At 47.0% G+C, this 57,671-nt stretch carries 48 protein-coding genes, 1 tRNA gene and 4 pseudogenes (2 of these 53 running past the window's edge); 19 read left to right on the top strand and 34 right to left on the bottom strand.

Features of this window, described 5'->3' with window-relative positions; all coding sequences use genetic code 11:
• On the top strand, positions 1-175 hold the 3' end of the coding sequence (locus tag FJD32_RS11380; RefSeq protein WP_011918416.1) for a peptidoglycan DD-metalloendopeptidase family protein. 563 nt of this gene lie to the left of the window's left edge; the window shows 175 of its 738 coding nt (coding positions 564-738); the start codon falls outside the window, past its left edge; the stop codon is at positions 173-175.
• A gap of 33 nt (positions 176-208) precedes the next feature.
• On the opposite strand, the gene FJD32_RS11375 is transcribed toward FJD32_RS11380, so the two are convergent.
• From FJD32_RS11375 to silC, 7 genes and pseudogenes are all read right to left on the bottom strand, one after another.
• Positions 209-406 carry a DUF2933 domain-containing protein gene (locus FJD32_RS11375; RefSeq protein ID WP_000843494.1) on the bottom strand — a complete coding sequence of 66 codons (198 nt, stop codon included), beginning with the start codon at positions 404-406 and terminating at the stop codon, positions 209-211.
• Positions 407-446: 40 nt separating this feature from the next.
• Positions 447-2,893: pseudogene (gene silP, locus FJD32_RS11370) on the bottom strand (Ag(+)-translocating P-type ATPase SilP).
• A 126-nt stretch (positions 2,894-3,019) separates the two neighbouring features.
• Positions 3,020-3,460 carry a DUF411 domain-containing protein gene (locus FJD32_RS11365; RefSeq protein ID WP_000758228.1) on the bottom strand — a complete coding sequence of 147 codons (441 nt, stop codon included), beginning with the start codon at positions 3,458-3,460 and terminating at the stop codon, positions 3,020-3,022.
• An 86-nt stretch (positions 3,461-3,546) separates the two neighbouring features.
• Positions 3,547-6,693, bottom strand: a complete 3,147-nt coding sequence (gene silA, locus FJD32_RS11360; protein ID WP_086904629.1) for a Cu(+)/Ag(+) efflux RND transporter permease subunit SilA — start codon at positions 6,691-6,693, stop codon at positions 3,547-3,549.
• 10 nt (positions 6,694-6,703) lie between these two features.
• Positions 6,704-7,996, bottom strand: coding sequence for a Cu(+)/Ag(+) efflux RND transporter periplasmic adaptor subunit SilB (gene silB / locus FJD32_RS11355; RefSeq protein ID WP_011711635.1), 1,293 nt, complete (start codon positions 7,994-7,996; stop codon positions 6,704-6,706).
• Between the two features lie 113 nt (positions 7,997-8,109).
• On the bottom strand, positions 8,110-8,463 hold the full coding sequence (gene cusF / locus FJD32_RS11350; protein ID WP_011711634.1) for a cation efflux system protein CusF: 354 nt from the start codon (positions 8,461-8,463) through the stop codon (positions 8,110-8,112).
• Between the two features lie 28 nt (positions 8,464-8,491).
• Positions 8,492-9,877: a Cu(+)/Ag(+) efflux RND transporter outer membrane channel SilC gene (silC, locus tag FJD32_RS11345; protein WP_140907866.1), complete on the bottom strand. Its 1,386-nt coding sequence runs from the start codon at positions 9,875-9,877 to the stop codon at positions 8,492-8,494.
• A 189-nt stretch (positions 9,878-10,066) separates the two neighbouring features.
• Here silC and silR point away from each other — a divergent pair, with 189 nt between their 5' ends.
• From silR to FJD32_RS11320, 5 genes and pseudogenes are all read left to right on the top strand, one after another.
• Positions 10,067-10,747, top strand: coding sequence for a copper/silver response regulator transcription factor SilR (gene silR / locus FJD32_RS11340; protein ID WP_011918411.1), 681 nt, complete (start codon positions 10,067-10,069; stop codon positions 10,745-10,747).
• Positions 10,740-12,215: a copper/silver sensor histidine kinase SilS gene (gene silS, locus FJD32_RS11335; protein ID WP_140907867.1), complete on the top strand. Its 1,476-nt coding sequence runs from the start codon at positions 10,740-10,742 to the stop codon at positions 12,213-12,215. The genes silR and silS overlap by 8 nt, the downstream gene beginning before the upstream one ends.
• A gap of 130 nt (positions 12,216-12,345) precedes the next feature.
• A pseudogene (locus tag FJD32_RS11330) lies at positions 12,346-12,684 on the top strand (transposase); the annotation flags it as partial.
• Positions 12,685-12,764: 80 nt separating this feature from the next.
• Positions 12,765-14,320 (top strand): IS3-like element ISSpu6 family transposase gene (locus FJD32_RS11325; protein WP_086022278.1). Its coding sequence is split into 2 segments (ribosomal slippage): positions 12,765-13,227 and positions 13,227-14,320, totalling 1,557 coding nucleotides; the frame shifts between segments, so codons are not numbered across the junction.
• A 38-nt stretch (positions 14,321-14,358) separates the two neighbouring features.
• Positions 14,359-14,943 (top strand): annotated as a pseudogene (locus FJD32_RS11320) (IS5-like element ISSpu11 family transposase); the annotation flags it as partial.
• 263 nt (positions 14,944-15,206) lie between these two features.
• Here FJD32_RS11320 and FJD32_RS11315 read toward each other — a convergent pair.
• Positions 15,207-16,427 carry an OprD family outer membrane porin gene (locus FJD32_RS11315; RefSeq protein ID WP_140907653.1) on the bottom strand — a complete coding sequence of 407 codons (1,221 nt, stop codon included), beginning with the start codon at positions 16,425-16,427 and terminating at the stop codon, positions 15,207-15,209.
• Positions 16,428-16,856: 429 nt separating this feature from the next.
• On the opposite strand from FJD32_RS11315, the gene FJD32_RS11310 reads away from it, so the two are divergent.
• Complete coding sequence (locus FJD32_RS11310; RefSeq protein WP_140907654.1) at positions 16,857-17,408, top strand: CueP family metal-binding protein; 552 nt, start codon at positions 16,857-16,859, stop codon at positions 17,406-17,408.
• Positions 17,409-17,588: 180 nt separating this feature from the next.
• Here the strand turns inward: FJD32_RS11310 and FJD32_RS11305 are convergent, their stop codons facing one another.
• The 7 genes from FJD32_RS11305 to FJD32_RS11275 all read right to left on the bottom strand — a co-directional run bounded on the left by FJD32_RS11305 (position 17,589) and on the right by FJD32_RS11275 (position 23,334).
• Positions 17,589-18,032: a nuclear transport factor 2 family protein gene (locus FJD32_RS11305; protein ID WP_011711627.1), complete on the bottom strand. Its 444-nt coding sequence runs from the start codon at positions 18,030-18,032 to the stop codon at positions 17,589-17,591.
• A gap of 75 nt (positions 18,033-18,107) precedes the next feature.
• The gene (locus tag FJD32_RS11300; protein ID WP_140907655.1) at positions 18,108-19,004 is read right to left on the bottom strand and encodes a CopD family protein; all 897 of its coding nucleotides are present in this window, start codon (positions 19,002-19,004) and stop codon (positions 18,108-18,110) included.
• 14 nt (positions 19,005-19,018) lie between these two features.
• Positions 19,019-19,429 (bottom strand): copper resistance CopC family protein, encoded by a 411-nt coding sequence (locus FJD32_RS11295; protein ID WP_140907656.1) that lies wholly within the window; start codon positions 19,427-19,429, stop codon positions 19,019-19,021.
• Between the two features lie 114 nt (positions 19,430-19,543).
• Positions 19,544-20,257: a copper resistance protein B gene (locus tag FJD32_RS11290; protein WP_140907657.1), complete on the bottom strand. Its 714-nt coding sequence runs from the start codon at positions 20,255-20,257 to the stop codon at positions 19,544-19,546.
• Between the two features lie 11 nt (positions 20,258-20,268).
• The gene (locus FJD32_RS11285; protein WP_140907658.1) at positions 20,269-22,332 is read right to left on the bottom strand and encodes a copper resistance system multicopper oxidase; all 2,064 of its coding nucleotides are present in this window, start codon (positions 22,330-22,332) and stop codon (positions 20,269-20,271) included.
• Positions 22,329-22,844 carry a DUF411 domain-containing protein gene (locus FJD32_RS11280; RefSeq protein ID WP_011711622.1) on the bottom strand — a complete coding sequence of 172 codons (516 nt, stop codon included), beginning with the start codon at positions 22,842-22,844 and terminating at the stop codon, positions 22,329-22,331. The genes FJD32_RS11285 and FJD32_RS11280 overlap by 4 nt, the downstream gene beginning before the upstream one ends.
• A 136-nt stretch (positions 22,845-22,980) precedes the next feature.
• Complete coding sequence (locus tag FJD32_RS11275; RefSeq protein ID WP_239642731.1) at positions 22,981-23,334, bottom strand: hypothetical protein; 354 nt, start codon at positions 23,332-23,334, stop codon at positions 22,981-22,983.
• A gap of 291 nt (positions 23,335-23,625) precedes the next feature.
• On the opposite strand from FJD32_RS11275, the gene FJD32_RS11270 reads away from it, so the two are divergent.
• Entirely contained in the window at positions 23,626-24,729 is a 1,104-nt protein-coding gene (locus tag FJD32_RS11270; protein WP_011918404.1) for an ISAs1-like element ISSpu13 family transposase, read from the top strand.
• A gap of 68 nt (positions 24,730-24,797) precedes the next feature.
• Here FJD32_RS11270 and FJD32_RS11265 read toward each other — a convergent pair.
• Positions 24,798-25,253, bottom strand: a pseudogene (locus FJD32_RS11265) (efflux RND transporter permease subunit); the annotation flags it as partial.
• 345 nt (positions 25,254-25,598) lie between these two features.
• On the bottom strand, positions 25,599-26,648 hold the full coding sequence (locus tag FJD32_RS11260) for a DNA-binding protein (protein ID WP_140907661.1): 1,050 nt from the start codon (positions 26,646-26,648) through the stop codon (positions 25,599-25,601).
• A gap of 205 nt (positions 26,649-26,853) precedes the next feature.
• Between FJD32_RS11260 and FJD32_RS11255 the strand changes: the two genes are divergently transcribed.
• The 3 genes from FJD32_RS11255 (at position 26,854) to FJD32_RS11245 (ending at position 29,584) form a co-directional block, all read left to right on the top strand.
• Positions 26,854-27,867, top strand: a complete 1,014-nt coding sequence (locus FJD32_RS11255) for a tyrosine-type recombinase/integrase (RefSeq protein WP_037431571.1) — start codon at positions 26,854-26,856, stop codon at positions 27,865-27,867.
• A gap of 26 nt (positions 27,868-27,893) precedes the next feature.
• Complete coding sequence (locus FJD32_RS11250; protein ID WP_050991421.1) at positions 27,894-28,649, top strand: AraC family transcriptional regulator; 756 nt, start codon at positions 27,894-27,896, stop codon at positions 28,647-28,649.
• A 74-nt stretch (positions 28,650-28,723) separates the two neighbouring features.
• A complete protein-coding gene (locus tag FJD32_RS11245; protein WP_140907662.1) occupies positions 28,724-29,584 on the top strand; it encodes a sterol desaturase family protein in 861 nt (286 codons plus the stop codon).
• Positions 29,585-29,650: 66 nt separating this feature from the next.
• Here FJD32_RS11245 and lspA read toward each other — a convergent pair whose 3' ends face one another.
• The 7 genes from lspA to FJD32_RS11210 all read right to left on the bottom strand — a co-directional run bounded on the left by lspA (position 29,651) and on the right by FJD32_RS11210 (position 37,615).
• On the bottom strand, positions 29,651-30,187 hold the full coding sequence (lspA, locus tag FJD32_RS11240) for a signal peptidase II (RefSeq protein WP_140907663.1): 537 nt from the start codon (positions 30,185-30,187) through the stop codon (positions 29,651-29,653).
• A 4-nt stretch (positions 30,188-30,191) separates the two neighbouring features.
• Entirely contained in the window at positions 30,192-30,512 is a 321-nt protein-coding gene (locus tag FJD32_RS11235) for a P-II family nitrogen regulator (protein ID WP_140907664.1), read from the bottom strand.
• 78 nt (positions 30,513-30,590) lie between these two features.
• Entirely contained in the window at positions 30,591-33,731 is a 3,141-nt protein-coding gene (locus tag FJD32_RS11230) for a CusA/CzcA family heavy metal efflux RND transporter (RefSeq protein WP_140907665.1), read from the bottom strand.
• 74 nt (positions 33,732-33,805) lie between these two features.
• Positions 33,806-34,747 carry an efflux RND transporter periplasmic adaptor subunit gene (locus FJD32_RS11225; RefSeq protein WP_140907666.1) on the bottom strand — a complete coding sequence of 314 codons (942 nt, stop codon included), beginning with the start codon at positions 34,745-34,747 and terminating at the stop codon, positions 33,806-33,808.
• A complete protein-coding gene (locus FJD32_RS11220) occupies positions 34,744-36,084 on the bottom strand; it encodes a TolC family protein (RefSeq protein WP_140907667.1) in 1,341 nt (446 codons plus the stop codon). The genes FJD32_RS11225 and FJD32_RS11220 overlap by 4 nt, the downstream gene beginning before the upstream one ends.
• Positions 36,085-36,167: 83 nt before the next feature.
• A complete protein-coding gene (locus FJD32_RS11215) occupies positions 36,168-36,524 on the bottom strand; it encodes a hypothetical protein (RefSeq protein ID WP_037431561.1) in 357 nt (118 codons plus the stop codon).
• A 191-nt stretch (positions 36,525-36,715) separates the two neighbouring features.
• On the bottom strand, positions 36,716-37,615 hold the full coding sequence (locus FJD32_RS11210; RefSeq protein ID WP_011711494.1) for a cation transporter: 900 nt from the start codon (positions 37,613-37,615) through the stop codon (positions 36,716-36,718).
• A gap of 77 nt (positions 37,616-37,692) precedes the next feature.
• On the opposite strand from FJD32_RS11210, the gene cadR reads away from it, so the two are divergent.
• Entirely contained in the window at positions 37,693-38,100 is a 408-nt protein-coding gene (cadR, locus tag FJD32_RS11205; protein WP_025265560.1) for a Cd(II)/Pb(II)-responsive transcriptional regulator, read from the top strand.
• 25 nt (positions 38,101-38,125) lie between these two features.
• Here cadR and FJD32_RS11200 read toward each other — a convergent pair whose 3' ends face one another.
• From FJD32_RS11200 to FJD32_RS11175, 7 genes are all read right to left on the bottom strand, one after another.
• Complete coding sequence (locus FJD32_RS11200; RefSeq protein ID WP_240200006.1) at positions 38,126-40,051, bottom strand: cytochrome c/FTR1 family iron permease; 1,926 nt, start codon at positions 40,049-40,051, stop codon at positions 38,126-38,128.
• A 133-nt stretch (positions 40,052-40,184) separates the two neighbouring features.
• Positions 40,185-41,211 (bottom strand): IS630-like element ISSpu8 family transposase gene (locus tag FJD32_RS11195; RefSeq protein WP_205403048.1). Its coding sequence is split into 2 segments (ribosomal slippage): positions 40,185-40,760 and positions 40,762-41,211, totalling 1,026 coding nucleotides; the frame shifts between segments, so codons are not numbered across the junction.
• A gap of 199 nt (positions 41,212-41,410) precedes the next feature.
• The gene (locus FJD32_RS25055; protein ID WP_140907623.1) at positions 41,411-41,644 is read right to left on the bottom strand and encodes a GDCCVxC domain-containing (seleno)protein; all 234 of its coding nucleotides are present in this window, start codon (positions 41,642-41,644) and stop codon (positions 41,411-41,413) included.
• Positions 41,644-41,931: a mercury resistance system periplasmic binding protein MerP gene (merP, locus tag FJD32_RS11190; protein ID WP_140907624.1), complete on the bottom strand. Its 288-nt coding sequence runs from the start codon at positions 41,929-41,931 to the stop codon at positions 41,644-41,646. The genes FJD32_RS25055 and merP overlap by 1 nt, the downstream gene beginning before the upstream one ends.
• Before the next feature lie 17 nt (positions 41,932-41,948).
• A complete protein-coding gene (locus tag FJD32_RS11185) occupies positions 41,949-42,308 on the bottom strand; it encodes a mercuric transporter MerT family protein (protein ID WP_140907625.1) in 360 nt (119 codons plus the stop codon).
• Between the two features lie 76 nt (positions 42,309-42,384).
• Positions 42,385-42,789 (bottom strand): Hg(II)-responsive transcriptional regulator, encoded by a 405-nt coding sequence (merR, locus tag FJD32_RS11180; protein WP_140907626.1) that lies wholly within the window; start codon positions 42,787-42,789, stop codon positions 42,385-42,387.
• Positions 42,786-44,024 carry an ATP-binding protein gene (locus FJD32_RS11175; RefSeq protein WP_140907627.1) on the bottom strand — a complete coding sequence of 413 codons (1,239 nt, stop codon included), beginning with the start codon at positions 44,022-44,024 and terminating at the stop codon, positions 42,786-42,788. Before FJD32_RS11175 ends, merR begins: the two co-directional genes overlap by 4 nt.
• 181 nt (positions 44,025-44,205) lie before the next feature.
• Between FJD32_RS11175 and FJD32_RS11170 the strand changes: the two genes are divergently transcribed.
• From FJD32_RS11170 to FJD32_RS11160, 3 genes are all read left to right on the top strand, one after another.
• Positions 44,206-47,139: a Tn3 family transposase gene (locus tag FJD32_RS11170; RefSeq protein WP_140907628.1), complete on the top strand. Its 2,934-nt coding sequence runs from the start codon at positions 44,206-44,208 to the stop codon at positions 47,137-47,139.
• 62 nt (positions 47,140-47,201) lie between these two features.
• Entirely contained in the window at positions 47,202-48,395 is a 1,194-nt protein-coding gene (gene csm6 / locus FJD32_RS11165) for a CRISPR-associated ring nuclease Csm6 (protein ID WP_140907629.1), read from the top strand.
• A gap of 35 nt (positions 48,396-48,430) precedes the next feature.
• A complete protein-coding gene (locus FJD32_RS11160) occupies positions 48,431-49,126 on the top strand; it encodes a hypothetical protein (protein ID WP_126513093.1) in 696 nt (231 codons plus the stop codon).
• Positions 49,127-49,312: 186 nt separating this feature from the next.
• Here FJD32_RS11160 and FJD32_RS11155 read toward each other — a convergent pair whose 3' ends face one another.
• From FJD32_RS11155 to FJD32_RS11145, 3 genes are read right to left on the bottom strand one after another with little or no spacing between them, the layout of a single operon-like run.
• Positions 49,313-52,417, bottom strand: a complete 3,105-nt coding sequence (locus FJD32_RS11155) for a tyrosine-type recombinase/integrase (RefSeq protein WP_140907630.1) — start codon at positions 52,415-52,417, stop codon at positions 49,313-49,315.
• Positions 52,387-54,924 carry a hypothetical protein gene (locus FJD32_RS11150; protein WP_140907631.1) on the bottom strand — a complete coding sequence of 846 codons (2,538 nt, stop codon included), beginning with the start codon at positions 54,922-54,924 and terminating at the stop codon, positions 52,387-52,389. The genes FJD32_RS11155 and FJD32_RS11150 overlap by 31 nt, the downstream gene beginning before the upstream one ends.
• A complete protein-coding gene (locus FJD32_RS11145; RefSeq protein ID WP_140907632.1) occupies positions 54,921-55,499 on the bottom strand; it encodes a hypothetical protein in 579 nt (192 codons plus the stop codon). Before FJD32_RS11145 ends, FJD32_RS11150 begins: the two co-directional genes overlap by 4 nt.
• Before the next feature lie 301 nt (positions 55,500-55,800).
• On the opposite strand from FJD32_RS11145, the gene FJD32_RS11140 reads away from it, so the two are divergent.
• The 4 genes from FJD32_RS11140 to FJD32_RS11125 all read left to right on the top strand — a co-directional run.
• Positions 55,801-55,877: transfer RNA gene (locus FJD32_RS11140), tRNA-Val, on the top strand.
• A gap of 560 nt (positions 55,878-56,437) precedes the next feature.
• Positions 56,438-56,740, top strand: coding sequence for a cyclic-phosphate processing receiver domain-containing protein (locus tag FJD32_RS11135; protein WP_069454913.1), 303 nt, complete (start codon positions 56,438-56,440; stop codon positions 56,738-56,740).
• Positions 56,737-57,150 carry a hypothetical protein gene (locus FJD32_RS11130; RefSeq protein ID WP_069455298.1) on the top strand — a complete coding sequence of 138 codons (414 nt, stop codon included), beginning with the start codon at positions 56,737-56,739 and terminating at the stop codon, positions 57,148-57,150. Before FJD32_RS11135 ends, FJD32_RS11130 begins: the two co-directional genes overlap by 4 nt.
• A gap of 8 nt (positions 57,151-57,158) precedes the next feature.
• Positions 57,159-57,671, top strand: the 5' portion of a protein-coding gene (locus FJD32_RS11125; protein ID WP_069455299.1) for a metallophosphoesterase. 87 nt of this gene lie beyond the right edge of the window; only the first 513 of its 600 coding nucleotides appear in the window; its start codon is at positions 57,159-57,161; the stop codon falls past the right edge of the window.

Raw genomic sequence — 57,671 nt, 5'->3', positions numbered from 1 at the left:
TATTGCGTTATCCGGTAACAGCGGACGTTCATCCGGTCCTCATCTGCATTACGAGCTGGTCATCAATAACAACCCTGTTAACTCTCTGGCGTTCCGGGCAGCGGCACCCGCTGATAACAAACTCGAACAGCATGCCTTTGCGCATGCCAGAGACTACGAACGATACCTGGACTGATAACGGGACCGCGACGCGGCCCCGTCTGCCGGATTAATTTTTTTTATCGTTTTCACTTCCGTGATGTTGATGATCTCCATGCCCTCCGTGGCCGTGGAAAAGATGCATTAGCGGGCAGACCAGCAATAACAGATATGGCCAGTAACCTGCCACATGTGACCAGTGTTCGCGCAGGAGGGCAAATGCCGCGATCGCGGCGACAGCAATAAGCGCATAGGTGGTACTTTTCATACTGGACTCCTTCTGTTCGTAACTGACCCTTCACTCAGTGTTATTTCCCGAGCCTGACACTTTTCAGACGCAACGCATTCACAATGACGCTGACGGAGGAAAGAGCCATGGCCGCCGCCGCAATAACTGGCGACAGCAGTATTCCATACACAGGATAAAGCAGACCTGCAGCCACAGGCACGCCAAGTGCGTTGTAGATAAATGCAAAAAACAGATTCTGTCGGATATTTTTCATGGTGATCTCTGACAGATGACGGGCCCTGTTCAGTATCATCAAGTCGCCTTTGAGAAGGGTGACTCCGGCACTTTCAATTGCCACATCTGTACCCGTTCCCATAGCTATGCCCACGTCAGCCGCTGCCAGCGCCGGGGCATCATTTACACCGTCCCCCGCCATCGCAACCACATGACCAGACGCTTTCAGTCGGGTTATCACTGCTTTTTTGCCGTCAGGCAGAACCCCGGCTTCAACCTCATCTATTCCCAGTTTCCGTGCGACTGCTTCAGCAGTAAGCTGGTTATCCCCGGTGAGCATAACAATGCGGATCCCCGCCTGACGCAAAGCTTTAAGCGCATCCGGCGTGGTTGCTTTCACGGGATCCGAGATAGCTATCAGGCCTGCAAGGTACCCATCTGTGGCCACATAGATAACGGTAGCGCCTTCCATCCGCAACGTATCCGCAACGGCCTTTTGATTATCAATAACGATACTGTTTTCCTGCATAGCCAGTTCATTACCAATAACAACCCGTTGACCTTCAACATCGCCTGAAACACCTTTCCCCGACGGAGCATTGAAATCACTGACTGCGGGTATCATGATCCCCTGTGCTGGGCTGCCCGGACTACAGCCATACCCAGCGGATGCTGCGAGCCTTTTTCCACTGCGGCCGCTACACGTAAAAGAGATGCTTCCCCACCCGGATTGAGACTGATAATCCCTGTCACCGTAGGCGAACCTTCCGTGAGCGTGCCTGTTTTGTCGACAACCAGCGTGTCCACTTTTTCAAGACGCTCAAGGGCTTCGGCATTCCTGATTAACACCCCGGCCTGGGCTCCTTTGCCTACCCCCACCATTATCGACATCGGTGTGGCCAGCCCCAGTGCGCAGGGGCAGGCAATAATCAGGACCGACACAGCCGCAATCAGACCGTGCGCCATCCTGGGCTCGGGCCCCCAGACAGACCAGATCACGAAAGCAACAACCGCGATAAGTATCACCAGAGGAACAAACCAGCCTGAAACGCTGTCAGCCATTCTCTGGATGGGGGCACGCGAACGCTGTGCATCAGCGACCATCTGAACAATTCGTGAGAGCATCGTTTCATCACCGACTTTCTCTGCACGGATGATAAGACTACCTGTCTGATTAATCGTCCCCCCAATGACAGGGTCACCCTTCGTTTTGGTAACCGGCATAGACTCCCCGGTCACCATCGATTCATCAACGGTTGTTTTGCCTTCGATCACGATACCGTCGACCGGAATACTCTCTCCAGGTCTGATGCGGAGCTTATCGCCAGGCAGGACATCTTCCGCATTAATATCCGTTTCATGACCGTCATGATCCAGCCGTCTGGCGGTTTTGGGGGCAAGGTTCAGAAGCGCAGTAATGGCGCCTGAGGTTTGTTCCCGTGCCCGCAGCTCAAGAACCTGTCCCAGCAGAACAAGCACCGTAATAACTGCTGCGGCTTCAAAATAAACGGCCACCAGGCCATCCATGTTTCTGAACGATGCAGGAAACCAGGAGGGGAAGACGGTTGCAATGACGCTGTAAACCCAGGCTACGCCGGTCCCCATTGCAACAAGGGTAAACATATTCAGGGAGCGGTTACGTAACGACATTCCGGCACGGGCGAAGAATGGCCAGCCACACCACAACACGACAGGGGAGGCCAGAAGCAGCTGCAGCCATGTGTTGTACTGTGGCGGTACTGTATTCCTCAAGTCGGGAAACAGATGAGATCCCATTTCGAGTACCAGAACCGGAAACGCCAGCAACAACCCCAGCCAGAAGCGTCTTGTCATGTCGTGAAGTTCATCACTCGGCCCCGTGGATGCCGTAGCTACGAGCGGCTCCAGTGCCATTCCACAGACAGGACAGCTTCCGGGACCACTGCGGCGTATCTCCGGGTGCATCGGACATGTCCACACACCTTCAGAATTCTCTTTTTCCGCCTGGTGGTGAGGCTGTTTTATCTGATCAGGGCTGACTTCGTGATGATCGTGGTGATGGTGATGGGAATGTTCACAGGCATCTTCGGTAAGATAACGATCGGGATGGGCTTTAAATTTACTCTCACAGCTGGCGGAGCAGAAATAAAGTTGATGGTCCTGGTATCGAATGCTGCTGTGCGCCCTGTCGGGCAGGATGGCCATCCCGCACACGGGATCTCTCACCTTATGCAATACGTGGCCCTCGTCCGGGGATAATGTCTGCTCAGAAGCAGTCTGGTTGTTGTGTTGCACTGCATTGTCATTTTTCACAGTAACTCTCCTTATGCATACCGAAGCATCTTCTGTCTTCAGGGTATGTCATGGATGCGATTACCACGAATATCGCCGGCACAGGAGTGCCTGCTACCGGCGTCCCGTTATCAGCCGTTCCGCTGACTATTCGATTCGCTGGAAGACTTTTTTACTTCCATCCGGTGAGAATGCGATAACATCGTAAGCCTCTTTTCGGGCTCCCATCTCCATTCCAGGACTTCCTGCTGGCATACCGGGGGTGGCGAGACCGTATATACCCGAACCAGACTGCATTGCCTTATGTATCGTTGTCGCAGGCACATGGCCTTCAATGATCAAATTACCGGCAACCGCGGTATGACAACTTCGTAGTCCTGCAGGAATAGCATGCTTTTCTTTCAGGGCTGACAGCGCCTGATCATTCATGACGTGAGTTCGTACTTCAAACCCGTCTTTTTCCATCGCTTTGCCCCACAGGGAACAACAGCCACAGTTTTCAGATTTGTACATATCAATCACTTTTTCACTCGCCATCGCGGGTAGTGAAAGGCCGAGAGCCAGCGCCATTAGAACCACTTTTTTCATACTCACCTCTGTATATTATCGATATAAACCCTGACGTCAGGGTGAATCAGTAAAGAAGGACACCCACAGGGGGTGCCCTTTCAGGTTCAGGACACGCTTTTTTTATGTCTGCGCAGCCAGATTAATTTGTAGGCGGCAGGAATAATGAACAGGGACAGCAGCGGAGCCGTGATCATCCCACCAATCATGGGTGCCGCGATACGGCTCATGACTTCTGAACCTGCACCGGTTCCCCAGAGTATTGGCAGCAGACCCGCAACGATCACCGCCACGGTCATGGCTTTCGGCCGGACACGCAGTACGGCACCATGATAGAGGGCTTCATCAAGGCCTTCCGGTGTGAACGTCTCTTTACGGGACAATTTCGGGTGCGCTTCAATGGCATGACGCAGATACATCAGCATGACCACGCCAAACTCTGCTGCCACCCCGGCCAGGGCGATAAACCCGGTTCCGGTCGCCACTGACATATGGAAGCCCTGCCAGTACAGGAACCATATCCCGCCAACCAGGGCAAACGGCAGGCTCATCAGGATCAACAGGGCTTCATCAACCCTGCGGAATGCCAGATATAACAGGATGAAGATGATCATCACCGTCATCGGTACCATCAGTTTTAATTTCTTATTGGCGTGCTCGAGTAATTCAAACTGTCCTGAGAATGCCACACTGGTCCCCGGTCTCAGTTTCACTTTCTCACTGATGGCCGTCTTAATATCGTTCACCACCGACACCATGTCCCTGCCGCGGGCATCAACATAAATCCAGCTGGCTGGCCGGGCATTTTCGGTTTTCAGCATGGTTGGTCCGGAAACGACCTTAATATCGGCAACATCGCCCAGCGTAATTTGCTGCTTCATTGGGGTCAGGATTGGCATCTCTCTCAACGCCTGCGGACTGTTACGGTAATCCTGCGGATAGCGAATGTTAATAGGGTACCGGGCCACGCCTTCAACCGTCTCACCCACCATAGCCCCACCGATTGCTGAAGAGACGAACAGCTGGACGTCGCCCACAGTCATCCCGTACCGGGAAGCTTTTTCCCGGTTAATGTCCACATCAATATAACGTCCACCTTCCAGTCGTTCAGCCAGTGCGGAAACCACACCAGGTACGGTTTTAGCGACTGCTTCGATACTCTGTGCTGTTACATCGATATCCGACAGAACAGTACCCGATACCTTAATACCTATCGGACTTTTAATGCCGGTTGAGAGCATATCAATACGGTTACGGATAGGCGGTACCCAGAGGTTGGCCAGACCCGGTAAACGGACGGTCCTGTCGAGTTCTTCAATAATCTTGTCAATCGTCATGCCTGGACGCCACTGATCCTCAGGTTTCAGTTGGATGGTGGTTTCCATCATTTCGAGCGGAGCAGAATCCGTGGCGGTCTCAGCCTTACCGGTCTTGCCAAAAACTGAGGCCACTTCAGGCACCGTTTTGATTAGTTTGTCCGTGGTCTGTAAGAGCGCAGCAGCTTCTCCAGGAGACACGCCAGGTAACGTTGACGGCATATACAACAGGTCACCTTCGTTAATCTTCGGTAAAAACTCGCCGCCCACCTGACTCAGTGGCCAGATAACAGTGAAAATGGATAAAGCCGCAACCAGCAGGGTTGTTTTTGGCCAGTGTAGTACCCTGAGCAGTAACGGGTGATACGCTTTAATCAGCAACCGGTTCAGTGGGTTACTGGTCTCAGCAGGAATTTTCCCGCGGATCCAGAACCCCATCAGAATAGGGATAACAATGATTGCCAGTATGGCTGCACCCGCCATGGAATACGTTTTTGTAAAGGCCAGCGGACCAAACAGACGCCCTTCCTGCCCTTCCAGGGTAAAAATAGGAATGAACGATAATGTGATAATCAGCAGGCTGATAAACAGCGCTGGACCCACTTCAACGGAGGCGTCAGTGATAACCTTCCAGCGGGTGGCATTATCAATCTGTTCCCCGGGATGCTGATGGTCCCACTCCTCAAGCCGTTTATGCGCGTTTTCGATCATGACGATGGCGGCATCCACCATCGCTCCGACGGCTATTGCAATCCCTCCCAGCGACATAATGTTGGCATTCAGCCCCTGGAAGTGCATGACGATAAAGGCGATACACAGGCCAAGTGGCAGAGAAATAATCGCCACCAGGGCAGAACGGACATGCCAGAGGAACAGTGCGCAAACGACAGCAACAACGATAAACTCTTCAAGAAGCTTGTAACTGAGGTTGTCAATCGCACGATCGATTAACTGGCTGCGATCGTATGTCGTTACGATCTCCACTCCTTCAGGCAGGCTTGCCTTCAGCGTGTCCAGTTTATCCCTCACCGCCGTAATGACTTCGCGTGCATTTTTGCCCGAACGCAGGATCACCACTCCGCCAGCGACTTCGCCCTGACCGTTAAGCTCAGCGATACCACGCCGCATTTCCGGTCCCAATTGTATGCGGGCAACATCACGCAGGTAAACAGGTACTCCATTTTCCCCCGTTTTCAGGACGATATTTTTGAAATCATCAATAGTCTGAAGATAACCGCTGGCCCGGACCATATACTCTGACTGAGCAATTTCAACAGATGAGCCACCGGCTTCCTGGTTAGATGAGCTAAGAGCTTGTTTTACTTCTGGCAGACCGATGCCGTACTGCGTCAGTTTTACCGGGTCAAGCTGGATCTGATACTGCTTAACCACGCCGCCTACGGATGCAACTTCAGCGACATTAGGAATGGTTTTCAGCTCAAACTTCAGGAACCAGTCTTGCAGAGAACGCAGTTCTGAAAGGTCGAGTTTTCCGCTGCGATCGACAAGGGCATATTCAAAAATCCAGCCCACACCCGTGGCATCCGGACCGATTTCAGAACTCACCCCGGCGGGCAGTTTTCCCTGAACCTGATTCAGATATTCCAGCACGCGGGAACGGGCCCAGTACAGATCGGTGCCGTCTTCAAAAATGACATATACATACGAATCACCGAACTGTGAAAAACCACGCACAGTTTTTGCGCCAGGTACGGAGAGCATGGTGGTGGTAAGTGGATAGGTGACCTGGTTTTCTACAATCTGCGGGGCCTGGCCGGGATAGCTGGTTTTAATAATGACCTGCACATCTGACAGGTCAGGCAAGGCATCGACTGGCGTGTTAATAATCGTCCATGTACCCCAGATGCTGAGAAACAGGGCCCCCATCATGACCAGGAAACGGTTGGCGACAGAGCGCCGGATAATCCATTCAATCATCGTCGTCTCCTCAGTGCCCTGAATGCCTATTTACAGGCTGGTCAGACATTGCTGGCATACTGCTTTCTGTTTTTTCAGGATGGCGCATACGTTCCAGCGCGCCCGTAATATTGGCTTCGGAGTCAATGAGGAACAGACCACTGACCACCACGGTATCGCCTTCATTCAGGCCGGAGCCGATGCCGGACTGTTGTTGTGATTCATGCAGAACGTGGATCTGTTTCGGCACAAACTTGCCTTCATCATCAACAGTAATCACGCGCTGTTCTTTGCCGGTATCGATAACGGCCTGGCTTGGTATCAGCAGCATCTCCTGGCTCTTGGTATTGAGTTTCAGATAGGCATTCATGCCCGGCTTGAGAAACTCATCCTTATTAGAAACCTGGAGACGGACCTGAAGCGTACGGGTTGTCTGATCCACGCTGGGAAGAATGTTCCATTTTTCGACATGGAATGTTTTATCCGGATAAGCCGGTACCGAAATTTCAAACTGCGACGTATCTTTCAGCAGATAGGCGATAGATTCCGGCACTGCAGCGCTGATCCAGACCGGGTCCATCCCCTGAATCTGAGCCACCACCTTATCTTTCGAAATATTCATGCCGGTGCGCAGGTCAAATGCAGTAATGACACCATCAATAGGTGCTTTAATGGTAAAACGGGTCTGGATTGTGCGGGTTGAACGCAGTCTTTGAATATCCTCTTCCGGCATACCAGCCAGACGAAGTCGCTCCAGAACCCCTTTTATCTGGGTTGGCGTACCGCCTGTACCGGATAGCAGCAGGAACTCACTTTGTGCCTCAACCCATTCAGGAATGGTGATATCGATAAGCGGAGTGCCTTTCTTCACATGATCGCCAGTAGTCAGGGGATACACTTTTTCGACGAAACCGTCAGAGCGCGCCTGCACAATGACAAACTGATATTCGTTGTAACTGACATTAGCCGGAATTGTCTGAGAATAATTCAGCATTCCTCGCGTGACTTTTTGCGTTTTTAATCCCAGATTCTGAACCTGGGTTGGATCGATACGGATCCCGCCATTGCTTTTATCGCCACTTTCATCAGCATATTTTGGCACAAGGTCCATATCCATAAAGGGAGATTTTCCGGGTTTATCAAATTTGGTATCCGGTTTCATCGGGTCATACCAGAAAAGTACCTTTTTCTCCGGTGCCTTTTGTTCTGTTTGTACTGTTTTTTGTGATGAGTTTACATACTGCCAGGCAGTAACCGATATCAGCCCTCCTGCTAGGAGGCTGCTGATAATTATTGCAGCATATTTTATCTTTAAAGAAGCCATACAATTTCTCGCTGAAAAATCAAAACACCTGGCATATGCGCCCGATCATTCATTCACAGTAATCCCTTAATGAATGTTCAGGCGCACTGGATGTATTCGCTCAGGACAGTCAATCAGGATTGCGTAACGTTAATGCTTTTGAGTAAGGAGATATTGCCCTGCTGAATAAACGAGAAATCGACATGGTTGCCGATTTTCAGGGCATTGATAGCGTCGTCTGCATTAACAAAAGTGAAGCGCATGGTCATTGCAGGCCAGCCCACCGCAGGGATTGCTTCGTGCGAAATGGTGATCTTTTTACTATTCATATCAATGTCTTTAACGACACCGGTGCCCTTGATAACCTGCTGTACCGAAGCATCACTGGCAGCATTCATATCGCCATGCTGATGTGTTTCAGCATGAAGACCGGCAGAAAACATGACAGAGAAGGCACCAAATAAAACAGCTTTAAGTGAATTACGCATTTTTAATTTCCTGATTAATTAAATAAATTTATTCTACCCAACCGCCACCCAGCGCAGTAAACAGATTAATTTCGTTAACCTGTCGGGAATAGGTAAGATCGAGAATGGTTTGCTGCGTAGCGAAGAGGGAACGTTCTGCATCCAGCACTTCGATGTAACTGACAGCACCACTTGCATACAATCCTCTGGCTCGCTGGAGAGTTATCTGAAGTGAATCAAGATAACGCTGCTGTGACTCAAGTTGCTGGCTAAGGCTGTCGCGCAGCGCAAACGTGTCGGAAACATCCTTAAAGGCGGACTGAATTTTTTGTTCGTAATTAACCACCGACTGTTGCTGGCGAATTTCTGCCAGTTTGAGATTGGCTTTGTTCCTGCCGGCATTAAAAACAGGAATGTCAATTTTAGGGATAAAATTCCACATTCCGCTTCCTGGCGTGAAGAGACTGGACAGCTCCGTACTGCTTGCGGAAAGGCCACTGGTCAGGGTAATGGACGGGAAAAAGGCCGCCCGCGCTGCGCCAATATTCGCATCAGCCGCTTTCAGCTGGTATTCCGCCTCCATAATATCCGGTCGCTGCAGCAAAATTTGTGACGACAGGTTTGATGGCAGTTTAACTGGCGCGATCTCACCGCCTTTCATCCCTTTTTCTGGCGGCAGTGCACGGTACGTTCCCAGCACCAGTTGCAGGGCATTGTTTGCCTGAGCCAGATCGCCTTCTCGTTTGGCTATCTCAGCGCGGGTACTTTCGATTTGTCCCCTGGCCTGTTCAAGCGCCAGCACATTCGTACTCCCGGTCACGAGCTGTTGCTCAACGAAAGCATAGGACTGTTCGTAATTTTTCAGCGTTTCCCGCGCGATACGGAGTTGTTCATACGCCAGTTGCTGGCTGAAATAGCTTTGTGAAACGCTGGAGACCAGCAGGATATGTACAGCCCGACGGGCTTCTTCGCTGGCAAAGTAGTTCTGGCGATCAGCGTCACTCATGTTCTTGAGCTTGCCGAAAAAATCGAGCTCATAGCGGAGTTCCAGACCCGCGTCGTACTCCTGTGTGGTCGGCTTGTCGCCTTTCAGACCACCGCTGTAGGTGATCCCGGATGAGGCATTCAGCTGGGGATAACGATCTGCATCCGTGACGTTGAACTGGGCCCGGGCCTCTTCAACCTTCAGGGCAGCCATTCTCAAATTACGGTTATTAGCAAGGGCTTCCCCGATCAGCCGGGTAACCTGGGGATCGACAAAAAAGTTACGCCAGCCCGTATCCTGATAACCATTCACTGCTGGCGTTAGGCTGTTTCGGGACAGTGAAAACTGCTGGGGTACCGGTGCTGCCGGGCGCTGATATTCAGGTGCCAGAGAGACACAACCGGTCAGGATGAATATCGTGCTAATGCTGAGTAATTTTAATTTGAACATAACGCTTCTCGTCCAGGCAGACCTGGTAAATGGTTCAAATGAAGTCCAGAGTATTGATAGGGATACTTTACCGAACGCTCTCTGTTTGTCGGGTGACAGGATAATGACAATGTTGTCATTTTTGCTGTAATCCGTTGATAATGATCGTGGGCGCAATAGAATGACCTTAGCAGCCAGCCGGGGAGCAAGATGAAAATATTGATCGTCGAAGACGAAATTAAAACAGGTGAATATCTCAGCAAAGGGCTTAGAGAGGCAGGGTTCGTAGTGGATCACGCTGATAATGGTCTTACCGGATATCATCTCGCCATGACAGCCGAGTATGATTTAGTCATTCTGGACATCATGCTGCCTGATGTGAACGGCTGGGATATCATCCGGATGCTGCGCACTGCCGGAAAGGGTATGCCGGTCTTACTGCTGACGGCCCTCGGCACGATCGAACACAGGGTCAAAGGACTGGAACTGGGTGCGGACGATTATCTGGTTAAACCCTTTGCGTTTGCCGAACTGCTAGCCCGGGTGAAAACCCTTCTGAGGCGGGGAAACACGATGATCACGGAAAGCCAGTTTAGGGTGGCTGGTCTCTCGATTGATCTCGTATCCAGAAAAGTCAGTCGCGCCGGAAACCGCATTGTGCTCACCAGTAAAGAGTTCAGCCTGCTGGAATTTTTCATTCGCCATCAGGGAGAGGTTCTTCCCCGTTCCCTGATTGCCTCTCAGGTCTGGGACATGAATTTTGACAGCGACACTAACGCGATTGATGTCGCCGTAAAGCGACTCCGCGCTAAAATAGACAACGATTACGAGACAAAGCTGATCCAGACAGTCCGGGGCGTGGGCTATATGCTGGAGGTCCCGGATGCATAGCAAACCTTCCAGGCACCCTTTTTCACTCTCCCTGCGGCTGACCTTTTTTATCAGCCTGTCCACGATACTGGCTTTTATCGCCTTCACCTGGTTTATGCTGCATTCTGTTGAAAATCATTTTGCCGAGCAGGATGTCAGCGATCTTCAACAAATCAGCACCACACTGAACCGTATACTCCAGTCCCCGGAAGATCCAGATGAAAAAAAAGTAAGCAAAATAAAGGAATCGATTGCCAGCTACCGCAACGTTGCCCTTTTGCTCCTCAATCCCAGGGGTGAGGTGCTCTTTAGTTCAGCGCAGGGGGCAGCACTACGCCCGGCCGTGAATTCAGCAGATTTTAGCGAGCACAGCCACGCACGGGATGTCTTTCTCTGGACGGTGGAGGATCCTGCGAGACCGATGGATACCGGGTCTGAAATGAAGATGGAAACATACCGGATTATCGCCTCCTCTGGCCAGGCGATATTTCAGGGCAAACAGCAGAACTATGTCATGCTGACTGGACTCTCCATTAATTTCCATCTCCATTACCTCGATGCGCTGAAAAAAAATCTGATTGCGATTGCCGTCGTGATAAGCCTGCTGATTGTTCTGATCATTCGCATCGCTGTCCGTCAGGGGCACCTGCCCCTTCGTAATGTCAGCAATGCCATTAAAAGCATCACCTCCGAGAATCTTGATGCGCGGCTGGAACCGACACGCGTTCCCATTGAGCTGGAACAGCTGGTTATCTCGTTCAATCATATGATTGGAAAGATTGAGGATGTCTTTACCCGCCAGGCCAATTTCTCTGCCGATATCGCGCACGAGATCAGAACGCCCATCACCAATCTGGTGACGCAGACTGAAATCGCACTGAGTCAGGATCGAACCCAGAAGGAACTTGAGGATGTCCTCTACTCCAGTCTTGAAGAGTATAACCGGATGACCAAAATGGTCAGCGACATGCTGTTCCTGGCGCAGGCGGACAATAATCAGCTTATACCTGACAGGGTCCGGTTTGACCTCAGAGCAGAAGTCATGAAAGTCTTCGAGTTTTTCGAAGCCTGGGCCGAAGAACGCAATATCACGCTCAAATTTAACGGGATGCCCTGCCTGGTTGAGGGAGATCCACAAATGTTCAGAAGAGCGATCAATAATCTTTTATCCAATGCCCTGCGTTATACCCCGGAGGGACAGGCAATCACCGTCTCAATAAGAGAGCAAGAGAGCTTTTTTGACCTGGTGATTGAAAATCCGGGGAAACCAATCCCTGAAGAGCATTTATCAAGGCTTTTTGACCGTTTTTATCGGGTGGATCCGTCCAGACAACGAAAAGGAGAAGGCAGCGGCATCGGCCTTGCAATTGTGAAGTCAATCGTGGAAGCACATCACGGAAGAGTGCAGGTGGAATCGGACGTACGCTCAACTCGTTTTATCTTATCCGTGCCCAGACTGGAGCAAAGGATTCCGGAGCCCCAACACTGAGAATAAAGATTTAAATGACAAAGATGTCATTAGCCTGTCATGCAGCAAACGGCTTTGTTTCCTAAATCAGTTGAACTAAAACCATAGCTGGTGATCTGATCGACATAGCCCATCAACTCGCCCATCAATCGTGTCAAAACCTCAATATAAAACAATCAACTGGAAGCAATACAATCAAGCCCTGAACAATCGTGGCTCACTTACCTTCTGGATTGATGAGGACGCTATCGCCCAGTGGAAAGCTAAGGCCGAGCAACCAAGGAAAGGTCGACCACGCGTATTTAGCGACTTAGCCATTACCACCGCGCTGATGGTTAAACGTGTTTTCTCGATGCCACTACGAGCGTTACAAGGCTTTATCAACTCGGTGTTTAAACTGGCTGATATTCCGCTTTCGTGCCCACATTACACTTGCATCAGCAAACGCGCTAAAACCGTCAAGATTGCTTTTAAAACCAAGACGCGTGGCACCATCCCCCTGTGTCAGGATTGTTGTCACCCCTAAATAATCATTATGTTTAAAGACAGGGTGCGGCAAAAGAGAACGATATGGCTCGGTATTCACCAGAACGTAAAGAGGCGATCCTTAAAAAATTATTACCTCCTCACAACTTAACGGTCGCAGAGGTCGCTCGGGAAGAAGGCATCGCGGTGCAAACCTTGTATCATTGGCGAGATATTGCCAGAAAAGAAGGTCGCCCCGTGCCAGGTAAAACATTAACAGCCGATGATTGGTCGGCTGAAGCAAAACTTGCCGTGATTATTGAAACAGCGCCGCTGTCGGAAGCGGAGATAAACCAGTATTGCCGTGAAAAGGGCTTGTTCCGCGAGCAAGTACAGCAGTGGAAACAGGATTGTTTAGCTGGTTTTCAAACCTCAGAAGTACAAACTAAAACCATTAAACAGCAGGCTAAGGCTGACAAAGCCGAAATCAAATCGCTGCAACGGGAATTGCGCTATAAGGAGAAAGCGCTGGCTGAAGCTGCTGCGTTACTGGTGCTCAGAAAAAAGCTCAATGCGCTCTGGGGGGACGACAGCGAGGAGAGCTAACCCCTTTGCCTGAGCGCATAGCATTGATTGCCTTAATCCAAGAGGCCTATACCAATGGTGCTCGCCTTTATAAGGCTTGTGCAGAAACGGGCCTCAGTAAGCGTACCTATCGACGTTGGTATCGAGAAGGTCAAGTACAAGCTGATTTAAGGCCGACAGCAGCTCGACCAGAGCCGGCCAATAAACTCGAAGAACATGAGCGACAACAGATATTAAGCGTGTGTAATCAAACGGAGTACGCCAGCTTACCCCCGTCGCAAATTGTGCCAACATTATTAGATAACGGGATTTATATCGCCTCGGAATCCAGCTTCTACAGAGTGTTAAATGCTCATGGTCAACTTAACCATCGTGGCCGCACTCAGGCTGCGGTCAATCGAAGCAAACCGTTGAGTTATCGGGCAGATGGGCCGAATCAAGTGTGGTCATGGGACATCACTTATTTAGCCTCAATCGTCAAAGGCCAGTTCTACTATTTGTACCTGTTTGAAGATATTTACAGTAGAAAAATAGTGGGTTACGAAGTTCATGAGCAAGAAAGTGGGGAATATGCCGCTGCGCTAATCCAACGCTGTCTGTTACGCGAGCAATGCTTTAACACGCCATTAGTGCTGCATTCTGATAATGGGGCGCCGATGAAGTCACTGACCATGAAAGCCAAGCTGGAAGAGCTTGGTATTACGGCATCATTAAGTCGGCCGAGGGTGAGTAATGACAACCCCTTTTCAGAGTCGTTATTTAAAACGTTGAAATACCGCCCACAGTGGCCGGCATCAGGTTTTAGCTGCTTAGCAACAGCAAGAGAATGGGTGGAAAAGTTTGTAACCTGGTACAACGATGAGCATAAACACAGCCAGCTAAATTTTGTCTCACCAGGGCAACGTCATGCACTGCAAGATGGCGCTATTTTAGCGAAGCGCAAGAAAGTGCTTGAGGCGGCGAAGGAAAGAAAACCGATGCGTTGGTCTACAGAGATCAGAAATTGTGAAGCGGTTGGCGCTGTAACACTCAACCCAGATAAGGCACCAGAAGAAGGCGTAATAAATGCAGCTTAATATTTAAACAAAGAGTGACAACTATCTTGAAAAACACCGCCATTGAGCACTTGGCTATCGACTCGACAGGCTTGAAGGTTTATGGCGAAGGTGAGTGGAAAGTGAAGAAACATGGCACAGATGGCAAGCGCCGCGTGTGGCGTAAGCTGCATATCGCTGTCGATACCCATAGCCATGAAATTATTGCAGCGGAACTGAGTTTATCCGGTGTCACTGACGCTGAAGTTATGCCGAATTTGCTCAAGCAAACCCATCGCAAAATCCGCAATATCTCAGGTGATGGTGCTTACGACACAAGAGCCTGTCACGATGCCGTTCGTAGAAAACGGGCTTTAGTACTCATTCCACCGAGGGAAGGTGCCGCGCTCTGGGAACAAGGTCATCCGCGTAACTTAGCGGTCAGTTGGCAACAGCTTCATGGTTCAAATAAACAGTGGAAAAAACGGTATGGTTATCATCGGCGGTCAATCTCAGAAACAGCAATGTACAGAGTGAAGCAACTACTTGGTGGCAGATTGAGCCTGCGAAATTATAACGGTCAGGTAGGAGAAACTTACGCGATGATAAAGGCGTTGAACAAACTCACTGGGCTAGGCATGCCTGAAACTTACCGTGTAGTTTAATATTCAAACGATTATGAGGAGCTTTGCTCGCTGAATCGATTTAGGAAACAAAGCCCCCGCTGGTTCTAAAATACATTCAAGATGAATTTTTTTGTAAACGTAGATATTGATAAATTATCAAATAACAAGTTTTTCAACTTTAATCATCTAGACGTATTTTCATATAAAATTGTAAACCCAAGCACACCCATTAACACGACCTGAATTTACAATTACAATATAATTATTAGGGAATTAACATTTGTCAAAAACATTTACAACCTTTAAAAGCTGTAAGTGAATTTCGTTCTTAAATCTGTAGCGTCTTTTTGATTGTTTTCATAATCCAATATTGAAAAATCAATTGATATACCGATATTTTCGAGTTTACCATCAAATTGATATGCAAGATTAACCGTCCATTCATTTAAATCTTTTCCCACTATGGGATTGTCAAAAGATGTATAAAATATTTTACCTTTAAGATTAGAGATAGCAGAACCTAACCCCAATTGATACGAATTTGTTCCAGATTCAAATGCCCCAACACCCGCAGTTTTAGTAGTGGCAGTAAACTGATAAAAAGCTCCTTGACCAATGCCTCTAAAAACTCTATTATCTCCTTCATTTCCTCCAGCTAATGTATAACCAGCAAAAAAATCTGCTCCTCCCTGACTGAAACCTACTTTAAAGCCCAAAAGATCATTATCGACTAGTTCATTTTTATCCCACTTAGTTTTGTAATATTGCATTGCAATATAACTGTTAAAGTTAGTTGGCAATGTATATTCGACATCCGCATAAAGTGCTTGGACTTCATTTATTACATTTGCGTACTGTGAGTTAACTTTGAATTTTTTAGCGATTCGCTTGTTAACTTGTACGAAAAAAACGCCATCATTACCTATTTTATAAAAATCGCCAGGAGAGCCAGAACCATTAAAATCAAAATAAACAAATTCATTATCAACATAAAACGATTTATCTGTTCGAGTCTGATATTTAGTCACATATCCAATCGAAATATCAGTACCATCAAAATGACTTGAAGACACCTGATACATTTCAAAAGATTCATTTATCAATCTTGAACCTGAGTTAGCGATAAGGGGTGATGAAAAGTGTTGTCTTCCTCCAGAAAACACAGTATCACCAAACTGATACTTCAAAAAAGCTTCCGATAATACAAGACCTTGTGCGTTCATATCTCCCGCAGTTGTATCATCATCATCATTGATATTACTAACGTATGACCCCTGTACCTCTCCTCCCAATTTAAACCCATTAAACTCTGATGTATTAAAAGTAACATTACCACCATTCACCCAAATCGAGCTATTCTCTGTATTTGAATCGTCAAAATCTTGTTCGAAATAGTACGATCTCGCTGTACCTCCAACATTACCATTGTGTATCCATTCAGAAAAACTCTCAATATCATCATTAGAGAGTGCATTATTACTCATTGCTAATAGCACCAAAACATATTTATTATATTTAAACATACAAACCTTATTAACGTTAAGTTACAAATAAGAAACTATATTAAGTAAAACTAAAATCAAAGATAAACAAATAAATTACAAACCCAATCGATAATACAAACTAGAGCATTTTTAACAGTGATCTATTTCACAAAAAAATATCAAACCGACATAAATATTAATTTAAAATAAACATAGGTTTAAAACCCAAGTTTAAAAACTTAGGTAGAAAAATTATATGAAGACGCAAGTTTAAAACCTGAGCTAAAAACCTAGGAGAATAGAGCGTTACATATATTTAAAAAACAAAAAAACAAACGACCAAAAACATCAGGCCAATATCAATAATGTGAATTAGATCAATATATATATAACCACAATCGTTACAATAAAAAAGCGAGGCACGTTTAAATAAAAATATTTTATAAACTATATAGGAAAACTCAGACCATGATTAAAAAACACATTCTATTAGCACTTATAGTTGCATATTCAAGTCAATCATATGCCACAATAATAAATGCAGAAACGTTTAAAAATTTAGACTATAAGAGTGCTGTTACAACAGCACATACACTATACAAAAATAATGAAGGGATAATGATAAAAGTATTACCCGATAGAATAGTTGCAACTTTCTCAGATGGTAAAAGTAGTTCTGTAGCAATACCAAAAGATCAATTCTTTCTTTCAATAGCTCCGTACATTAATAGTTCTCATCCATGTACGAATCATGTTTTAACAGGTTGTACCGGAGAGATAATAAATCAAACAATGAAAGTTGTCATGACTGATACTGACACAGGTGAAACATTAATAGACAAAAAAATGACGACACAACGTGATGGATTTATAGACTTTTGGGTTCCAAAAGATAAAAACTTAGCATTTAATATTTACTATGAAGCAAAAGACGGAAGCAAAAGAGTGGCGAGAGAAGTATTGTCTACTTTCAATAACGATAGAACTTGCATTACAACTATGAAACTTATTGAAAGTTAATATTTAAATATGGCTTGTAAAAGGACTGGAATTACTCCGGTCTTTTTTATATAAAAAAATGGAAATCCTTTTCCATAAAATATCATGCATTAACATGACGTGAGTCTTTGTGGTTTTCTTGGGAGCACCTACAAAGGAACTCAAGATAATCCTTTATCTGGTTGATGAAATTCTTATTAGTTACGACCAGTGCACGTGGGTTATTTTCCAACTACCATCCACTTGTTTAATTAACACAAGCGTTTCCATGGTCATCGAGTCAATACTTTTACCCTTATATTCACCTTGGGCGTGACTTATTGACGTTGAAATAGCAATGTCACCCGTAATCGTTATTTGGTGTTCTTTTGGCGTTATGGTTAACCCTTTTAAGTAAGCCATATCCGCAAGCATATGATGATTGGCATAATCTGTAAGTGAACGCTCTACTTTTCCACCTTCATAAATTTGAACATTGGCTGCTAATAACTGCCTAACAATAACCTCATTGCCCGCTTGTAATGCAGCATGAAAATGTTTGACAACATTGCCCGCGGCGGAATCAACACCGATAAACGCTTTTTGTTCTATCGGGTGTGTTTCATCACCATGGGCGAAGCTCAATGAGCTTTGTCCTGCGGACATCAGTAATACCCCGGTGGTTAGGAGCATTGTTAAAGGGCGATTATTCATTTTTATCTCTCTGTCAATTTATAGTGATTATCCAAGACTCATAGGACCTAGTACGCTCGAAAGTACCGCTGTAGTCGCTAATATCAGTACTGCTATTACTGCTTCTAATCCAATCGATTTTTGTAGTTTTTGTTTTGCGAGTGATGGGTTCGCAATCGTTAATTTCGGTACTAAAACCAATTTATGCCATGCTGCTATAAGTAAAATGATAGCCACCAAACAGAGCTTGATGGTGACCGCAATACCATAATCGGAACTGAATAATTCAGTGGGACTATCAAACAACATCCACACCATTCCCATGCCTGAAAGCAACACTAGAATGACAATCACTATGCCTAAACGACCAAATGTATCCATGACATTTTTAATCACGATGTTGTCATCGGTGCTACATAATTTCCATAATGGATAAAAAGCGCCTATCCAACTGCCAATGATCAACACGTGTATCAATATCAAGCCTTGAGCAAGCAATCCCAGTTCAGTGCTATGGCCAATAAAAGTAAACGTGACAGCAATTAACAGACTGCTGATAATGGCTAATACCGCAGAAAACTTTTTGAGATAGCAGTTCTTATGTAACAGTAAACCACTAGCCACTAGCATTAACCCAAAACCGATTAAGCGCCAAAGCACAGTTTGCCCTACCAGGGTTGGCCACAGAAAAGCATGCATCTGCGCATCGAACATTCCCATCAAGCCGTTTTCAGCAAAAGCCCCTATTTGCGCAAAATAATTGATACTAACGGCAATCAACCCCAAAACAGCACCTAGGCCGGTATATTTTGTAACGCTAATGCCGAGGTTCGGTTGGCCCTTAATGAGATATTGCATCAATGTGCCGCCAATAACGGCGGCAACACTAAGATAAATAACCCATTTAGATATCAACACCGATATGTCAAACACGGTTAATATCATGTTTACTCATCCACTTATTGATGTGCAGTGTGCTCGCTAGTCTCATGAGGCGTTGCACTGCGAGTGTTCATACCAGAGTTATGTAGCATAAAGCTCATGTTGCCTTTCATCTTATGACCGTCGTCACCCATGATCATCCAGTTAACTGTGTAATTAGCTGCGTTTAATGCTGGTAGGGCGAATGAAAATTCAGCTTGACTGGCCGCACTTGAAGGTAATGTTAACGGTACGCTTTGCTGCTTCTCATCTTGCATTGTTAATTTGACCAAACGTACCGGAGCCGTAAAGGTCAGTTCAAGCGTTGTTGGGGCTTGACTTAGCATGGCACCGTTAGGGGGCATAGAACTGCTCAGTCCGACATGAGCAAATGCTGAAGCACTCAGGAATAGACTTGTTACGACTAAAACGTTGTTAAATAATTTCATGATATTTCCTTTTATATTGTTTTTAACGATCGAAAACAGTTTACATAAATGATCAAATATTGGCTTAGCTAACATGTTGGCGCCAAGCTTATAATTCAGTGTACGAACGAGGTCTTAGAACCACGCTCTAAAACCAATAACAAACTGGGTTTCTTGTGTATCTTCCCCTTCATTTCGGCTGTATTCGGCGGTATTACCGAGTTTCTGACGCCAATCCACACCGATATAGGGTGCGAACTCTCGAACAATCTCGTATCTCAATCGCAGCCCTGCACTGACGTCAGATAAGCCTGAGCCTATTCCAAGTTCAGCATCGTCCTTACCAAATAAATTAACTTCTACTTCAGGTGTGAGTATCAATTTTTGAGTGATTAACAGTTCATATTCCGCACTCAACCGCATAGCCGTACGGCCTTGTTCACCGATGAATAAGGCCGCGTCAATATCAAAAAAATATGGCGCTAACCCTTGAACCCCAATCACAGCCCAATTACGGTTCGGCGTCGGTTTGATATCGGTTTTAATACCGAATTGTACATCCCAGTATGGTGCGATGGGCTTACTGTAAAGAGCCTGAATTTCAAGGTCTTGCTTATCACTATTTGAATATTCACCTTCGGTTTTAAGCCACAACTTATTCAAATCGTAACCTAACCAGGCTTGTGCACTAAACTGGGTAGGATCTTGCGGATCCACGCCTTTTTCAAATTGATCCAGCATGACTTTTGTTAATAGAGGATCATCATTACCGCCGGCAAACACAGCTGAGCTAGCCAATGAGGCGCTCAGACTCAACAGTCCCAATGCCACTAAATTCGTTTTATTCATCTGTATTCCCCTTATTTCACCACGACTTTTCTGAACATGCCTGGCATGTGGAATAACAAGTGGCAATGATATGCCCATTGCCCTTTTGCATCGGCGGTGACTAAGTAACTGATCTTAGAACCCGGCTGAACTAATACCGTGTGCTTACGGGGAATAAAATCAGGGTCGCCTGTCTCTAACTCACTCCACATACCATGCAAATGCATAGGGTGAGTCATCATCGTGTCGTTCACTAAGGTGATCCGCAGTCTTTCTCCGTATTCAAACTCTAATGGCGCGGCGTCCATAAATTTCACCCCATTCACAGACCACATATATCGGTTCATATTGCCGGTTAAATGCAGTTGAATTTCGCGGCTAGGTTGGCGCGTGTCGTAGGTAGGATGTAAGCCTTTAATATCGCCATAAGTTAATACTTTGCGATTAAATTGTTGTTGATGGTCACGCAATCCAATCCCGGGATCGTGTAAACCACTTTTTGGCGCATCTGCACGCATATCCACTTGTGGGCCGAACTCGGTGTCAATGTGTTTAATTTCATTGTTACTGCCAAAGCCTGCAAGCCCTAGTCCTGAGACTGTCGCTTTCGCAGCGTCCATGGCCATTTTGCTGTGATCCATGCCTGACATATCACCGCCACCCATAGCCATCTTGCTGTGATCCATGCCTGACATATCACCGCTGCCCATAGCCATCTTGCTATGATCCATGCCTGACATATCACCGCCGTCCATAGCCATCTTGCTGTGATCCATGCCTGACATATCACCGCCGTCCATAGCCATCTTGCTGTGATCCATGCCTGACATATCACCGCCACCCATAGCCATCTTGCTGTGATCCATGCCTGACATATCACCAGCGCCCATGTCCATTTTGCTATGATCCATACCGCTCATATCCATATCACTCATATCCATGCCCATATCACTGTGGCCAAGGACTGGCCTTGGATCCATTGGGGGAATAGGAGCATGTAAACTGGCATCTGAGGTAAGGTTACCTACCGTAAAGCCGGTGCGGTCAATACTTTGAGCGAAAATACAATAGGCATTATCAACCTCTGGCTCAATAACCACATCATAGGTTTCAGCAACACCGATTCGAAATTCATCCACAGATACCGGTTGAATGTTCTGACCATCACTGGCGACAACACTCATTTTGAGACCCGGTATACGTACATCAAATATGGTCATAGCAGAACTATTTATAAAGCGTAAGCGCACCTTCTCACCTTGTTCAAACAACCCTTGCCAGCCCTGTTGCGGAGGATTGCCATTCATTAAATAGGTGTAAGTTGAACCCGTAACATCAGATATGTCTCTGTCACTCATGCGCGCGTTATTCCACATCGAACGAGCGTTCCACGTATTGGCTAAGCCATTTTTATTCACGTCAGAGAAAAAATCCATTACCGTACGCTCACGGTAATTATAGTAATCGGCTTGTTTCTTTAATTTGGCATAAATGTTTTCAGGGGCTTCGTCAGACCAATCAGACAGCATGATCACATAGTCACGGTCATATATAACCGGATCGGGGGTCGCTGGATCAATCACAATAGCGCCGAATAAACCGGTTTGTTCTTGATAGCCTGAATGACTGTGATACCAATATGTGCCACTTTGCTGGACGGTAAATTGATACTCAAATGTTTCACCGGGTTTAATGCCATCAAAGCTAAAGCCAGGCACACCGTCCATTTCGGTGGGTAAAATAATACCGTGCCAGTGAATAGAGCTATCATGGTCGAGATTATTTTTTACTCTTAAGGTGACTGTTTCACCTTCTTTCCAACGTAATAACGGCGCGGGCAGTAATTGGTTTACCACAGTAGCTCGAGCAGATTTCCCGGTAAAATTAACCATTTTATAGTCAATTGATAAGTCAAACACTTTGCCAGAGAGCTGGCTCAACGATTGGCTTAACGCATTGGCAACGGCATTTTTAGGGAAAGGGATCGACATCAATGCCAACATGGCGGATGCACCAAACACAAACCGGCGTCGGCTGTTGTTGAGTTCACTGTTTGTCATTTGAATCATGGGTTTTATCATGTATTGCGATTTCATTGTACAGACTCCTCAAGCGAGTTCACTTGGGCGTAAACTTCACTACTGCCATCTTTTTTCAACAGTAAGACTTGATATGGCATAAATTTATCTTGGTACTCCATGCCAGGGCTGCCCACTGGCATAGCGGGTACGGTTAAGCCGATAGCATCTTTAGGAGGGGTGGCTAAAAAACGACTAATGAATTTTGCAGGGACATGCCCTTCAAACACATAACCTTGAGATGACACAGCGGTATGGCAAGATTGCATTGAAGCAGGAATGCCCTTTGACTGTTTAAACTCATAAAGGTTGTTAATATTGTGGGCACTAACACTAAATCCACGCTCACTAATATGCGTTAGCCATTTCTCACAACAGCCGCAATTAGCATCTTTATAAACGGTGAGTAATGGCTCCGTAGTGCCGGGCTCTGCTGCACGGGCAATTAATATCCCTCCCATAGTTTGCAGAATAAAAATAGTACCTATGACACGAAAAAAACTAATAGAATTGCGATATAGAGCAGACATAATATTGCCTCCAAATCAAATTTCGTCACATTAAACAACGCGGTTTAATGTCAGTTTATTAACCAAAAGGTTAAAAAATTGAAACTACATGATTGGCTAGGACAGCTAGCAAAAAAAAGGCGTAACTGTGCCTATGTTAGGCAAATATTGGAGGACGGTATAAAGAAGAACGATACTGAGGCATTAGTGCTGAGGTAAACATTGTTGCAGCATTAACTAAATTGACTTCTGATTTAAGCGTTGGCATCGCCATCGTTAAAGCGACTGATAAACATGATCCGACAGGACAATGGCACGCTTGGGCGCAGCAACTATCATCCGCACCATCACTCATATCCATGTTCATGTTCATTTGCATACTAGCGTCATGACATGCTTTGCCATTTTCAGCAGGCATATTTGAAGTCGTCATTGAATTCATTGGCATAGTACCAGGCATAATCACAGACGCAAAAGTTTGACCGACAAACGTCAGTAAAACAAACATCATGATTAAGTGGATTCTACGCAAAATATATCTCCAATGATTATCAAATAATAGTAGTGAAAAATACTGCATTTAGCAATGAAAATTTATTTGAAAAACATAATTAAATGAAAATAAAAATAACATTTTAAAATAAAAAATATGATAACAATCAATCCAATATAAAATCAGGGGCTGATCATACTCGATCGCTTTTTATGCATAACCCTTAAAAACAATGAGATAAGAAATAGCTTGATTGATCCCGCCAATGTGATCAAATAGGTCACTTTTTCTTTGTCTTTTGACCTATATATGCTCAAACATCTCGATAACATTACTGATTGCCGTTCCCATATAAATCAAGAACATGATGTCATTGACATTTGTTTTCTTGTGCTTAGTGCCGTCATCTCAGGCGCTCAAAGCTGGTCTGCTTGCCATGAATTCGGCACATTGGAATTGGAATGGTTACGGAAATACCGCCCCTTTACCAATGGTATTCCCAGCCAGCAGAGTATTGGTCGTATTTTTAGAGGAGTGTCGAAGCAATCACTGCTTGATGCACTGATGAGTTGGGTGAATGAGTATCGCGTCAATACAGGACAATCTTCTATTGCTATCGATGGTAAAGTGTTAAAAGGTGCCAAAGCATCAGCCTCAAGTGCGGCGTTACATATGGTAACCGCATATGATACAGGCTCTGGCTTAGTATTCAGCGCGAAATCAGGTGCGAGTAAAAAGAGTGAACTTAAACTTGTGCAAGAACTGCTTACGTGTCTTGATTTGAAATCGGAATTACTTACATTTGATGCGTTGCACTGTCAATCACAAACACTTGATTACATAGCAAAAGAAGGTGGAGATTGCATTCTGCAAGTAAAAGGGAATCAGCCCAAACTGTACGAGGCTCTACAGGCACAATTTACTGATTACATTGAAAATAACCCTGATGCAGAATGCTTTACCGAAACTAATAAAGGGCATGGTCGAGTTGAAAAACGAATAACGTTTCAATGTCCACTGAATTTACCCGCCGAGATAAAGATGAAGTGGTCTCAACTAAAAACATTAATCGCAGTAGAACGTCATCGAAAAGTGGGTAATAAAACCAGTATAGACACACATTTTTATGTCAGCAGTGCAGTGCTAACATCAGAAGCCTTTGGTAGAGCGATTAGGGCTCATTGGCAAACTGAAAATAATCAACATTGGCTTTTAGATAAGCTATTTCAAGAAGATAAGCAGAAAATGTATGATGAAGATGGCGCCAGTATCTTGGCCATTTTACGCCGCTGGGCCTTAAATCTGGTGAAATTACACCCAGCTAAAACCAGCCAAACTCAAAAATTTAATCGAGCATGTTGGAGTGATGACTTCAGAGAAGAGATTATTTTTGGAACTGGTCAAAAAGTGTAATCAGCCCCTGATATAAAATAACGATGCAATTTTTTATCTGCATCGTTATCCTAATCAACTAAATATTATCATTCCTCATGTATCAATTTAGTACGACGCCATAAAAAGAATACAACGGGGACAATTAATAGTGTCAGTATGATTGCACTAACCATTCCGCCGACCATTGGCGCAGCAATCCTACTCATCACCTCGGAACCGGTTCCAGTACCATAAAGGATAGGCAATAATCCAGCTATGATTGCTGCTGCCGTCATCATTACAGGACGTACGCGCATACCTGCACCTTGAATAACAGATTGAGTCAACTTTAGTTCATCAAATTTTTCTAGCTGCTGTGAACTATGATCAATCGCTTCTCTATAGGCTTGGTTTAAATAAACAAGCATAATGACGCCGATTTCGACAGCGACACCTGCCAATGCAATAAAACCGACTCCTACTGCAACTGAAAAATTGAAACCTTGTAAATACATTAACCAAATACTGCCCACCATGGCAAAAGGCAATGTCCCCACAATAATTCCACTACGGACCAGCGGGGGCATTTGAACGAAAACCTACGGTTTTGAATCCTGTGGCACCCTCGTAACCGTAGGTTTTCGTTTGATAGCCGTTAATCCCTGTATTTGAGGTTCGGCTGCATTCGGCCGGTAAAAGCGTTGAAATTAGCCACAAAACCTATAACACATTGATAATATGTAGGAATATCAATATTTTTTTCCACCTGACGTTTGTCGAATCGATGCTTCTCCTTGGCCTGCAGGGTCTTGTGGAAGAACCGACAAATTTGCCAAGTTTGCTCGTTTAGGGGCTGGCAACGATTTCTGCATTTGCAGCCAGACGATCAAAACACATCCATTAAATCGTTATAGCGAACTTTGAAGCTGTTTAAACTGCCCTTGGATCACTGCTTTTTCCTGAAGAATCACCTTATTCTCATCGGTCAGAAATGCCACTTTATCCTGGGCGGTTTTCAGTTCGGCTTTGGTGGTCTCCAGTGCGTGGGATAACACGGCCACTTGCTTATCGACATCTGCTTTCTGAGTGGTGAGCGCGGCCATGTTTTCCGACAATTGCTCATTTTTATGCTGGTATTCCCGGCACCTTGTCACGGCTTCTTCATACTCGTGTTCCTGGTTCTGGATATCTTCCATCTTTGCGTTCAAGTCGCTATTTAGCGCCGCATTGGCCCGTTTTAATTCATCGGCATTTCGTTGTAACTGCGCGTTGATGTCGAATAGCTCGGACGCTCTCGACTCAGTCTGTGCGAGCCGGTGTTGCAGATCCTGAATCTGATCATTTAACCCCTGGTTAACTATACGGAACTGTTCGCGCTCCTGCTGGCGGTCTTCGGCAGTGCGCTGCTGGTAATGTTCGAAATGATCGCGGATATCCCGGTTTTCCTGCTTGAGTTCGGCAACGCTTTCTTTCAATTCAGTGGTTCGTGCAAGAGCTTCATCCCGCTGGGACTCGGCTTTGGCCAGGCCGACACGGGCGTCTTCCAGGGACTTGTCTTGCTGGCTTTTTTTCTCAATAACACGTGATAGTTGGTTGTTCAGATCCTGTTGGCGAGCGGTAAGCTGCGCGATAGTGTTGCGGGCCTCGGTCAGTTCTTTTCGGAGTTCATCATTCGAAACCTTGAATTCGTCGCGAGCCTGTTCGATCCGATGGTCGCCCATCTGCTGCACCCGCTCATACAGGGACTTTACCACTTCGACGAGGTCGTTCGGTAGTCCACTGACATCGGCCGCCGCCCCATTGTCTAACCGCCAGCGTTTGAGCAACGGCGCGATGGTGCTTTTGCTGCCGGTGCCCAGGTGCTCGCGCACCCGGTCCACCGTGGGTTCCTGGCCGTGCGTGCTAATGGCTTCGGCGGCTTTGACAATATCGTGATAAGTGACTCCGGCACGGGCCATGGCAGGTTCCTCTCAGATTATTTGGTAATGTATTACGTAACACGTAATATAACATTATCTTTACTGTTTTCTAGGCTGCTTGAATATCAATTATTAACCAACGATAATCACACTTATCGTAGGTTAATGGATCTTGACGTAAATTTTCGACTTGTAACGCCGGTACATAGCCGCCTTTTGAGCGACATCGAAGGAAATCCTATTCATGAACAACAAACCGCCAAAACCGGCTAGCAACTTGCCATTACGTAATGAGGAATCGACCCTGATTGAACGTCAGGAAGCCGAATCATTGCGGCACTACCTCCAGGCAGCGACGTCCGACAACACGCGCAAAGCCTACCGCTCGGCCATTCGCCAATTTGAAAAATGGGGTGGTCGCCTGCCCTCGGATCGGGATACTGTCGTGCGTTACCTGCTGGCCAGAGCCGAATCGCTCAACCCCCGGACCTTGGATCTGCACCTGACCGCCATTAGCCAATGGCACCATTACCAAGGGCTCATCGATCCGGTAAGTGATCCGTTGGTCCGCAAAACCATGGAAGGCGTTCGTCGTACTCAAGGCCAACCCAAACGCAAAGCCAAGGCATTACGTTTGGAGCACATTGCCCAGATGGTGAATCACTTGCGGCAACTGCCTGACACCAAAAAGAAACAGCGGGATATCGCGCTGGTGTTGACCGGCTTTTTTGGCGCCTTTCGTCGTAGCGAATTGGTGGCCATTCAAATCGGTGATCTGGTGTGGGAACCAGAAGGACTTCTCATCCGGCTGTCTCGTTCCAAGACCGATCAACAAGCCATGGGCTTAGTGCGAGCATTACCTTTCGGTGCACCAGGCTGCTGTCCTGCTATGGCCATGAAGAACTGGATAGAATTGGCTGATATCAATGAAGGTCCGGTTTTTCGTCCCGTTAACCGTTGGGATAAGGTTCAACCCAAAGCACTGAATCCCGGTGGCATTAATCAATTACTCAAGACTCTGGGCAACGCCTGTCAGTTCGATTTCGTGCCGGACTTGAGCAGCCATAGCTTTCGGCGTGGCCTCTCTACATCGGCAGCGAGGGAAAAAATCGACTTTGAGTTTATTAAGAAACAAGGCGGCTGGAAGAGCGACGCTACCGTATGGGAGTACATCGAAGAAGGACAGCAATTCACCAATAATGCCTCATTTATCCTCCTAGAAAAGTTGCAAGCGCTTATAGACAGTCAACTACAATGAAAAGCTGCCTTTGTAGAGATAGGGTAATGATCACAACAAATACTTTAGTGAACCCATGGCGCGGCTCAGTAGCGATAACACCAGGTATCGGTGCGTTCCTCGGCGAGTCAGGAGACAATAAGCCCCATAAACATTGGGCGCATCAAATCGCGATCGGTTTAGATGCAAACGTTGAAGTCATTTCCAGCGAAACACGGCACAAAGAAAAGGGGTTATGGATACCGGCTGGAGTTACTCATCAATTGATAATGGCCGAGGTACTGTGTATTTATATCGATCCAACCCATGATATTTGCAAAGCCTTGCTGCCTCACATAAAAAATCCGTTGATGCAACCCATTGGGACACTCCGTGAGGAATTCAATACGGCGTGTTTATCTCGCTTTACTGCCACGGAAAACCTTTCATTCGAACTGGAGGCTTTCGAGCGTCACTACCGGCACGATCAAACATCTGATCCAAAGAGCAGATTGAGCCACATTTTAAAAGCATTACATGCCGAAGCCATGGATGGGCGATCAATCTCTAGAGCCGAGTTGGCAAAGAAAGTTCGTCTTTCCCCAAGTCGTTTTTCCCACTGGTTTTCCGAAAGCACCGGCTTACCTTTACGCAGCTATAAAAAGTGGTTAAAACTATTAACGGGGTTTGAGTTATCACGCCAAATGTCACTCACTGATGCGGCAATTGCATCGGGATTTTCCGATCAGGCCCATTTCTGCCGGTCTGTTACCGAGGCTTTTGGTGTTTCCCCGGCAGTTATTCAACGGCTTTTGTCAGAATAAACAGCACTTTCGTTCAATGTGGCTACGTGTAAACATGAGATGCTGAACACTCTCAATCAGCGAGGAGTGTTAAAATGATTCGTAGCATAACGTGGTTGGTTAGGCTCCTGTATTTGCCGTTGTTTTTGCTCGTCGGAAATGGCGTCGCTATCTATCTTGTTGCCGAGGGTTACAACCAAGGTTGGCTGGTATTTTTGATCTTGGTATTTATAGGAATTTCCTTCGCCACCGAAAAACTGACACCCTATGATCGTGCGTTTAATGAACCGCAACAAGATCAGCGACGCGATCTGCTTCACGCCTTTATGAACGAGTCACTTAATGTTATTGGCGTTGCTGTACTCCCGTTATTTGGTGGCTTGCTGGTCTTGGCACCGATATGGCCTTCCGGGTGGCCGCTGGCTTTCCAGTTACTTTTGGCGATCCTCATTTCTGATGTTGGCATCACCCTGGCGCATTTTGCCAGTCATCGCCTCTCTTCACTGTGGCGCCTTCATGCCGTTCATCACAGCGTAAAACGGCTATACGGTTTTAATGGTCTTATGAAACATCCATTGCATCAATTGATAGAAACCGTCGCAGGAACGACACCATTGCTCTTTGTAGGAGTGCCACAAAATGTCCTGATGTTGTTGGTGGTTGCAGTAGTGCTTCAGTTACTATTGCAGCACTCGAACATGGCGTATTTTACTGGACCGCTGAGGAGGGTTCTCGCAATCAACGCGGTGCATCGTTTCCACCACTTAAATACGGCAGAAGAAGGCGATGTGAACTTCGGGCTTTTTACCACCTTGACGGATCGCTTGTTGGGAACGGCTTATTTTGACTCTGAACGAACGATCGGTACTAAAGATCTTGGTATCGCTTCAACGCCGAATTATCCAGCTGACTATTGGCAACAGTTGATGCAGCCTTTTCGACGGGACAAGACATGAGGTTATTTAGTAATTGATAAATCCGAGAACACGCTCCACATGCCACAGCGGGAGCGTGTTCTCCACTTACCTCATTCCTTTGTTGTTTTCATGGTCGCTGTTATCGCCTTCATCATGAACTTGATGATTCCTACTACCTATGGTACTCACAATAAAAATACATACCCCTATGAATATCGCTGTATCAGCCAGATTGAATGCTGGCCAATGAGAATAGCTCCAGTGAAAATCAAGAAAGTCCACTACCGATCCACGCCATACACGATCAACCAGGTTGCCCAATGCACCACCAAGCAGCATCGAATAGCTCGCCGCTTCAAGCCGGGTTGGACGCCGCCGCATTGTCCAAACCAACCAAACCGATACGCCAGAGGCTAATGCAATAAAGAAATAGCGTTGCCAGCCACCAGCATCAGCTAGCAAGCTGAATGCAGCCCCAGGATTCATCATGTGTACGATATTAAGAATTGAGTTAATCTCCACGCGCTCACCGTACTCTATCGTACGCTCAACGGCATACTTACTCGCCTGGTCCATCAGTAATATCAAACCGGAAAGACACAGCCAACCACAAAAGGTGTTTGTCGGGTTAGAGTTCGCCATGAAGTTAATTTTCTTTTCCTCCAATCGGTAGCGCTTGCTCGACAGGGGTGACGTATACCCAACCGGATATGTTGGGTCCGATTTTCCCGGTTTTGCGTATGATAGCCGTCACCTCATCCACCTGATTGTCATCACAGACCAGAGATAATTGTACTTCTGAGATAACCACGCCAGCTTCGGCAGAATAGGCCAATTCCCGCTCCCCGAGGGGCTTCAAAGTACCCTTGATGTCGAGTAGCGATAGGTTTTTGTAACCCGCGTCACGCAGTGCGACGATGACATCAGCGGACCGAACGTGATGTATAAAAGCGGTAATTTGTTTCATGTGAATACTCCAAAAAAGTGTCGTCATTGCTGTTGGATGGATCGCGACAATCGGTTGGGTGCCGCGATCCTGAGGGTGTCACTGAGCGATCGGATCGCCGTTGTCATCAATCTCTTTTGGCTTTCGCCAAGCCAGTCGATAAAGGCCGGGAAGTACCAATAGAGTGAGTAACGTGGATGAGATAATGCCGCCGATGACTACCGTGGCCAGTGGTCTTTGGACTTCTGCTCCAGTGCTGGTGTTGAGTGCCATCGGCAAGAAGCCTAATGCAGCCACCAGAGCGACCATCAAAATCGGCCGCAATCTCAACATGGCGCCGCCCTGAATCGCCTGCTCGACGGATTCACCCCGATTGAGCTCATCTCGAAAGGCCGACACCATCATGACCCCCGTCAGTACAGAAACCCCGCATAAGGTAATAAACCCAACGCCGGCTGTGATCGAGAGGGGAATATCTCTTAACCACAAGGCGATAACGCCACCGGTCAGCGCCAGCGGTACGCCACTGAAGACCAATGCCGCATCTTTTGCCGAACCAAAGGTCATCATCAACAGTGCAAAAATCATCACCAAAGTGACGGGGACAAGCAGGCTTAACCGCTGCGAGGCCGATTGCAGTTGCTCAAAGGTGCCTCCATACTCCAGCCAATAGCCGGGCGGCAATTTCACCTGCTGCGCAACTTTGCCCTGAACTTCAGCCACAAAACCACCCAAATCACGACCGCGAACGTTCGCGCTGACAACCAGTCGCCGCTTGCCGTTTTCGCGAGAGATCTGATTAGGTCCAGGGGCCAGCGTGAGACTGGCCACTTCCCGCAGCGGTACGTAGCCGCCCTCTGGCAGCGGTATCGGCAAACGTTCCAACGCGCGCAAGTCGCCCCTTATGCCCTCGGCCACTCGCACCACTATCGAAAACCGCTGGTCGCCCTCAAAGATCAGGCCGGCCTCTTCACCACCCGTGGCGGCGGCGACTACGTCCTGCACATCGGCGACATTCAAGCCATAGCGATACATGGCTGAACGGTCGGCATTAATGGACAGAATAGGCAAGCCGGACACCTGCTCGACCTTAACCTCTTCGGCGCCCTCAATACCGTTCAATACCGCCGCGATTTCGCCGCCCGATTTAAGCAGTTGCGTCAAATCGTCACCAAACACCTTGATCCCGAGATCGGAACGCACACCTGAAATCAACTCGTTGAAGCGAAGTTGGATCGGCTGGCTGATCTCATAGGCATTTCCCGGCAACAACGTCAGTTTCTCACCAATTTCTTCTAACAGCTGCGCTTTGGTTTTATCAGAATCGGGCCATTCACTGCGATCCTTGAGCATGACATAGCCATCGGAAATGTTGGGTCCCATGGGGTCACTGGCAACTTCGGCCGTGCCGACGCGTGCGAAGTAGGTTTTGACTTCACGGATTTCCAGCACCGCTTTTTCCAATTGAAACTGCATATCCAGAGATTGAGTGAGACTGGTACCCGGTATTCGCAGCGCCTGGATGGCAATATCGCCCTCATCCAGATTCGGGATAAATTCCGTACCCATCCGCGTTGCCAGTGCGCCGACCAAAACCACAAAGATCAGGGCCGCAGACAATACGAGTACGCGAAATTTGAGTGCCCACGCCAAAACCGGGGCGTAAAACCGTTTGGAGTGGCGAACAATAAAATTGTCCTTCTCCTCGATATGCCCCGTCATAAACAGCGCCACGGCGGCAGGGACGAAGGTGAGTGACAGCACCAACGCAGACAGCAAGGCCATGATTACCGCCATGGCCATGGGCGTAAACATTTTGCCTTCCACGCCCGTCAAAGCCAGGATGGGTAAGTTCACCAGAATCACCACTAACACGCTGATCAGACTTGGTGTAAATACCTCGCGGGTGGCCGCAAACACCGTCTGAAGGCGCTCGTCCAGTTTTAAGGTACGCCCAAGATGGTGTTGCCGCCCGGCCAAGCGCAAGATACAGTTTTCGACAATGATCACCGCGCCATCCACAATCAAGCCAAAATCGAGTGCGCCCAAACTCATCAGATTGGCACTGACCTTGGTTTGCACCATGCCTGTCATCAACATCAACATTGACAAAGGGATCACCATTGCGGTGAGTAAGGCCGCCCGGACATTGCCGAGCATGACCAGGAGCACGACGACAACCAAAATCGCGCCTTCGACCAGGTTGGTCTGTACCGTGGAAATGGTTTTATCGACCAGTACTGTACGGTTATAAACCGGCTCTGCAACCACGCCTTCGGGCAGTGTTTTGTTGATCTCCAGCAACTTGGCCGACACCGCTTGGGAAACCGTCCGGCTGTTGCCGCCCAGTAGCATGACGGCGGTACCCAAGACCGTCTCCTCGCCATCGAGCGTCGCAGCACCGGTGCGCAATTCCTTGCCGAATCCCACCTCGGCCACGTCAGCCACGGTTATGGGTAGGCCGTCACGACGGGCGACGATGATTTTTTCGATCGCCGGGATGTCAGCTACCTGTCCGGGGGCACGAATCAGGTATTGTTCGCCATTTTTTTCGATATATCCGGCACCGATGTTGGCGTTGTTTTTCTCCAATGCCGCCACCAGATCATCGAAGCTGAGCTGGTAGGCCAGCAGTTTTGACGGTTCCGGGGTGACGTGGAACTGCTTTTCAAAGCCGCCAATGGTATTGACTTCGGTAACACCTGGAACCAGGCGCAATTGCGGACGTATCACCCAATCCTGCAAGGTGCGTAAGGCCGTCGCATCATACGGCTCACCATTTTCCATCAAGGCGCCCGGTTTCGCATGCACCGCATAGTGAAAGATTTCACCGAGGCCTGTGGCAACGGGTCCCATCGCCGGATCGATTCCCGAAGGCATCTCGCTTTTCGCCTGCTGCAAGCGCTCGTTGATAAGATTGCGGGCAAAGTAAATGTCCGTGCCTTTTTCAAACACCACGGTCACCTGAGACAGGGCATAGCGTGATATCGAACGGGTACTCTCAACATAGGGCAACCCCGTGATCGCCAGTTCTACCAGGTAGGTAATGCGTTGCTCCACTTCCAGCGGTGAGTAGCCTGGGGCTTCTGTATTGATTTGCACCTGGACATTGGTGATATCGGGTACCGCGTCAATGGGTAGCTGCTGATAGTTCCAGACACCCAGGGCGCCCGTTACCAGCACCAGAAACATCACCAGCCAGCGGCGTGCGATGGAAAATTGAATGAGTTTATCGATCATCACACACTCCTTCGTTGAGCGGCGATAGAATGCTGCTCCGGCCGATGGAATCCAGAATGTCTTTCAGGGAGCTATTAATCATCATCGCCAACCTCCCCTTTACCCAATTCCGCTTTCAAAATAAAACTGTTTTTGCTGACATACACTTCATCTGCGGACAGACCTGCCACCACTTCGGTTAGCTCACCGTCGGTTCGCCCCAAAGTCACTGTACGTGCTTCAAAACCTTCCTCACCCCGAACAAAAACGACAGGGTTATCCTCGACGATTTGCAAGGCTTCGTTGCGGATCACCATTGGAGCGGCTATTTCGGCGCGGGTGATTTGCGCGTTGACAAAGAGACCGGGTTTCCAAATGCCATTCGGGTTGTCGATCAAAGCGCGCGCCATAATGGCCTGATTACCAGTTTGGCCAAGCGGCGCAATATAGATGATTTTTCCCTCTGCGATATGGGTCGAATCGAGACTGAGAATGCGAACCCGCTGGCCTAATTCAACCTGAGCAACATCCTTGGGAAAAACCGACAGCTCCACCCAAACCGTTGAGAAATCCTGTACTACCAACAACGGGATATCCGTAGTGTGCTCGCCAGCGTTTGCATTCCGCTGGGTAACGGCACCATTGAGTGCGGATACTATCGAATAGGTTTTCAGACTTTCATTCGCTTCCACAGTCACCAGGGGTTCGCCTTTGCGAACCGGATCACCAACACTTTTTTTAACTTCCCGAATAACGCCGTCGAAGCGTGCCGTTACCGACTGTACACGCTCTGCGTTGGTGGCGACGACGCCATATACTGGCAAAACATCGCGGATGGTGCCCGAGGTAACGGTTGCCAGCGTAATGCCGGCATGTTTTATCTGCTCCTGGGTCAGCTCGACGTGGCCTTCTTCACCGTGCTCTTCCTCTTCTCCGTGACCCGTCTCGGCGAAAGTTTGTCCAGACAACAGGGTGATCGCAAAGCAACACGTAATTAGACGGATAAATGATTTTTTTAACTGGGTATTTGATTTCATTGTGGGGTTCCTGAAAATGTGTTGTCTTCGCCATACTGTGTCAAGGCCAAGGGCTCTGCTGTTAGCTGCTCAATTTCTGCACCATAGGTTAAGGCGGCTGCGGCCGCTTCGATCTGGGTGCGCCTGGCGCTCAATAATTCCTGCCGCGCGCTGACATAGTCGAGATACCCGTAGCGACCGCGTTGATAGGCCGCCTGAGTTTCTACCAGGGCCTGCTCAAGGGCGGGAATGATGGCGGTGCGCAGTGCCTCTACCGCGACAATGGCTTGTTTGCGGTTGTGAAAAGCCCGGAACAGTTGCGTGTGTAGATCCAGCAGCATTACATCGCGCTCTGCCAACACCTGATTTTTTTCGGCCAACGCGGTCGAAACGGCGCCGACATTTCGCTTGCCGGAAAACAACGGCATGCTGAAACCCGCTACCAACGCGGTGTCATCGGTTTCCTGCAAGCGACGAACCCCCACCGACCAACTGATATCGGCACTGGATTGGGTTTGAGCAAGGCGTATTTCTGCTTCTTTGAGGCGGGACTCTGCTGCGAATACTTCTATCGCAGGATTTTTTTCAACTTTGGCGTACAACAGGTCGAATGCCACGTCCTCGCCAAACTGGAATAGATCACCTTCCACTTTGTCAAAGTCCGGTGAGGTTACCCCCCACAGGGCAGACAACGACACTTTCAAATAAGCAAGCCGTTGCTGCTCCGAAAGCAAAGCGAGCTTCGCTTGCTCGGCAGCGGCCTGTGCCCGTTTGACTTCCGCCTCGGGTGTCGCTCCCGCCGTAGCCCGCTTTTTCACAATGCGTAAGCTCTCGCTCGCCAACTGGGCGGCCTCGCCAGCCAGGGTGACCTGCTCCTGTGCCGCTAGCACATCGACGTAACGGCGGGTGACTTCGCCCAATAAGGCCAAGGATTCCACCTGTCGGCTGGCATTGAGCACCGACCGACTGTGGGAGATTACGCCTTGCCGTGCCGCGCGCTTATCCCCCATTTCGATGACCGAAGACAGCGCAATGGTGAGTTCAGCACCACCTGCGCCGCTGAAGTCCCCAGTGCCCCCGACATTTTCAGCGTCAAATCCCAGCTCATACGCCGGTCTTAACCCGGCTGTTTCGGCCTGCCCTTGAAGGGCTGCGTAGCGGTAGGGAAAAACTTTCAAAGACGGGTTTTGTGACAGGGAGCGCTGCACCGCATTGGTCAGCGTGATCGTTGAGTCCCCAGGCTCGGCGCTAAGCCCCGACGAAGAAATGAAAAATAATAAACTGAACAGAATACATCGGCTTTTGATATTCCTCCGCCCCAAAGCGCCAGAACCCGGCGCAGTACGTATTGATAGCATATGGTAGATCCTACTTATTTAAGATAATTCAAACCGCGCGTTGCAACGATAACGGCAACACAGAAAAAACATAATCGGTAAAATCAGGCGATTGGAGGGCGGTACAGCGACGAGGATGGGGCCTCGGGAATGAGGGCTTGAGAGTCGTTATGCAACGAATGTTTATGCAAAAAGTTTGGGTGAGTCAGGTTACCGGATAAATAGACATGGCAATGGCAGCCATGGTGATGGCAATGAAACAGGCAGTCAGTGGACATATTCTGATCAGTGGGATCAGTAGCGGTCGAGCTATCCAGTACTCCCGATGATGAGCCATCGATGAAATCAGAGGAATAAGGGGCTGTATCCGAATAATTAATGGGATGCACGTCAGCCATAGCTGTCACTGATTGCAGTGCAATCAAGAGTAACAGCAGATAAGACAGTGCTTTTCGACTCATAAACCGAACATAACCCCAATGAAATGGAATAAACTGCGAAGCAGTCCACCCTTGATTACGGATTCAATCCCCGATTGTCCCAGCGCCTTTCGTTTACCTGTTATCCGCTTATCAAAGCGAGCCAGGTCGAGGATTTTTATTGGCGAGTTATCAAAAAAAGACCATTGCTTGTTGTTCATATTGTGCTCGGCTCAGGACTTGAGCTGCAAGATACGGCGCGCACCATTCAACACAATCAAACCGATGATAAGGCCAATCACCAAGTCTGGATAACGTGAGCCCGTCCAGGCCACCAATCCACCGGCAAGGATCACCCCTAGATTGGCAATCACGTCATTGGCGGAGAAAATCCAGCTGGCTTTCATATGGGCGCCGCTATCCCGGCTTTTGGCAATCAACAGCAGACAGGTCACATTGGCCGCCAAGGCAACAAGCCCGAAGCTCATCATCAAAGTGGAAACCGGTTCACTACCCAATACTAATCGCCTTACCACCTCGCCCAAAGCGCCCAAGGCGAGAATGATCTGAAGCCAACCGGAAAAATGGGCTGCACGCAACTTCATCCGCACACTGTGCCCTACGGCATACAGCGCCACGCCGTAGACGGCGGCATCAGCGAACATATCCAGGGAGTCCGCAATCAAACCAGTGGATTGCGCCCACCAGCCGACAGTAATTTCAATGACAAACATGATGCCATTGATTGCCAGTAGCCACTTGAGAATGCCAGCTTCTCTTTCTGCCTCCTGTTTTGCAGACGCCTGCGCACGGGCGATGGACTCGCTGGCGACGGGCATTGTACTGACAAGTCTCGCGCCCAGACCGACTGATTGCATTCTTTTTTTAATAAGGTCAGCGTTATCACCATGGTAGACACTCACCTTGCGCTTGGGGGTATCGAATTCCAATGTGACTTTAGGATGCACACTGTCCAACGCCATACGGATCATGCCTTCCTCTGAAGGACAGTCCATCTTGGGGACATGATACTCACTAACAAAGCCGCCATGAGAAGCGTCGTGTACTTCGGCAATTTGGGGAGTGTTCTCCGTCGCGTTATTTTGGCAATTGCCACCGCATGTGGTCGTCATAAAAAACCCTTGTTCTATCAAAGGTGGGCAGTTTAAACTCTATAGTTACTATAGAGTCAAGCACAGAGATTGAATAAATGAAGATTGGCGAGCTGGCAAAAAAGACGGATTGCTCGGTGCAAACTATCCGTTACTATGAAAAAGAACAGTTGCTGTGCACGACACAGCGTAGTGACGGCAATTTTCGACTTTACGATGAAGCTGCTGTCGAACAGCTGCTATTTATCAAGCTCTGCCGTAACCTGGATCTCAGTTTGTCCGAGATCCGCCAGCTACTCACATTAAAACGCTCACCGGGTGCGCAATGTGATCAAGTCAATCGCATGATGGATACGCACATTCAACAAGTGGAAACGCGCATTCAGGAGCTGGTTCAGCTGCGCGAGCATTTGAAAGTACTTCGCCGCAGCTGCTCCAGTGAAAGGACGATCGAACAGTGCGGCATCTTGCAAACGTTAACCACTAATCAGCATCAGAAGCGGTAACACTTACGCGCTTGAAATCGGACGCCTATGTTATCGGCGGTGATGTTGCGCGTTTTGATTTGGATAGTATTAAAAATACCAGGTAAACCAGAAGTACCGAAAGTTGCGCAAGCACGCCTTGCCAGGTGGATTTGACGCCAATCCAGTCAATCTCAAAACTCACAGGTAATGGCGTCATACCGATGATGGCCGCCTCCTGTAATGCCGACACAGCTTTGCCCATCAGGACAAATGCCAGCGCTAGCAGCAAGTAGGTGGTGGCTGAAAAGAATTTGGCGATCGGCAGCTTGACGGAAAAGCGAATCAACACCCACGCCAATATGGCTAACAGCAACAAACCGAGCGCAAAGCCACCACCAACAGAAGAATATTGGGTTGATACCGCCTGCGTTAACAGCGATTGATAAAATAATACGGTTTCAAACACCTCCCGGTAAACCGCCACAAATGCCAACGCCACCAGCCCCCACAAGGTGCCAGACTTAAGTTGGGTATCGACATGTTGCTGAATGTAGGCTTGCCATTGTGCAGCCTGGGTTTTGCTATGCATCCAGATCCCAACATAGAGCAGTACCAACGCGGCCAATAAAGCGGCAATTCCCTCCATGATTTCACGATTGGCACCACTGATCGTGATCAACGATTGAGCGGCGATCCAGGTGGCACCACCGGCAAGTAATGCCGCAATCCAGCCTATGTGGACATATTTAAGCGCATCCCGACGCCCGGTTCTTATCAAAACCGTCGTTAAGGCAATGATAACCAGCAATGCCTCCAGGCCTTCGCGCAACAATATGACCAGACTAGCAGTGAATAAAGTTCCTTCGGACAAGGTGGACTCTGATAACAAACGTTGTGCGTCATCCAACAAATGCCGCGTCTCCGCCATTAGCGCACCCAATTCTCCGTTTACGTCGGGGCGGCTGGTCAATTGTCGTAGTGCCATCATGTTGGACTCGATGGATTGGCGCAGTGCTTTGTCATGCGCATCGAGGCTGTTTTCAATCAGTTCAAAACCGTCCAGATAAGCACTGACGGCGAGTTCACTTGCGGTTGAAAAATCTCCCTTCTGATGCGCTTTTTGGGCGGCTTGAAGTCGATTCCATGTGATTGCCAAGGGATCTTGGGATGCCTTGAATAATGCCGAGGGGTTAGCGCGTAAACTCTCCAAAGCTTGTAGGGTTATATCAGGGCGTGCTGCTGCCAGTTGCAGTGGGTTGTGATTAATCAGCTGCAGTTTGGTAATATTCAAATCATTGTGAGTAGGTTCGCTGGATTGAAAAGCGAGTCCACCGACATAGAATGCCATTGACCAACGCTCTTGCTCCGTTAGTTGTTGAAAAGATGGCATGGCGGTGTCGTCAATGCCATTGGTAATGGCGTCGTATAAACCCAAAATTGATCGATTTAATGCCCGCTCTTTATCGGTAAAGTCCGTGGGTGCGGGATCGAGTTGTGCTGCCAGCACTCCGTCACCTTGACCAGATACTCCATGGCAAGATCCGCAGTTAGTCTCAAATACCGGCCGGATTTTTTCTTGAGGTAATATCCGTTCCGGCAGGGATAAATGTGGCATCAATCCCAACAATGTGCCGCGTAGGCTGGCACTCATTTGACGGATCTCATCAACACCTTTCTTATCATGGATGGCCCTCTGCAATGCCATTGCTTGCACTGCGAGTGACTCTGCATCAGCAGTGGCGGCCAGCGAGCTCTTGCTAACAATCAGTTGTGAAAACTCCACCATCTCCTGATATTCATTGTCATTAATTACCTGACCGTTTTTCACCGCTTCGGCATAATCAACGCCTATGTATTCAGCGAGCTGTGCCAGTTGCCGGAGTTGAGTAACGTTGTCTGGGATCTCAGCTTCATTCGCCCCGGCAGATAGAGAAAGTGGCAGCATCAGAAATATGATGGCATGAAGGGTGGCTCGTTTCAGGCGTTGCAATAACAGTGGGTTCCTGCAATCAAACATCTCGGTGTTCTCTTATTCATGAATCGCTAATGATTATTGATCGCAATTGTAAACTCTATAGCCGCTATAGAGTCAAGAGAAGTATAAATTATACCAATTCCATTAACTAACTGGTCAAAATTGCCCACGGTCTAGTACACAATTCTATCACTCTTGCTTTTTTCTCAATGAAGGTATTCCATGCGATAGAGCACTGTTCGACAATATCGTCATAACCACTAAAACAACGATTGGCCAACACATTTTGACGCAGCCATTGCCATACCTGCTCTATTGGATTCAACTCCGGTGAATAAGGTGGCAACTTGAGAAGCGTCAGATTATCAAAGTCATCGGCCAAATCCTGTTGATGCCAGCCTGCGCCGTCCATGATGACCAGCGCATGGCGCCCAAATGCGGTGGCGGTTGAAATCAGTTTTAAATGCTCGTTCATATATTCGCTATTGGCATGCGGGGCAATAATCGCTTGTGTCGCCCCCGTTGCCGGACACACGGCGCCATATAGATACGCTGATTCAAATTGTTGCTGCTTTACAGCCCTTGGACGGGTCCCTTTCTCAGCCCAAATACGGGTGGTGGTATTCTGTTGGCCAAAGCGGGCTTCATCTTGAAACCAAACGTCAATGCGATCGAGTGCAACGTGCCCAGGTGTGTTAAGGATCGTTGCCATCCGGAAGTTTTTTAAAAGCCTCTTGTATAGCCTCAGATTGTTTCGGGTGGCGAGAGCGAGTGGTAATCCATGAGAAGCCAAGTTGATGTAACAAGCGGTAGATATTCGCTTGCTTGAACATCACACCAAATTCAGACTGAATAAACAGGCCGACATCCTTGGCCATCAACCTGCCACCTTGTTCTGATAGACTTCTGTGCTGTACGAACGCTTTAAGCTTAGCTTGCTGTGCGATGGACAGTGTCGCAGGACGGCCCGGATTGGGCGCATCGTCAAGGCCAGTCAGCCCATGGGTTAAATAGGCGGTGACCCAGCGATTGACACTGGTTCTACTGACCTTAAGCATGCTTGCGATGGCGGTACGAGAATGACCTTCAGTGAAATGGAGTAAGGCAAGATAGCGCATACATTTGCGTGCACTTTTCTCCGATTTTACTAAGGCTGCGATGTGGGGATTATTCATATTTTGTATGATTAAAAACTGATGACCAATTAGATCACATAATTAATATAATTAGTATTACAGTCGATTGGAAACCGTTTTGATAGAGGGGCTTTACCAAGGCTCGCTCCTTTATCTTCCAGAGATCATGACAGGTGGATTGATACTGGAAAATTATCGACTTAACCGGGTGAGTGACATGCAGATTTGCGAGGTCCAATTAACCGCCACAACAGGTTCCTGTGTCTTTATTGCCTTGTGAGAACTGTATGGGCGGGCAAGGTACCGAGCCATAGGAACAGTACACACAGCAGTCACCGAGCTTCGGCTTCAATAAAACATGGCACTGTTCACACTCGTAGAACCACTGGCAGGCGTCCGTGGGCATGGTTTCTGTTTTTTTATGGCCGCATTCGGGACAAGTCAGCTCGGACTGCAAAATCACCTCTGACATCATGGTGTTTCCTTTTTTACAATAGTTGACGGATAACCGGCATTGGTGGTCGCTTCGACCAATCTGTCAGCGTTGGTCAGAGAATCCTCAAAGGTCACTACGGCTTGCTTATGCTCATAACTGACCTCGGCTTCTATCACGCCTTGGACCCTGGTCAGCGCCTTTTTAACCGTGATCGGGCACATGGCACAGTTCATGGTTGGCAGATCCAGCGTGATGGTTTGTGGCTTGGCCCAGGCCGAGAAGCTGGCGATGGTGAATACGAGACCGAGAATGATTTTCTGCATGGTTAGCTCCAGGGTGTTCATGCGAACAGAGGAATCCAGTGGGTACTGGTAACAAGAACCAGCGCGACGATTACCGCGATCCAGAAAACTATTTGCCGCCGTTTCCGAGTATGCGGCACAGCGCAGGCGGTTCCCGGTTCACAGGCCTCGACCGGTCGATGTATCTGCCAGCCCGCCCAACCGAACAACAGCATAACCAGCATGACGAATACGGGACGGTAGGGCTCCAGCAGGGTCAAATTACCAATCCAGGCCCCGCTGATACCTAGTGACAAGAGCAGGAAAGGCCCAATACAACACAGGCTCGCGCCGATGGCAGCGGTAATGCCACCGATGATAGGCAGCCTTGTGTTGGTGAATCTCTCTTTTCCCGGCATCGCCGACTCCACTTTATTGATCTGATGAAATCAGTGTAAATGCCGTACCAAAGTACGGAGTCAAGCCCAATGCCTTTTATTGACGAGGATCAGGTTGGAGGGATTCAACAATAGGACAAGCCGCATTATCAGGATTGGTCCGACACTTTGTGACGAGTTCTTCCAACACCTGTTCCAGGCGGTGTAGATCGTTAATTTTTTCACGCACGCTGGCCAGCCTTGCTTCGGCCAGCTCCTGGATTTCCGAGCAATGCGACTCGCCCAATGACAGCAGGTTGTTGATCTCCTCCAGCGTAAAACCCAGTTCCTGGGCACGTTTGATGAATAAAATCCGAGCCAAGGTTTCGTTTGGGTAAGTACGGTATCCCTCTGCGGGTTTGAGTGGTTGACGGATCAAACCACGGCGTTCGTAGTAGCGGATGGTTTCGACGTTGACACCTGCTGTCTTGGCCAGCTGGCCAATGGTGTGGTTTTCGTTCATGACCAGAGCGCTCCCAGCGGGACAGCAAAGAGATTGTCACCAAAAGCCGTCGTATGATCGCCATCGTAGAGCAGGACACCGATTTTAAAGCGCTTGCCGGCCACACTTTGAAAGCGTTTCAAGCCGGTAAAATCTTTCGTGCTCAAGGTTGCCGCCGCTTTGACTTCAATGGCAAAACAATCGCCCATGGCGTTTTCAATGATCACATCGACCTCCACCTTGTCCTTGTCACGGTAGTGGTAGAAGTTCAAGGGCTCCTCGATCCACACCGCCTGTTTGCGCAATTCGTTGTAGACGAAGGATTCCAGCACCAACCCAAAATCACCTGGCTGTTTCAGCAGGCGCTCCCGATTGAGGCCCCGCACGGCGCACATCATGCCGGTATCAATGGAGTGCAGTTTGGGTGTTTTCACCAGGCGCTTATATTCGTTGGAATGCCAGGCCGGCAGCTGTTCCACCAGAAACAACTGCTCCAACAACGCCATGTATTTTTTGATGGTCTGTCGATCCAGCCCAAGTTTAGCGCCCAGTTCGGTCAGGTTAACCAGTTTCCCGGCATAAAAGGCGGTGAGTTTGAGTAACTTGGCCATCAAATCGGGGTGATCGATATGGGTCAGATCGCGGATATCCCGCTGGATCAATGTACTGACGTACTGTTGATACCAAGCGGTGCTTCGCCGCTCATTGGCACGTTGCAGAGGCTCGGGGAAACACCCCGTAATCAACCGTTGCAGTAGATGATCCCGCACACGAATGTCCTGAGCCGAAGGCGCTTCCTGGTTCAGTAGTTTGCTTAAAAAGCTGGGGGGTCGTCCGTGGATCTCGCATTCGGAAAGCGTTGTCAGGCGAACCGACTCCATTCGGCCGGCCAGGGAATCTGATAGCCGGGGCAATAACAAGGCATTGGCGGAACCCGTCAGAAGAAAGCGACCGGCCGTGCGTTGTTCATCCACAGCCTGCTTGATGGAGACGAACAGTTCAGGCAGGCGCTGCACCTCGTCAAGCGCAATTCGTTTCGGTGGCAGATTACGGATGAACCCGACGGGATCAGCTTGTGCAATTTCGAACTGGGCCTGATCGTCTAGGGTAATGTATTCCCAGTTTTCAGCGCCCATCTCACCAATCAACGCCTTCACCAGAGTGGTTTTACCGACTTGGCGAGGCCCCATCACAAAGACCACCGGGGTGTCGCTCAGCGCTTCTTTGACATTGATTTCAGAATAACGTGGGTACATAAAATAAGCGCTCGGCTAATTGATGGTTGAAATTCGTCTATTCGTTATTTTATTATCGTCTATTCGTGATTACAATGCCGTCTGATTGTTAGATGCGACAATGGCGACTCACGAATGTAAAAAAATCAATAAAAACAACGCTATAGGAGTAGTTGGCGTGACTGAGCCCAAGTGAGAACCCATGACAGCCAAAGAGCAGTTCTTAACCAACCAGCAGCGATACCAGCCGTTAATGCTGCCACAACGATTTTCCGACGAAGAAATGGTTCGCGATTGGACGCTGAGCCGACGCGATTGCCAGGTGGTCAACAAGTACCGTAAGCAATACTGTCTGGGATTTGCTATCCAACTGTGCGCCATGCGTCTCTATGGCCGGTTTCTTAACCAACTCCATGATCTATCCTCCCGGGTAATCAGCTACCTGAGCAGTCAACTCGACCTCCCGCCCACGCTAACCGTGGACGTGCCCGAACGGGAGGCGACACTATTGGAGCATCGGAACAACATCCTCAAGTATCTGGGCTTTCAGCGGTTTGATAACAAAGCGGAAGCGGATCTGGACCGCTGGATTGAAGAACATGCTCGCCAGGGGCTGCTGCCGGATGAACTTTTTCACCGGGCAGAGCGCTACCTGCTGCTGAACCGTATTGTGTTACCCGGGCCCTTGACCATCGAACGGCAGATCATCCGTATTTGTAACCAGGTTCACACTCAGCTTTTTGAGCAGGTGTTTGATCAGATGTCCCCTGAACTGCGCGGTGCCATCGACGATCTGTTGCAAACCACAGACGGTAATCAGCGAACCTACTTCAACCAACTCAAAGAGTATCCACCGGCCGCCAAAATCTCATCACTGAAACGCTATTTGGAGCGCTATGACAATCTGGTGGCCACCGGCATTAATGAATTCGAGGAAAAGGTCATTGATACCGCTTTTCTTCACTACCTGTATCGACTGACCAAGCGCTACACCGCCAAGGACATGAAACGCTTCAAAGACCACAAGCGCTATGCCCTGATGGTGTGCTTCCTGTTAGAATCCCGCAAGATTCTGCTGGATAACCTGGTCAAAATGCACGATCAGTACATGACGGAACTGTGCCGACAAACCAGAAACAGTCACGACAAAAAGCACAAGGAATTCCGTAAACGCCAGAAGAAAGCCATCGATGCTGTGCTCGATACCACGCATGTTTTGCTGGAATGGCCGGAGGAACAGCCGTTGTACAAGAATGACTTATGGCAGCGTATTGACGAGAAACACTTGCTGGCCTCCATTGAGGATCTGCACATTTTTAAACGCCTGGAAGAACGCGGCTATTGCGATTTGTTGCTGACCCGTTACCCCAGTTTACGAAAGTATTTTTCCGACTTTATACGGTTACCGTTTGAAGTGGCGAAAGGTTCTGGGCCACTGATAAAAGCCATCCAGTTCGTCCGGCAGTTGGATGACGGCGATCTGAAAAAACTGCCGGAGAATACACCGACTGCGTTCATTCCCCGCGAGCTGCGTCGCAGCCTTAAAGATCAAACCGGCAACATCAATCGCAATGTTTGGGAAATGGGTCTTGCTCTCGCGATGAAAGATGCGTTGCGTTCCGGCGATTTGTATTTGCCACAGAGCAAACAGCATGTGTCGTTCTGGGATCTGACCTTGAACGAGCCCAACTGGGATGAAACCAAACACACTGTCTATACCGAGCTACAGCAGCCTTTGCCGCACGAAGTGCGTTCCGCCATTTCAACCCAGTTCCACGAAGCGGTGTCAGCAGCGCAAAAGCGTTTTGGACTGGATAATTTCGCCGAGATACACAATGGCCGGCTGAAACTCAAGCGTGACGACAAGCTGGACGTACCGGATAAAGTCAACCAACTGCAAAAGGTGATCGATGCACATATGCCCAGCATACGCATCGAGCAACTGCTGATGGAGGTGGATCAAATGACGCATTACAGTCGTCACTTTGTCCCTATCCAGCATCACCAGTCACGACCCAAAAACTTTTACAAAAGCCTGATGGCTGCCATTATTTCACAAGCCACAAACCTGGGCGTCGTGTCCATGAGTAACAGCGTCAATGGCGTTACTGTCGATATGCTAAGGCATATCCTGCAATACTATATTCGCGAAGAAACCCTGGTCAACGCCAGTGCTGAAATTGTGAATCAACACCATGAGCTGCCGTTGAGTGCGGTGTATGGCTCCGGTACATTGTCCTCTTCAGATGCGCAACGCTTTAAAATCCGCGCCGACAGTCTCTTGGCTTCATACTATCCCCGCTATTACGGCTACTATGAAAAAGCCATCGGGATCTACACCCACGTATCCGATCAATATTCCGTGTTCAGCACCAAGATCATTTCCTGTAGCCCTCGTGAAGCCCTGTATGTTCTGGACGGCCTGCTGGAAAACAACACGATTCTGAAAATCCGAGAGCACACCACCGATACGCACGGGTACACTGAAATCGTCTTCACCCTCTGTCATTTGCTCGGCTTCTACTTTATGCCACGTATTCGGGATCTGAAGGATCAGCAGCTATACCGTATCGACAAATCCGTCGATTACGGTGACCTCAACCATTTACTCACGAAAACAGCTGATCTGTCGATCATTGAGGAGCAATGGGAATACATGATGCGGGTGGTCATTTCTCTGAAGCAGAAAACTGCGCCAGCACACGTCATCGTTCAACGGTTGACCAATAGTTCACCCTCCGATCGCCTCACCAAGGCCTTTACCAACCTGGGCCGGATCATCAAGACCGAATACATTCTGCGGTACCTGACTGACAAAGACCTGCGCCAAACCGTCCAGCGGCAACTGAACAAAGGGGAATACCGGCACAAACTGCCGCGCTGGATATTCTTTGCGGACCAGGGGGAATTCACCACTGGAGACTATGAGGAAATCATGAACAAGGCCAGCAGCCTCAGCTTTGTATCCAATGCCATTCTGTACTGGAACACGATCAAGATAAATGACGTGGTTGAGCAGCTCCGGCAGCAGGGGGAGGATATCGACGACAAGACCTTATCCCATATCTCGTTATTGCCCTATAAGCATGTGTTGCCCAATGGTACGTACTTTATTGAAGATGAGGGGAAGGGGTGATTATTCGGAAACCTACGGTTACGCGGAGGGCCTGGGAGTCAAAACCGTAGGTTTTCGTTCAAATGCCCCCGCTGGTCCTGATCACCACTCTGACAGGTAAAAATCAAGCAAGGTTGGGGTTATTAATTCCACCGGAGGGCAAATCCCTTAACCGTCTGCAACAATTGTGTGCTGACTACAACCGCCCAGTGCCGACATTCACCGAAGCGCATATTGCGATAGTGCCCAACGCAGAGGGCCAAGAGGTGGACGATGCGCGCAGCAATGCCGATCAGGAATCTTTAGCTGATTTTATCGTTAGCCAGGTTGCACAGCTTGCTAACGATGACGAATGCCAAATCCACGCCTCATTAGCGGGGGGGCGTAAAACCATGACTTTTTATCTGGGTTACGCTATGACCCTATTCGCCCGCCCCCAAGATCGGCTAAGTCATGTACTGGTTGATGCTCAATTCGAGGGCTTACGGGATTTTTATTACCCAACACCCGCGACCTGTGTCATCAATGGCCGAGACCAAAATACCAATCTTGATGCTGCTGACGCTAAAGTCACCCTCGCAGAAATACCCTTTATCAGCCAACGTCAGAGCCTTGCGAAAACCACGCTTGCGGCATTTGCGCACAGTCCAGCAGATCAACCGCCGAGTTACCGCGATCTAGTGCGCTATGAGAACCTGGCACAGGATCGGGATAATCTGTCACTCACCTTTAACACCAAGGATCGACTCGTCGTGCTGGGTAGCACTCAAGGTGAGGACATCAACATTGATTTCAACGATGCGCCGTTGCAGTTAGCCTTTTTTGCGATGATGGCAAGACACAGCCAATTAGCCAACCCCATAAAACTAGTTCGTTCAAAGGACGCCAATAAAACCTATGCCCATCTATTTTTACAAGAGTTAGAGCGTATAGAAGGCCTGCCAGTCACGCATATGGCCACCGAAGCTGACTACGGTTATCGCATTGAGCAATTTAGGAATCAATTTTTACGCTCAACCCAGGACCGCACCCTCGATAGCCTCAAACAGGGCATGGATGCGCAATTTTGGGATGACCGCAAAAACCAACTCAAGCAGTACCTCAGCAAGCAGTTTCCGGAATCCATGCTTGATTGCTTGTTGCCAGGACCGGTATTCAAACCCAAAAAACAAAACAGAAATCAATTTGAACCAACAGCATTTGATGGCCGAAACCCACAAGGGGCGGCATGGGGGCTATGGTTGAAGCAGACTAATATTCATTTTAATGACCAATAACAGCGGCATACACTACAAACGGAGTTCAATTAACCATGGCTAATCGCCCACTGTTTACACCACATTCTGCGTCAATTAGCACCAAAACCCATTCCGTTGAGTTTAATTGGCATCCTGGTTTAGCCGCGTCCCAAAAGCACAAATCGGTTGCAGAATTGCATCAGTCAGCTAAACAGCAAGGGCTTTGTCGCCGCCCATTAGAGGTTTCAAGCAAAAGTCTTGAACCACTTGGAATTGCGTTGAGTGCGTTTAATCTTCAAGTACCACTGGGTAATGGTAAGCACACCTATGTTGAAAATGTCTTTCAGGCAGCAAAGGTCTTTGAGCACGCAGGGCCATTTATCGATTTGCTCTACGTCTCCCCATTGGAGGCAAAACGCGATCCCCGCTTAAAAGAGAATGGTATGCTGCAATACTTCCACGGTAATGCTGGCCATCGTTGGCCGTTGCAACCCACCACCCTGTTTTATGATTGGGTATATTTGAACGCTTTAGTTCGCAACCCGCAGCTGTGTGAACAAGTCATGGATTATGATGGTTTTACCGACATCGAGTTTAATCCCAACAAAAGCCTTAATTGTCAAGCTCAATCTGTCGCCTTGTTCATCAGCCTTACCCAAGCAGGGTTACTGCGTCAGGCTCTCGCCTCGCCGCTAGCCTTTACTGAATTAACAACCAAAGTATGGCGCGAAATTTCATCTGCAATACCGGAGCAACAAAGCTTATTATGAACTGCACACTCAGTTTGCTTAGGTTGACCGATTATCGATACTAAATAACTTAGTTGCTAATTGTGCGACATCACTTATCAGAACAATACTAAAGCGGCACACCACGGCTTTTGACTGATTAAGCCAAAATTTTAGATCATGTTACCCCAGTCATCGTGACTGACGCAGGGGGACACTATAAAGTTCTTATTCTTCTTGGTAACTCAAAATGAGCAAGAAATGCAAAAAGCTAAACAGGCTTTGATGTCGTTGTACCCGCTTATATCCGTTATTAACCAGGGCGATTTCTAGAAACCCGTTGCCATCATGTTTTCCTAAAAAGCGCCCTTCACTCTCACTTGCAACCACAAAATTACCGTCGTTAAACCCACAGCCCAAGACGGTTTTTTTCCAGCGGTTTTCAACACGCTGTGATTCTTCAATCGTCAAATCTGCACGATGAAACCTGAACTTTAAATGTCTATCTTTTAGCCCTAACAGCTGACAAAAGCGAATAAACATTCTTGACACTTTTGAGTTTGGGCACCTCAAGGCATAATCTTTTCCTGGAACGGCGTAATTTAATATCTCCATGCTCAATCTAACGTTCGCTAACGTTAACGGCTCAATCCCAACATTTTTATCGAATTTGTTACAGAGATAAATAAACACTTTGCTTGATTTGGCTAGATGCTCATCAGGCTCAGCCTCATTGTGGCTATGATTTAACCTTGGAAATGCTGGAATTAGTGGTAAAGGCTTGCCGACTCGCGGATAGAGCTGATGCACTTGTTCTGCATTATGAAGCAGTTGCTGTAATTGCTCCATAGGCACATTAAAATGTTGAGACGATTCAATAACTGAACAAACTTTCAGCGCATTGAGTGCTTTAGCCCAGGTGAGACTGCTGATCTCTATATTGGGTTTTATATCCAAAACAAACGTCGATAATGTTGGTCTAGATAGTGATGAGGCCAATGACGCAGGTTTAATTGCGAGTTTGGCTTCAATATCGCGAGTGTAATAAATAACCCTTTCAGCCAAACTGAGTCCCTGCTCTGGTTCTAGTAAGGATACGCGTCCGACACATTCAGATGTAAAATACTTAGTTAACGCAAAACGTGGCGTTAACTCAAGGTAATACAAGATGTCTTTAAGGTGTAGATAGCTGTTTAGGGTAGATTGAACATCTTTATGTCCCAAGAGGTGCGCTAACATGAACATCTTTTTGCGGGTATTCATATGATGCCGCAATCTAGTTTGTAGCCGCTCAAGATAGTCATGATTGAATAGCTCATGGTCGAACATCGTTAGCTGCGTTTTTCCCTGATTGATGATTTTTGGATTTAAGCGACACCAAGTCCAATTGGCAAAACTATGACGAAGATGATGAACGCGCAAACCATAATCTTGAGTATAATGCCGAATTAAATCGGTTATTAGATCATAAGCTTGATTGACCAATTTTGCGTTTTCAAACAAAAGAGCCTTTTTACTTGCTGTCGAATTTTGATGAATTTGATGCCATAGGCGTAATTTTTGAAGAGCAGATTTTGGCCAAAGTGCGTCTAACGGTAATTCACGACGAGCCGAAGTTGTTTTCAAAGTCCGATGTTTATTTGGTCGGACTGAAAGCTGTACATAATCAAATTGCTCATCATCTGGTGCTGATAATGCAAAAGATAGGTCTGCCCAGGTTAACTTTGCAGTTTCATTTCTGCGCAAACCAGTAAAAAAGCAAAAACACAACAAAAAATAGGCATATTGATAGATAAGTCCCTCTTCAACATGCTTTGTTAAATATTTCAATACTTCATCGATATGTGTGGCGGATATCAAATTAGCATCGACTTCACTGGAGCTGCCCACAACATCAATATCTGATAGGCATAAGTCACGAACTAGGTTGGTCTCAATTAAAAATTGCGCGAAGTAATAGACATATTTTTTTCGTTGAGCTGAAGTAAATAATTCAGCGGCTTCGTTTAGCTTATTCGCCCAATCTTCACCGGATAGTAAACCGATGTCAGAGGTACAAAATTCTGTAAGAAATGGTTTGCTAAAACTTTTCACGTAATCAACCGTAGTTGATACTTTTAATCGGTGCTTATAAGTGCCACCATTTTTTAACAATGATAGTAGCCATGAACATAACATCCACAAATAGGGATTAGCGGTGACTTCAGATGACTTAAGCACCTCACTTATAAAAGCGATACAATTTGCACGTGGTGCGTTGCTTTCATCAAGACCGCTTAACCTTAAAAAAATGTCATCGAGTTGCCTTAAGGTGACATCGATAGCGATAAAGCTGTGGTGTTGGTTGATAACCTTCCGCCATGGTTTAAGTTCATTTGCCCCTTCCCGCATTGTGCCTAAAAGATGGGGTGCTGAATAAAGACATGCTTTATCGGTTAGAACACGCATAAAAGCATGTTCTGGTAATGCCTGACTGACACTGGGTAAAAAGTACATTTGATACTGTACAGGCCCGTAATGGATAACATTGTCGATTTTTCGTAAAGTACGTAATTTAAGGATCGATAAATCTGACCAATCAAATTCTGACGTTATGTTTAAATACTTAATAATGCACGCAGCTATTTTGATTGAACCTTGCTTCAAGCTAGACAATTGTTGCAAGGCCATGACCGCAACATCACTCAATACAAATCGAGTAGACGCGGCGTTAGTCTGCTGAGACTGCCAATAGCAAATGCCTCCTACATAAAAAACATTGTTTGGGGTCTCCAGTATTGAGAGTAGTTCTTCGGTTTTGCTGACATTGACAGTCAAATAGACTAAAAGTGCAGCCCGCCCTATTTTTTGTTCTGAAGTCAGTGTTCTGTTTGGTGTGATGAGTTCTTTATCTAAAAGTGCATAAATCCTCTCTACAATTGGCAACTTTACAAGTTCTACCGGCGTTAATATGGGCTTATCACGCTTTAATGTCACGATAGCCGGTATATTAGGAGAATCAATGCCATGATGTTTTTTTGCGTAATTCAGTATTGACTGCAATATCAATAACTGAACTTGTTTATTCAGGACCGCAGGTTTTAATTGAGCAATTAAATCCGTTAGCTCCTCAGGCAACACTTTTGTTTCTGACAGTATGAATCGTGTTTTTACATGCCCAAGTAATTGTTTATACGATAAAAAAAACGCATCTTTAACCTTATTTTGCTTTTCCTCATCAATCGTATGGCCGTTTTGTTTTACGAAAGCATCAAAAACTTCGCGGTATAGAGGATGTAACTTTCCCTGGCTATAGAGCTGATTTATGAAATAACGGATTTTAGTGGTAGCCATCCTACCTCCTCAAATAACTCATCAAGCACGGGAACGATATCGTTGATGGCTTCTACATGACTTAATGCTGAATAATGGCCTAGCGGCACTTCACCAGCTTGCCAATGACCCATTTGAAAGTTGATCAGCTCAGGCGTGATATTTTTCTCAAGTAAGTGCGATTTTAACCAATGGCGCCCTGCATTAGAGGGAAGCAATATTGCATCTCGGCAATAATTGACGAGTGCTGACGGAGATAGATTCTGGGTAACAACACTGGTTCCTTGCTGATGAAAAAAGAAGAACGGGCCTTGTTCCTTACGTGAGTTTCGAATGACTTTGTACCATTGAGATGCTTGCGAGTAATTAAAACTGAGCACGTGTTGATCAACATCCACTATGCGATCAATCCTACTGCATAACTTGGGCATCAACACCCGTAATAATGAACGTAAACATCCTAAGTGACGCTTATATTCTTTAAGTTGTGTTGCTAAAGCAGTGGGGACTGCAACTATCCGGGAGTGGCTGAAGTCTGAATCGTCTTTGTCACTTATACCCATTAAATTTAACGATGGCAAAAACAAGGCAAATGTCGGTAACGGATTCCAAGCCGCTCGATAACCCGTTCCAAATAACAACATCCAGGCAGTGTAAGCCGTAAACGCATTATGATATTCGATGATATCAATTAATCGGTGCTGAAAACTGGGTTTAGATGACAAAACACGTTGAGTTAAAGAGTTAATTAAAGTCGATACCACCGTTTTGGTTGGTGTAAATGACGAGCCTATAAATTGTTCACATTGGCTCAAATGACGTAAATCGAAGAGTGAGATTGACAACGGTTTACCTGAGTATAATTCAATGTCTTGTTCAACACTTTTCCATAGTTTGTCGAGTTGTTGACTCCGGGCATGATCTCTCAGATTTGCATAACTTCTAGCCACGCGAGTCGTGTACATGTTTACTGCATAGCTGTAGTCGATATAAATAGGATCGATAACATCCGTGGAGTTGAGATAATAACTAGTGAAGTTGACGAGGCGACGAACACTTAAGCGACCCGAGCTGTGCCGATCTGATATTTTCTTCAACTTTTTTGCAACGTTATCGATAATAACCTGAGTATTCTCTTCGTTAATGATTGGTCCATTGGCTCTTGCTCCCATGTTTTTGACAATCAACTTGAGTAAAAAGTCAGGGCATGCTGTAAATACATCTTCTTTAACTGGCCTTAACCCAACATTATCAAGCTTAGATTTGGCTGAATGGCTGACATAGAATAACCACCAACCTTGTCCAAATTCATCGATGTACAGTCCTTGTTGTTTTGCACGGAGATCTGTAAACACGACCAAATTGTGTATATCTTCAATCGATTTACTCAATAACATCATCAGCCACATCACAATTGCGGTTTCAAGGTTGACAGGTTGATTGGCTAACTTGATCAGTTTATTAATGAGAAGATTTAGCTCTTTTGGCATGAGTAACTGAGTATTTTGCAAGCCCATGTTATGAGACCGACGAACACTCGCGGTTACATCAATTGCGGTTCTACTTTGAACATGTTTATTGAATGGGATCGCTGTATCTAATAGTTCGGTTTTATCTCGCTGTGTGTTGACTTCACGATTGTTAACGACAAAAGTCTGTGCTGCATATTGGTCATCATCATCTAACCCGTCACTATTGGGCAACGAGGGTTTGCCAGGAATTAATGCAAATGTGTCGTCGTGAGCCCCTACAATGGGAATCGCAATAGGATCTTTATAGCGTTTTGGGACTCTGTCGGAAGGAGATCCTCTGCGAGTAAAATGCTTAGGTTGTTCCCAATCATTATAAAAAAAATGACACAGCATTCTTAGATAGTTTTTATGCACTAAATAGGGCCAAGTCTCTTTGCTGATAAGATATTGGTCAATTTGGTTGGCAATAGAGATTGGTGAATCTAACGCTGTTTTGGGTATCGACTCACGTACGAAATTGAACTCAGCAACATTCGTTTTCATAAAGAGCCTGAAATTGGCGCAGGCATCCTCTTCCCTTGTGGATGACGCTCTTGCGAGGTCATGATCTCTGAGGGTATCTAACACAGAATAATAGTGCTTTATAAATGCAGCCAATAACTCACATGATTTTATCGTGAAATGGTATTCATGAGACTTGAGCAATAGAACATAAAACGGATATTCACTACACCAACCATTTTTATAACTATTTCGATGGTATTCACTGTTGATTGATTTATCATCGGCTTCAAAGCTGTAGTTGTGTAAGGCATCGAAAATATAAGGTGCTAGGTGCAAATCTTTCATTATGGATTCAGCAGAATGAAATGAATGCATCCTTACACGAACGACTAAGTCAATAAGTTGTTTGAAACCTCCGAGTGATTCAGGGGCAAATACTCGTTCAATCAGTTCTTCTAAATCTTCGAGTACTTCATCTTTGCCAATACCTAGCATCATATGGTCGCAATAACGACAAATGTGCTCATGTAGGTGCTGTTTGAGTTTTGTCATTTTAACTTCACGGTCTTCGTACTGATGTGTAACCACTCACACAGCTGCGTTTTGGTTTTGATCATCGGAAACAGGGATTGCCATTGCGGAGAATTGAATACGGATGGGTTAGCAACTGATGTAAACAATGTTGAAAGTGTTTGAGTAATTGTGTCACCCGTGACATCAACAAACTGTTTGAGCAATGGCCGGACAAGATCATTAAGTATTAATAAACGAAGAATTTCTTTATTTGGACGTCGAGGTAAAACGAGACAAGGTACTAGTGATTTGTCATTTACCGTATAAATTTTACAGAGTTTTTGAAATGTCAATAAGCCAGAAATCAAGCGATAGTAACCCGCCTCTGTTTTGCTTACCAATAAGGGGGCTTGATAGGAATCCAATAGTATCGAGGCTGATGACTCAAAGCCGTCATCTGAGCTTGGTTTCAATGTACTAAGTAGATTAAAAGACTCACAAAAAAATTTTAGCTCTCTGTCTAGTTGTATTTGATGAAATGCAACTTTCTCGAGTTTTACATCAACTAGCAACCTATCTAAGCTTGCCTTGAAATGCTCTGCATGAATGTTCATCACTCACCGTCCATTACGAAATAGTGGTCAATTTCGACATTGATAGCTTGTGCCTATTCCGTGCCAATTTCAAGAATTAAATATAGGTAAAATCTCTAAAAACTGTTAGTAAAAGCAAGTGGCGGCAGAGATTAAAGCCATGTTAATTAGCAATTTAATTGATTATTATGGGATTTATCGGTTTAATGTTAAACGTTATATAACGTCTTGACATGGTAGGGGTCGGTGGTTCGAGTCCACTCGGGTGTACCACTCTCTTCAAAGAGTATAAACTTTGACTTCTTATTAAAAAGTAAACAGTGCACCCGTAGCTCAGTTGGTTAGAGCACTACCTTGACATGGTAGGGGTCGGTGGTTCGAGTCCACTCGGGTGTACCATTTCTTGCTTTAACTCTCTATAAAATCTCAATTTAATATAATCATCCATCAAGATACTTAATTTTTGTTTGTGCCTAAGAAAAAATCTTCGTGCCTGTTCATAGTTTTTCCATAAACATTCAAACATGCACCTCCCTTCGGCTATACCTAATTTTGCCTCTATTGCTTAATCAAGATTTACCGCAATTTCCCTCAAATTTGCCGTTTTTCTACATTTGTGCCCATTTCGTGCCAAACCTGTTGGCACAAGATGCTTTTGACGATTTTTTTGTTGACCCCCACCCTAGTTGGCACACAACAGCAGCTTAAAATTCAAATCAGCTTGAATCTAGCAAAGAAATTATCCGAAAAATGAATAAAATTTTTGTTTTATCTAAATGTTTGGAAGTGAAAGTCGATTAAAAAATTGAATAACGATTCTTGTTTCTTAGTAGGCAAAAATAGGATTGTTACGGACTAATCGGTGCGACACAACAGTGAGAACTAAAAACGACATTACTTGTCATTTTGGTGAGTACACTATGTTCATTAATGAAAATTGACGATGAAAACTGCTTAAGATGAAAATATTTTTGGATGATGAACGAGTCGCTCCTACTGGCTGGCTACAAGTTCGATGGCCAGATGAGGTTATCTCCTATTTAGCCAAAGGCATGGTAACCGATATTAGTCTAGATCATGATTTAGGAGATGATGCTAGAGGTACTGGCTACGATGTGCTGCTTTGGATTGAGCAAGCTATTGTTGATACAGGCTTTAAGCCTCCGAAAATTAATGTACATACGAGTAATCCTGCAGCAAGAATAAGAATGCTTGCTGCAGTAGAACAGATCAACCGCTTAGCTGAAATGAAATCACAATGACTGTACCTACGGTTGCACCTTTACTTTTATTGTCCGGCGATCCATTTCATCTGCTTGGCCAACTTTCAGCCTTTCATAGTCTGAAGCTAATTTGTCGGCTCAAACAAATCCTGCCAGCTCACGTTGGTCGAACTGTCTCGAGTCATGCTGGCATCCCCATGATCGCAGCAGATTTTGAATTGCGGATCATCGCAGAGGCATATAATTGTTTTGAGAATTTTGATGTTGAAATCTATTTGACGTTTCAGAGAGATCGCGACGCTTGGATGCATTATCAACAGAAGGCTAACGAAATGATTAAGTTAGGTTATTCGGTGTTAGTAACGGCTGAAGTCTATAGCCACATTGACGGCTCGATATGTTTGTATGATCCACTACTCACACCAACCGATATGCCTTTTATTCAATAGGACTGACAATGAAACTGCTCCATGTTTCCGATCTGCATTTCAACCAAGTTCAAATGCTATGGGTTACCGACATTGCATCCGAAGCTGACGTTGTTTGTCTAACAGGTGACTTCATTGATAGTCGATACAACTGCCCTACACCAATCGATGAGCAAGTGGCCGTTATCTCATGCTGGTTAAAACAGTTCAATCGTCCTATTTTTGTATGCTCGGGCAATCATGACCAATTAGGTGATGAACTCAATTCAACCTGGTTAAGGGAAATTGAGGGGATCTACGCAGATCAGGCTATAGCCTCAATCAATGGGGTGATATTCGGCAGCGCGTCATATGGTACATCTGACTTCACACCATTTTCTCGATGCAATGTACTGCTTCACCACGAGCCGCCTTCAGGGCTTAGTGTCGCGAAGCAATCGGGGAGAGATTTTGGCTCAAGGGACCTAACAACGGCAATTAAATCAGGCACCTTGTCTCTTGTATGGTTACTGACAGGTCACGTTCATCAACCAGAGAAATGC

It is taken from the genome of Shewanella sp. LC6 (genome assembly GCF_006385735.2).
Taxonomy (GTDB): domain Bacteria; phylum Pseudomonadota; class Gammaproteobacteria; order Enterobacterales; family Shewanellaceae; genus Shewanella; species Shewanella xiamenensis.
The sequence above is the reverse complement of the archived record's forward strand: the minus strand, read 5'-3'. Positions and strand labels throughout refer to the sequence as shown.

What these genes read in the sequence shown, in the direction of transcription:
- FJD32_RS11375 (WP_000843494.1), bottom strand. Translation starts at nt 406, where the DNA reads ATGAAAAGTACCACCTATGCGCTTATTGCTGTCGCCGCGATCGCGGCA.
- FJD32_RS11365 (WP_000758228.1), bottom strand. Translation starts at nt 3,460, where the DNA reads ATGAAAAAAGTGGTTCTAATGGCGCTGGCTCTCGGCCTTTCACTACCC.
- silA (WP_086904629.1), bottom strand. Translation starts at nt 6,693, where the DNA reads ATGATTGAATGGATTATCCGGCGCTCTGTCGCCAACCGTTTCCTGGTC.
- silB (WP_011711635.1), bottom strand. Translation starts at nt 7,996, where the DNA reads ATGGCTTCTTTAAAGATAAAATATGCTGCAATAATTATCAGCAGCCTC.
- cusF (WP_011711634.1), bottom strand. Translation starts at nt 8,463, where the DNA reads ATGCGTAATTCACTTAAAGCTGTTTTATTTGGTGCCTTCTCTGTCATG.
- silC (WP_140907866.1), bottom strand. Translation starts at nt 9,877, where the DNA reads ATGTTCAAATTAAAATTACTCAGCATTAGCACGATATTCATCCTGACC.
- silR (WP_011918411.1), top strand. Translation starts at nt 10,067, where the DNA reads ATGAAAATATTGATCGTCGAAGACGAAATTAAAACAGGTGAATATCTC.
- silS (WP_140907867.1), top strand. Translation starts at nt 10,740, where the DNA reads ATGCATAGCAAACCTTCCAGGCACCCTTTTTCACTCTCCCTGCGGCTG.
- FJD32_RS11315 (WP_140907653.1), bottom strand. Translation starts at nt 16,427, where the DNA reads ATGTTTAAATATAATAAATATGTTTTGGTGCTATTAGCAATGAGTAAT.
- FJD32_RS11310 (WP_140907654.1), top strand. Translation starts at nt 16,857, where the DNA reads ATGATTAAAAAACACATTCTATTAGCACTTATAGTTGCATATTCAAGT.
- FJD32_RS11305 (WP_011711627.1), bottom strand. Translation starts at nt 18,032, where the DNA reads ATGTCCGCAGGACAAAGCTCATTGAGCTTCGCCCATGGTGATGAAACA.
- FJD32_RS11300 (WP_140907655.1), bottom strand. Translation starts at nt 19,004, where the DNA reads ATGATATTAACCGTGTTTGACATATCGGTGTTGATATCTAAATGGGTT.
- FJD32_RS11295 (WP_140907656.1), bottom strand. Translation starts at nt 19,429, where the DNA reads ATGAAATTATTTAACAACGTTTTAGTCGTAACAAGTCTATTCCTGAGT.
- FJD32_RS11290 (WP_140907657.1), bottom strand. Translation starts at nt 20,257, where the DNA reads ATGAATAAAACGAATTTAGTGGCATTGGGACTGTTGAGTCTGAGCGCC.
- FJD32_RS11285 (WP_140907658.1), bottom strand. Translation starts at nt 22,332, where the DNA reads ATGAAATCGCAATACATGATAAAACCCATGATTCAAATGACAAACAGT.
- FJD32_RS11280 (WP_011711622.1), bottom strand. Translation starts at nt 22,844, where the DNA reads ATGTCTGCTCTATATCGCAATTCTATTAGTTTTTTTCGTGTCATAGGT.
- FJD32_RS11275 (WP_239642731.1), bottom strand. Translation starts at nt 23,334, where the DNA reads ATGATGTTTGTTTTACTGACGTTTGTCGGTCAAACTTTTGCGTCTGTG.
- FJD32_RS11270 (WP_011918404.1), top strand. Translation starts at nt 23,626, where the DNA reads ATGCTCAAACATCTCGATAACATTACTGATTGCCGTTCCCATATAAAT.
- FJD32_RS11260 (WP_140907661.1), bottom strand. Translation starts at nt 26,648, where the DNA reads ATGGCCCGTGCCGGAGTCACTTATCACGATATTGTCAAAGCCGCCGAA.
- FJD32_RS11255 (WP_037431571.1), top strand. Translation starts at nt 26,854, where the DNA reads ATGAACAACAAACCGCCAAAACCGGCTAGCAACTTGCCATTACGTAAT.
- FJD32_RS11250 (WP_050991421.1), top strand. Translation starts at nt 27,894, where the DNA reads ATGATCACAACAAATACTTTAGTGAACCCATGGCGCGGCTCAGTAGCG.
- FJD32_RS11245 (WP_140907662.1), top strand. Translation starts at nt 28,724, where the DNA reads ATGATTCGTAGCATAACGTGGTTGGTTAGGCTCCTGTATTTGCCGTTG.
- lspA (WP_140907663.1), bottom strand. Translation starts at nt 30,187, where the DNA reads ATGGCGAACTCTAACCCGACAAACACCTTTTGTGGTTGGCTGTGTCTT.
- FJD32_RS11235 (WP_140907664.1), bottom strand. Translation starts at nt 30,512, where the DNA reads ATGAAACAAATTACCGCTTTTATACATCACGTTCGGTCCGCTGATGTC.
- FJD32_RS11230 (WP_140907665.1), bottom strand. Translation starts at nt 33,731, where the DNA reads ATGATCGATAAACTCATTCAATTTTCCATCGCACGCCGCTGGCTGGTG.
- FJD32_RS11225 (WP_140907666.1), bottom strand. Translation starts at nt 34,747, where the DNA reads ATGAAATCAAATACCCAGTTAAAAAAATCATTTATCCGTCTAATTACG.
- FJD32_RS11220 (WP_140907667.1), bottom strand. Translation starts at nt 36,084, where the DNA reads ATGCTATCAATACGTACTGCGCCGGGTTCTGGCGCTTTGGGGCGGAGG.
- FJD32_RS11215 (WP_037431561.1), bottom strand. Translation starts at nt 36,524, where the DNA reads ATGAGTCGAAAAGCACTGTCTTATCTGCTGTTACTCTTGATTGCACTG.
- FJD32_RS11210 (WP_011711494.1), bottom strand. Translation starts at nt 37,615, where the DNA reads ATGACGACCACATGCGGTGGCAATTGCCAAAATAACGCGACGGAGAAC.
- cadR (WP_025265560.1), top strand. Translation starts at nt 37,693, where the DNA reads ATGAAGATTGGCGAGCTGGCAAAAAAGACGGATTGCTCGGTGCAAACT.
- FJD32_RS25055 (WP_140907623.1), bottom strand. Translation starts at nt 41,644, where the DNA reads ATGTCAGAGGTGATTTTGCAGTCCGAGCTGACTTGTCCCGAATGCGGC.
- merP (WP_140907624.1), bottom strand. Translation starts at nt 41,931, where the DNA reads ATGCAGAAAATCATTCTCGGTCTCGTATTCACCATCGCCAGCTTCTCG.
- FJD32_RS11185 (WP_140907625.1), bottom strand. Translation starts at nt 42,308, where the DNA reads ATGCCGGGAAAAGAGAGATTCACCAACACAAGGCTGCCTATCATCGGT.
- merR (WP_140907626.1), bottom strand. Translation starts at nt 42,789, where the DNA reads ATGAACGAAAACCACACCATTGGCCAGCTGGCCAAGACAGCAGGTGTC.
- FJD32_RS11175 (WP_140907627.1), bottom strand. Translation starts at nt 44,024, where the DNA reads ATGTACCCACGTTATTCTGAAATCAATGTCAAAGAAGCGCTGAGCGAC.
- FJD32_RS11170 (WP_140907628.1), top strand. Translation starts at nt 44,206, where the DNA reads ATGACAGCCAAAGAGCAGTTCTTAACCAACCAGCAGCGATACCAGCCG.
- csm6 (WP_140907629.1), top strand. Translation starts at nt 47,202, where the DNA reads ATGCCCCCGCTGGTCCTGATCACCACTCTGACAGGTAAAAATCAAGCA.
- FJD32_RS11160 (WP_126513093.1), top strand. Translation starts at nt 48,431, where the DNA reads ATGGCTAATCGCCCACTGTTTACACCACATTCTGCGTCAATTAGCACC.
- FJD32_RS11155 (WP_140907630.1), bottom strand. Translation starts at nt 52,417, where the DNA reads ATGGCTACCACTAAAATCCGTTATTTCATAAATCAGCTCTATAGCCAG.
- FJD32_RS11150 (WP_140907631.1), bottom strand. Translation starts at nt 54,924, where the DNA reads ATGACAAAACTCAAACAGCACCTACATGAGCACATTTGTCGTTATTGC.
- FJD32_RS11145 (WP_140907632.1), bottom strand. Translation starts at nt 55,499, where the DNA reads ATGAACATTCATGCAGAGCATTTCAAGGCAAGCTTAGATAGGTTGCTA.
- FJD32_RS11135 (WP_069454913.1), top strand. Translation starts at nt 56,438, where the DNA reads ATGAAAATATTTTTGGATGATGAACGAGTCGCTCCTACTGGCTGGCTA.
- FJD32_RS11130 (WP_069455298.1), top strand. Translation starts at nt 56,737, where the DNA reads ATGACTGTACCTACGGTTGCACCTTTACTTTTATTGTCCGGCGATCCA.